Origin of the sequence: Bacteroides sp. AM16-24 (assembly GCF_003471885.1) — a bacterium.
In the GTDB taxonomy this organism is placed as follows: domain Bacteria; phylum Bacteroidota; class Bacteroidia; order Bacteroidales; family Bacteroidaceae; genus Bacteroides.
The window spans coordinates 57,672-98,743 of the sequence record NZ_QRKI01000002.1; the positions used below are offsets into that span (position 1 = coordinate 57,672).

General features: G+C 43.9%; 37 protein-coding genes and 1 tRNA gene (1 of these 38 only partly in view). 17 read left to right on the plus strand and 21 right to left on the minus strand.

Annotated elements, in window-relative coordinates; all coding sequences use genetic code 11:
• The 3 genes from uvrA to DW182_RS02655 all read left to right on the plus strand — a co-directional run.
• A protein-coding gene (gene uvrA, locus DW182_RS02645; RefSeq protein WP_118294574.1) for an excinuclease ABC subunit UvrA crosses the window boundary here: on the plus strand, positions 1-123 show its 3' end. It extends 2,706 nt beyond the left edge of the window; 123 of the gene's 2,829 nt are visible here — the last part of the coding sequence; its start codon lies off the left edge, out of view; it ends in the stop codon at positions 121-123.
• Between the two features lie 3 nt (positions 124-126).
• Entirely contained in the window at positions 127-606 is a 480-nt protein-coding gene (gene ybaK, locus DW182_RS02650) for a Cys-tRNA(Pro) deacylase (protein WP_044270263.1), read from the plus strand.
• A gap of 94 nt (positions 607-700) precedes the next feature.
• Entirely contained in the window at positions 701-2,263 is a 1,563-nt protein-coding gene (locus tag DW182_RS02655; RefSeq protein WP_118294575.1) for a peptide MFS transporter, read from the plus strand.
• 76 nt (positions 2,264-2,339) lie between these two features.
• Here DW182_RS02655 and DW182_RS02660 read toward each other — a convergent pair whose 3' ends face one another.
• Entirely contained in the window at positions 2,340-2,840 is a 501-nt protein-coding gene (locus DW182_RS02660) for a GNAT family N-acetyltransferase (protein WP_118294576.1), read from the minus strand.
• A gap of 246 nt (positions 2,841-3,086) precedes the next feature.
• On the opposite strand from DW182_RS02660, the gene DW182_RS02665 reads away from it, so the two are divergent.
• Together DW182_RS02665 and DW182_RS02670 are read left to right on the plus strand one after the other, a co-directional pair.
• The gene (locus tag DW182_RS02665) at positions 3,087-3,413 is read left to right on the plus strand and encodes a PadR family transcriptional regulator (RefSeq protein ID WP_007213892.1); all 327 of its coding nucleotides are present in this window, start codon (positions 3,087-3,089) and stop codon (positions 3,411-3,413) included.
• A gap of 52 nt (positions 3,414-3,465) precedes the next feature.
• Entirely contained in the window at positions 3,466-4,587 is a 1,122-nt protein-coding gene (locus DW182_RS02670) for a PspC domain-containing protein (RefSeq protein WP_118294577.1), read from the plus strand.
• Positions 4,588-4,928: 341 nt separating this feature from the next.
• Here the strand turns inward: DW182_RS02670 and DW182_RS02675 are convergent, their stop codons facing one another.
• The 5 genes from DW182_RS02675 to DW182_RS02695 form a co-directional block, all read right to left on the minus strand.
• On the minus strand, positions 4,929-5,717 hold the full coding sequence (locus DW182_RS02675; RefSeq protein WP_118294578.1) for an N-acetylmuramoyl-L-alanine amidase-like domain-containing protein: 789 nt from the start codon (positions 5,715-5,717) through the stop codon (positions 4,929-4,931).
• Between the two features lie 88 nt (positions 5,718-5,805).
• Positions 5,806-9,021, minus strand: coding sequence for a glycoside hydrolase family 2 TIM barrel-domain containing protein (locus DW182_RS02680; RefSeq protein WP_118294579.1), 3,216 nt, complete (start codon positions 9,019-9,021; stop codon positions 5,806-5,808).
• 11 nt (positions 9,022-9,032) lie between these two features.
• A complete protein-coding gene (locus tag DW182_RS02685) occupies positions 9,033-9,905 on the minus strand; it encodes an alpha/beta hydrolase (RefSeq protein ID WP_118294580.1) in 873 nt (290 codons plus the stop codon).
• Between the two features lie 10 nt (positions 9,906-9,915).
• Positions 9,916-11,907: an OPT family oligopeptide transporter gene (locus DW182_RS02690; protein WP_118294581.1), complete on the minus strand. Its 1,992-nt coding sequence runs from the start codon at positions 11,905-11,907 to the stop codon at positions 9,916-9,918.
• A 135-nt stretch (positions 11,908-12,042) separates the two neighbouring features.
• Positions 12,043-12,438: a DUF1573 domain-containing protein gene (locus tag DW182_RS02695; RefSeq protein ID WP_007213899.1), complete on the minus strand. Its 396-nt coding sequence runs from the start codon at positions 12,436-12,438 to the stop codon at positions 12,043-12,045.
• Between the two features lie 216 nt (positions 12,439-12,654).
• Between DW182_RS02695 and DW182_RS02700 the strand changes: the two genes are divergently transcribed.
• The 3 genes from DW182_RS02700 to DW182_RS02710 all read left to right on the plus strand — a co-directional run bounded on the left by DW182_RS02700 (position 12,655) and on the right by DW182_RS02710 (position 15,540).
• Positions 12,655-13,503 carry an AraC family transcriptional regulator gene (locus DW182_RS02700; protein ID WP_199678544.1) on the plus strand — a complete coding sequence of 283 codons (849 nt, stop codon included), beginning with the start codon at positions 12,655-12,657 and terminating at the stop codon, positions 13,501-13,503.
• Positions 13,504-13,589: 86 nt separating this feature from the next.
• Positions 13,590-14,180 (plus strand): DUF417 family protein, encoded by a 591-nt coding sequence (locus DW182_RS02705; RefSeq protein WP_118294583.1) that lies wholly within the window; start codon positions 13,590-13,592, stop codon positions 14,178-14,180.
• Between the two features lie 4 nt (positions 14,181-14,184).
• Entirely contained in the window at positions 14,185-15,540 is a 1,356-nt protein-coding gene (locus DW182_RS02710; RefSeq protein WP_118294584.1) for an FAD-dependent oxidoreductase, read from the plus strand.
• Positions 15,541-15,553: 13 nt separating this feature from the next.
• Here the strand turns inward: DW182_RS02710 and DW182_RS02715 are convergent, their stop codons facing one another.
• From DW182_RS02715 to DW182_RS02730, 4 genes are all read right to left on the minus strand, one after another.
• The gene (locus DW182_RS02715) at positions 15,554-16,231 is read right to left on the minus strand and encodes a porin family protein (protein WP_118294585.1); all 678 of its coding nucleotides are present in this window, start codon (positions 16,229-16,231) and stop codon (positions 15,554-15,556) included.
• Positions 16,232-16,335: 104 nt separating this feature from the next.
• The gene (locus DW182_RS02720) at positions 16,336-17,139 is read right to left on the minus strand and encodes an SDR family oxidoreductase (RefSeq protein WP_118294586.1); all 804 of its coding nucleotides are present in this window, start codon (positions 17,137-17,139) and stop codon (positions 16,336-16,338) included.
• A 243-nt stretch (positions 17,140-17,382) separates the two neighbouring features.
• Positions 17,383-17,961, minus strand: coding sequence for a DUF4251 domain-containing protein (locus DW182_RS02725; RefSeq protein ID WP_118294797.1), 579 nt, complete (start codon positions 17,959-17,961; stop codon positions 17,383-17,385).
• A 106-nt stretch (positions 17,962-18,067) separates the two neighbouring features.
• Complete coding sequence (locus tag DW182_RS02730) at positions 18,068-19,951, minus strand: mucoidy inhibitor MuiA family protein (protein WP_370449792.1); 1,884 nt, start codon at positions 19,949-19,951, stop codon at positions 18,068-18,070.
• A gap of 144 nt (positions 19,952-20,095) precedes the next feature.
• On the opposite strand from DW182_RS02730, the gene DW182_RS02735 reads away from it, so the two are divergent.
• Complete coding sequence (locus DW182_RS02735; RefSeq protein WP_118294799.1) at positions 20,096-21,085, plus strand: DUF4369 domain-containing protein; 990 nt, start codon at positions 20,096-20,098, stop codon at positions 21,083-21,085.
• Here DW182_RS02735 and DW182_RS02740 read toward each other — a convergent pair.
• The 5 genes from DW182_RS02740 to DW182_RS02760 form a co-directional block, all read right to left on the minus strand.
• The gene (locus DW182_RS02740; protein ID WP_118294587.1) at positions 21,080-21,820 is read right to left on the minus strand and encodes a nucleotidyltransferase family protein; all 741 of its coding nucleotides are present in this window, start codon (positions 21,818-21,820) and stop codon (positions 21,080-21,082) included. The genes DW182_RS02735 and DW182_RS02740 overlap by 6 nt on opposite strands.
• 175 nt (positions 21,821-21,995) lie before the next feature.
• Entirely contained in the window at positions 21,996-23,426 is a 1,431-nt protein-coding gene (locus DW182_RS02745) for an RNase adapter RapZ (protein ID WP_118294588.1), read from the minus strand.
• Between the two features lie 52 nt (positions 23,427-23,478).
• The gene (locus DW182_RS02750) at positions 23,479-25,920 is read right to left on the minus strand and encodes an ABC transporter permease (protein ID WP_118294800.1); all 2,442 of its coding nucleotides are present in this window, start codon (positions 25,918-25,920) and stop codon (positions 23,479-23,481) included.
• 19 nt (positions 25,921-25,939) lie between these two features.
• A complete protein-coding gene (locus tag DW182_RS02755; protein ID WP_118294801.1) occupies positions 25,940-26,929 on the minus strand; it encodes an HlyD family secretion protein in 990 nt (329 codons plus the stop codon).
• Between the two features lie 11 nt (positions 26,930-26,940).
• Positions 26,941-28,338 (minus strand): TolC family protein, encoded by a 1,398-nt coding sequence (locus DW182_RS02760; RefSeq protein ID WP_118294589.1) that lies wholly within the window; start codon positions 28,336-28,338, stop codon positions 26,941-26,943.
• Between the two features lie 182 nt (positions 28,339-28,520).
• On the opposite strand from DW182_RS02760, the gene DW182_RS02765 reads away from it, so the two are divergent.
• From DW182_RS02765 to DW182_RS02785, 5 genes are all read left to right on the plus strand, one after another.
• Positions 28,521-30,083 carry a cobyric acid synthase gene (locus DW182_RS02765; RefSeq protein WP_118294590.1) on the plus strand — a complete coding sequence of 521 codons (1,563 nt, stop codon included), beginning with the start codon at positions 28,521-28,523 and terminating at the stop codon, positions 30,081-30,083.
• On the plus strand, positions 30,076-31,110 hold the full coding sequence (locus DW182_RS02770; protein ID WP_118294591.1) for a threonine-phosphate decarboxylase: 1,035 nt from the start codon (positions 30,076-30,078) through the stop codon (positions 31,108-31,110). Before DW182_RS02765 ends, DW182_RS02770 begins: the two co-directional genes overlap by 8 nt.
• A gap of 8 nt (positions 31,111-31,118) precedes the next feature.
• Positions 31,119-32,096, plus strand: coding sequence for an adenosylcobinamide-phosphate synthase CbiB (gene cbiB / locus DW182_RS02775; RefSeq protein WP_118294592.1), 978 nt, complete (start codon positions 31,119-31,121; stop codon positions 32,094-32,096).
• A gap of 102 nt (positions 32,097-32,198) precedes the next feature.
• Positions 32,199-34,076, plus strand: coding sequence for a tetratricopeptide repeat-containing sensor histidine kinase (locus tag DW182_RS02780; RefSeq protein WP_118294593.1), 1,878 nt, complete (start codon positions 32,199-32,201; stop codon positions 34,074-34,076).
• Positions 34,073-36,037, plus strand: a complete 1,965-nt coding sequence (locus DW182_RS02785; protein WP_118294594.1) for a sensor histidine kinase KdpD — start codon at positions 34,073-34,075, stop codon at positions 36,035-36,037. The genes DW182_RS02780 and DW182_RS02785 overlap by 4 nt, the downstream gene beginning before the upstream one ends.
• Here DW182_RS02785 and cobC read toward each other — a convergent pair.
• Genes cobC through cobU form a run of 4 tightly spaced genes read right to left on the minus strand, consistent with a single transcriptional unit; the run spans position 36,034 to position 38,978 of the window.
• Complete coding sequence (cobC, locus tag DW182_RS02790) at positions 36,034-36,576, minus strand: alpha-ribazole phosphatase (RefSeq protein ID WP_118294595.1); 543 nt, start codon at positions 36,574-36,576, stop codon at positions 36,034-36,036. The genes DW182_RS02785 and cobC overlap by 4 nt on opposite strands.
• A 7-nt stretch (positions 36,577-36,583) precedes the next feature.
• Complete coding sequence (locus DW182_RS02795; RefSeq protein ID WP_118294596.1) at positions 36,584-37,372, minus strand: adenosylcobinamide-GDP ribazoletransferase; 789 nt, start codon at positions 37,370-37,372, stop codon at positions 36,584-36,586.
• Positions 37,373-37,376: 4 nt separating this feature from the next.
• A complete protein-coding gene (gene cobT, locus DW182_RS02800) occupies positions 37,377-38,414 on the minus strand; it encodes a nicotinate-nucleotide--dimethylbenzimidazole phosphoribosyltransferase (RefSeq protein ID WP_118294597.1) in 1,038 nt (345 codons plus the stop codon).
• A 54-nt stretch (positions 38,415-38,468) separates the two neighbouring features.
• Positions 38,469-38,978, minus strand: coding sequence for a bifunctional adenosylcobinamide kinase/adenosylcobinamide-phosphate guanylyltransferase (cobU, locus tag DW182_RS02805; RefSeq protein WP_118294598.1), 510 nt, complete (start codon positions 38,976-38,978; stop codon positions 38,469-38,471).
• A 94-nt stretch (positions 38,979-39,072) separates the two neighbouring features.
• Between cobU and DW182_RS02810 the strand changes: the two genes are divergently transcribed.
• The 3 genes from DW182_RS02810 (at position 39,073) to DW182_RS02820 (ending at position 40,450) form a co-directional block, all read left to right on the plus strand.
• A tRNA-Gly gene (locus DW182_RS02810) sits at positions 39,073-39,145 on the plus strand.
• 232 nt (positions 39,146-39,377) lie between these two features.
• Positions 39,378-39,920 carry a UpxY family transcription antiterminator gene (locus DW182_RS02815; protein WP_118294802.1) on the plus strand — a complete coding sequence of 181 codons (543 nt, stop codon included), beginning with the start codon at positions 39,378-39,380 and terminating at the stop codon, positions 39,918-39,920.
• Between the two features lie 56 nt (positions 39,921-39,976).
• Entirely contained in the window at positions 39,977-40,450 is a 474-nt protein-coding gene (locus DW182_RS02820) for a UpxZ family transcription anti-terminator antagonist (protein WP_118294599.1), read from the plus strand.
• A 12-nt stretch (positions 40,451-40,462) separates the two neighbouring features.
• On the opposite strand, the gene DW182_RS02825 is transcribed toward DW182_RS02820, so the two are convergent.
• Both DW182_RS02825 and DW182_RS22085 read right to left on the minus strand, forming a co-directional pair.
• On the minus strand, positions 40,463-40,906 hold the full coding sequence (locus DW182_RS02825; RefSeq protein ID WP_118294600.1) for an N-acetylmuramoyl-L-alanine amidase: 444 nt from the start codon (positions 40,904-40,906) through the stop codon (positions 40,463-40,465).
• 3 nt (positions 40,907-40,909) lie between these two features.
• Positions 40,910-41,014: a smalltalk protein gene (locus DW182_RS22085; protein WP_158580779.1), complete on the minus strand. Its 105-nt coding sequence runs from the start codon at positions 41,012-41,014 to the stop codon at positions 40,910-40,912.
• Positions 41,015-41,072 lie beyond the last annotated feature (58 nt).

Consider the following 41,072-nt stretch of genomic DNA (forward strand, 5'->3'; position numbering starts at 1 on the left):
GATATGGGACCTGATGGTGGTAAGGGTGGGGGGCAACTCCTCAGTTGCGGCACACCGGAAGAAGTGGCCAAGAGTAAGAAGGGATATACCCCTAAGTTTTTGCGAGAAGAATTAAAAGGATAAATTATGAAAATCAATAAGACGAATGCGGCGAGGCTTTTGGATAAAGCCAAAATACCATACGAACTCATTCCCTATGAGGTGGATGAAAACGATTTAAGCGCTATTCATGTGGCTGATAGTTTGGGGGAGAATATCGAACAGGTATTCAAAACCCTTGTCCTGCATGGCGATAAGAATGGCTATTTCGTATGTGTCATCCCCGGTGAGCATGAGGTAGATTTAAAATTGGCGGCTAAAGCTTCCGGTAATAAGAAGTGTGATCTTATTCCGATGAAAGAATTACTTCCTTTGACGGGATATATTCGTGGTGGATGTACTCCTATCGGTATGAAGAAACCTTTCCCTACATACATTCATGAATCTTGTCTCAATTATCCTTATATCTACATAAGTGCGGGTCAGCGTGGCCTGCAACTTAAACTTGATCCAAATGATTTAATTAAGGAGGTTCATGCTGAAGTTTGCATCCTTTTTCATGACTAATTTCACTTTTTTACAGGTTATTTCAGCAAAATGTATATATTTGCATTTAATAAACGAAAATCAATCTAATTACTAATTTAAAAAACTTATATCTATGTTCAAGAATCATCCTAAAGGTCTGTTGGCAGCTGCTATCTCCAATATGGGCGAAAGGTTCGGCTACTACATCATGAATGCCGTACTGGTACTGTTCCTCTGCTCCAAATTCGGCCTGAGTGACGAAACCAGTTCCATTATCTACTCAGTCTTTTATTGTGGTATCTATGTACTGAGTTTGGTAGGCGGTATTATTGCCGATAGGACGCAAAACTATAAAGGAACAATCATGTCAGGATTGATAGTGATGTCATTGGGTTATGTCATTCTATCTATTCCTGTACTGTCCACTGCTGAAAATATTGGTTGGTTGCTTCCTTTGACTTGTGTCTCTTTGTTTTTCATTGCTTTCGGTAACGGACTTTTTAAAGGAAACTTACAGGCTATCGTAGGCCAGATGTACGACAACCTTGAGAAAGAAGCTGAGAAAAAAGGACCTGAAGCCTTGAAGCTGGCTAAGAGCCGTCGTGATTCCGGCTTTCAGATATTCTATGTATTTATCAATATTGGTGGGTTGATTGCACCTTTTGTTGCTCCCCTGCTCAGAGAATGGTGGCTGAAGGTTCATAGCATGATGTACAACGCTGATCTGCCTGCATTGTGCCATCAATATATTAAGGAAGGTGGCAATATGGCTTCTGATAATCTCTCTAACCTAAATGAACTGGTTGTCAAAGTAGGAGGCACGGTAACAACTGATTTGAGCGTTTTCTGTACTCAGTATCTTGACGTATTTAATACAGGTATCCACTATTCATTCATAGCTTCGGTAGTAGCTATGCTTATTTCTCTTTTCATTTTCATTGCGTGTCGGAAGGTATTCCCTACACCGGGCAAGAAGGAAAAACTGGAATCGGTAACTTATACACCTGCCGAGAAGGCAGCCATGGCAAAAGAGATAAAGCAACGTTTATATGCACTGTTTGCTGTATTAGGTATTGTGATTTTCTTCTGGTTCTCATTCCACCAGAACGGACAGTCGCTTTCACTTTTTGCCCGCGATTTTGTAGTAACCGATAGCATTGCGCCCGAAATTTGGCAGGCTGTGAATCCATTCTTTGTGATAGTACTTACTCCGCTCATCATGCTCTTCTTTGGTGCGCTTTCCCGTCGTGGTCAGCAAATTTCTACTCCTAAGAAGATTGCCATTGGTATGGGTATTGCAGGACTTGCCTTCTTATTCCTTACTATTTATTCGGCAATGCAAGGTTATCCTTCAGGCACTGAGTTTAAGGCGATGGCTGACTCTGCCAAAGCAGGGTTGAAGGCTGGTCCGTGGGTGCTGATTGTGGTTTATTTCTTCTTGACTGTAGCTGAGCTTTTTATTTCTCCGCTTGGTCTTTCATTTGTTTCTAAGGTAGCTCCCAAACATATTCAGGGTTTGTGCCAAGGCTTGTGGCTTGGTGCAACAGCGATAGGAAATCTTTTCTTATTCCTTGGTCCTATGATGTATAACAAGATTCCTATCTGGCAGTGTTGGACTGTATTCTTTGTTATTTGTCTTGTGTCAATGGGTGTTATGTTTGCCATGGTAAAATGGTTGGAACGAGTAACGGAATAATTGGAAATAAAGAATTATCAATTAAAAATTAAAGGCTGCGCAAGGTTCTCTTTTTGAACTGCGCAGCCTTTAATTTTTAATTGATCTCCAGCCCCATTATAAAGTCATTCATATAATATCCGTTCCCTATCGGAAAATCCCCTTCCCTCAATTTTCTCATCCCCATGCGTTCATAGAAATTCAGCGCTTTGTTGTTGCGGTTTACATTTAATTCCATCAGGCATGGACCGGGATGTACTTCCTTGATATATTTGACGGCTTCATGGAATAAGAAGCTACCGCAATGTGATCCTTGAAAGGAGGGGAGTACATATATTTTCTGTAAATGGAAGAGATCTTCACCTTGTTGTTGCACAGATACATAACCACACACTTCGTTGTCCTTGTATCCAATGAAATATACATGTCCTTCTTCTTCCATTTGCTTGCGGATGTTCTTTATGGAGTACATCCATTCCATCATGTAATCGTTTTGTTCCGGTGAAAGTATGTCCTTGTAAGTCTCCGGAAATATCTGCCATGCAAGTTTGTGAATCAACTCACAATCGGCTGTAGTTGCTTTTCTGATAGTTAACATAGTTCGTTGTATTTATATCTTTTCCGCAAAGATACATTTTTCTCTTATATGTTATTCTTTCCCTTGGTGCTTTATTAATAAGGTGTGAATAGATAATAGTGTTAATTAAATGAAATACAAGGTACTTTGTATTGCATAGTACTAAGATAATACATATATTTGTGTCATACAAAGAAAAGCTCTATTTCAATCAGTTGCTATCTTCGCTGTAAAATAGAAAATTGTCGAATCGTAAACCAATAAGAGATGGACGTAAATAATGTAAAGTCGCAAATGCGTAAGGGCATGTTAGAGTATTGCATCATGCTACTGCTTCATAAAGAACCGGCCTACGCTTCGGATATTATCCAGAAACTTAAAGAAGCTAAGCTGATCGTAGTGGAAGGAACGCTTTACCCCCTGCTCACTCGTCTGAAGAATGACGATCTATTAAGTTACGAATGGATAGAGTCCACACAAGGACCGCCACGTAAATATTACAAGCTCACCCCAAAAGGGGAAGTTTTTCTTGGAGAGTTGGAAATCTCCTGGCGTGAGTTGAATGAAACAGTGAATCATATAGCCAACTATTAGATTCAGGATATTAAAAACCTCGTATCAGTATAAATTTAAAAAACAAATAGCAATGAAAAAGACATTAACGGTAAATTTGGGCGGAACTGTTTTCCACATTGATGAAGACGCCTATCGCCTTTTGGATAACTATCTATGCAATCTGAAACTGCACTTTAGAAGACAAGCTGGTGCTGACGAGATTGTAAATGACATCGAACTTCGCATCTCTGAACTTTTTTCAGAGAAGCTGACTGCTGGCTCTCAGGTGATCACTATAACCGATGTAGAAGAAGTAATCAATCGTATGGGGAAACCTGAAGAGATGGAAACTGGTACGGAAGAGAATACTGCTTCCGGTTCCGGAAATACGAAGGGTGCCTCCGGTGAAGGTTATGGTTCCGGTTCCTGGAATGGTGATACTGATTCTTCATATACTTCTGCCCGTCATCGTTTGTATCGCAATCCGGACGATAAAATGCTGGGTGGCGTGATAGGGGGACTTAGTGTTTATTTGGGTTGGGATTCCACCTGGTTCCGTTTGGCTCTTGTTTTTTGCGCAATCTTTGGTTTCAAGTTCTTGATCCCTATTTATATCATTTGCTGGATAGTGATTCCCGAAGCTCGTACGGCGGCTGAAAAGTTGAATATGCGCGGCGAAGCTGTTACGGTAGAGAATATTGGAAAGACTGTAACTGATGGTTTTGAGAGAGTTACCAATAATGTAAACGATTATATGAAGTCTGATAAACCTCGTACTTCTATGCAAAGGACTGGTGATACATTATTAATGATTGTCGGTTGGTTCCTGAAGATTTGTCTGGTTATTGTGGCTATCATTTGCAGCCCGGTACTGTTTGTTTTCGGTATTGTATTTGTAGCTTTGCTCTTTGCCGCTATTGCAGTTGCTATTGGTGGTGGTGCGGCGTTGATGTCTTGGTTCCCGGCTATTGATTTTGTATTACCTACATCTCCTTTGTCAGCCATCGTACTATATATTGCAGGTATCCTCGTAGTGGGTATTCCTCTGGTTAGCCTTGTTTTCGCAATCTTTCGTCCGGTATTCAATTGGCAACCTATGGTTTCCGGGTTGAAGTGGACATTGCTTATTCTTTGGATTGTTAGTGCTACCATCTTCTTTATCTGCTATACCATGCAAGGATTTACATTCCCGGAATTGCTGATGCGAGGGTAACAGATTGTTATTTTAGTTTTTCTGGGGGCTTGGAGATATTTTAAAGAATATCTCCAAGCTATTTTTAATTAACCATGTGGATCAGGAGTTGAATCCTGTTCATTATTTATCGGATATGAACAAAATGTGATAAGGTGGTAGGGTGATAAAGTGATAACGGGATAACACTCTGTAATATATAGCGCAGCCACTTTATCCACCCTGTTACCTTACCGCCTTACCACTCCTTTATTCCTTCTGCACCGATTAAATTCAACTCCAGATTCGCATTAGCCATAAATATAAAATGCGGAAGTTTCATTAATTGAAGCTTCCGCATTTATTTTGCTAATATTTAAAGTTTATTTCTTCATTCTTAGTACTCTAATTCCCGTCCAATTTTTGTTTTTCTGTAACATCTGCCCCAAGGTCACTTTAGAAATAACCACTTTCTTCTCTTTGGAAGAAGCATGCAGCAGACTTAGTTTGCCGTTTACATAGAAAGCAATACCCATATGAGCTACATCCAATCCCGGGGTATTTGTAGTGATAGCAATGATGTCACCATTCTTTATCCAAGGCAGACCGTCGAATGGTAGTTTATCTTTGGGGACATAATGAAATTCCTGACCATTCAATGACTTTTCTATTTCTTTCATCTTTGTTACGTTCCCCGGAGAGTTACTTAACTGCTTGTACAGTTCTGGATGAGAAGACATGTAGGAAAGAGAAACTTGCTGTATATAAGGACTGTTAGCCGTTGTTACGTCTTCCAAGAAACCGTTACGAACACCATTGTTTACCCAATCTGCAATGTAGTGCAGGCGGGAAGTATAACCGTTTATCTTTCCGTCACGATAGCGGATCATCTGAAGTTTATCAGCGAAATCACCTTCGGCTATCTGACCGTCTTCGGTAGGAGAGAGGGCCATAGCAAGAGTATATTCTACGAAAGTAGTACAATCTACTTCATCACAATTGATGATAAGCTCTTCTTCGCCATCAGTCGCTTCCAGTGTATGTGCCACGTAAGGAATATCCAGAAAATTTATTCCATTATTCAGCATGGCGTTGTTTTTTTCATCAGTCTGAGCACTGACAGTAGCTACACAAAGCGCACTGAACAGGAGGGTAGTAATCATTGTTTTCATTGTTCTTTCGTTTATTAATATAAATAAAAAAGGATGTCGCAAAAGTACGACATCCTTTTCATTAATCCTTAATTTGGACAGATTAAATTTAATATTGATAGATTAAATTTTTGTAATCCGCCTTTTTGTCAAATGGTACGATGGAGAAACCATATTCAATGGCATTTTCTACACCGGGCCGAATCAGATACGGTTCGTGTGCTATAGCTCCCCAACTATTATCACCACCTACACCCATCATACGATAGTCGATAAACATATCTACCTGTTTCACGGGTTGTGGGTCGGTGAGATGACGATGATTTGTTTCGTTGGTACGTGGGGCACCATTGTCGATGGTTTCGCCGCTATCCAGACTTCCAAGCAGATAGTTGGAAGCATTCAGTTCAAACGTACGGTCGGCAATGAAGAGCAAACCGGCTTTTTGCTTAGTGGTGAGCGCACACCAATAAATATCCGTACGATGCTCGTTTTCTTGCGGACGGATGTACGGTTCGTACAAGTCCTTTATCGGAGTAGTATATTCTCCGATAAACTGCGAAGTGCGACGATCACGGTAGTTTTCTTCCGGACCACGACCATAGTAAGTAAGGTCGTTTAATATTTCCGATAATTGCATACGCAAACCTACACGGGGTATCATCGGAGTTTCCGTACCTTCGGCTACAAAGCGATTATCCACTTTGATAATGCCATTGGCAAAGACTTTATAGGTAATTTCCCACTGTGCATCTACCTGCGTAAAACGATATGTAACCTTTACAATAGACTTGCCGCCATCTTTAGAAACATTGAACGATTCTGCCTTAGGTGCCTGGTAACTGGCCTCGCGCCATGCTTTCAGGCGAGTGGGAAGTTTTGCTCCATAATCATTATCAGTAGGTGCACGCCAGAAGAAAGGTTGCGGACCTTGACCGTTATGGATATACTCTTGTTTCTTATAGATATAAGAGGTCAGCAAGCCGCTCTGTTTTTCAAATGTAGCCTTGAAATCATCACCGCTGAAAACAACCTGTGAAAAGACTTCATCTACTTTAGCGGGATTCATGCGTACCACTTCTTTCTTAAAGAACGGATGAACATAAGTTTGTTCACGTGCGATTACCGTACCAACCGGTAAGAAAGGTTCTGCATTACGTATGGTTGCATAGAACTCGATGCGTACATCTCCCGTAGTATTCTTTTCTTTAGGAATACCTTGCAGGAATGCACTGGTAGCTGTCTTACCCGGAGCAGCATTGATATTATCCATCTGACCTTTATAAATTTCTTTTCCATGATCGCGAACGACATAATGGAAATCATATTTATTCAGATCAGTAAATGAGAAGTCATTGCGTATCTGCACCGTGCAGGTTTGCGGATCGAACTTAATGAATTTTATGTTCTGATAAACCTTACCCATTTCAATAGTCTGGGGCTTTATACTGCGGTCGGGATAAACTACACCATTGATGCAGAAGTTGCCATCGGAAGGAGTTCCGGTATCGCCATAGTCACCACCATAATTCCAATATTTGCGTCCGTCACTGGTTTTGGCGGCAAAGCCTTGATCTACCCAGTCCCAGATGCAACCACCCTGTAATATCGGATATTTCTCAATCACATCCCAATAATCCTGGAAGTTGCCAAGACTGTTACCCATAGCATGAGCATATTCACACAGGATAAGCGGACGAGTCATTTCCTTATTCTGGGCATACTTTTCAATAGATTGGGGAGAAGAGTACATTGGACAATAAATATCCGTATTCCATTCTAATCCGGCACGTTCGTACTGGATAGGACGGCTATCGAGCATCTTCAGACTATTATAGGTAACGTAGAAGTTCAGTCCGTTTCCAGCTTCATTACCCAGTGACCAGATGATTACAGATGGATGATTCTTATCACGTTCGTACATATTCATGGTACGGTCGAGGTGAGCATTCATGAATAACGGATTGTTACCTAAAGTACCACCTACATTGAGATTATAACCCATACCGTGGCTTTCAATATTTGCTTCATCAATTACGTATATACCATATTGGTCGCAAAGTTCGTAGAAACGTTCCTGTTGCGGGTAGTGGCAAGTACGTACGGTGTTCACATTATATTTTTTCCAGAGTTCGAAATCCTTGATCATAAGATCTTCCGGAACGTAATGTCCTGTGTATTCATTATGCTCATGTACATTCACACCTTTCACAAGGATAGGCACGCCATTCACAAGCAGTTGCTTATCCTTAATCTCTATCGTGCGGAAACCTACCTTGCAACTGGTGGCTTCTATTATTTCGCCATTGGTGCGCTTCAGGCTGATGACGAGTGTATAAAGATTAGGTGTTTCAGCTGTCCAATGCTTTACACCACGGAGGGTTTTCTTCGTGAATTCTACTTCGGTCTGATCACCTTCCACACGGGTAGAGGACTGGGTTACTTGCTGATCCTGGTCATCGAGTAAACGATAGGAAACTACATAAGGAGACTTTATATCACTTTCGTTCGTAAGCTTCACTTTCAGTTGCAGGATACCGTCCTTGTAATAAGTATCCAACGGAGTCTCTACCTTGAAATCTGCAATATGAATTTTGGGCGTGGCATAGAGATAGATATCGCGCTCTATGCCGCTGATGCGCCAGAAGTCCTGACATTCCAGATAATTGGCATCCGAGAAACGGTGTACCTGAATGGCAATCATATTCTTACCTTTTTTGATCATGGCGGTAACGTTGAAGCGGGCAGGAGTTTTGGCATCCTTGCTCATACCTACAAACTTGCCATTCATGTAATAGAAAGCAGCACCGCGTACACCGTCCGCACTGAGGAAGATTTCTTTTCCATCCCAGTCATTACCTACAACGAAATCACGGCGATATGTTCCTGTCGGATTCCAGTCTTTGGGTACATAAGGCGGATTAGGCTTGTCCCAATAAGGTTCGTAACCCTTAGAACAGAACTCGTAAGGCTGGTTGACGTAGATCGGAGTACCGAAGCCCTGCAGCTCCCAGTTACCCGGCACATTGATGTCCGGCCAACGGTTCACATCAGTACGCACATTCATGAAGTCTGTGGGACGGTCGGCAAAGTTTTCCACATAGTTGAACTTCCATTTCCCGTTGAGGGATAGGCGGCTGGCTCCGTTCGTCCGGTCATTGACGATAGCATCTTCTTCGGTGGCATAAGAAGTAAATGTACTTCGGGGAGCCTCTTTGTTGATACTGGTCAACTTCGGATTGGTCAACTGGTCGTAACGGTCTTCCTGTGCCTGAAGGGCGAGGGGTAGTAATACGAGACAGGTGATAAAAGTCAATTTTTTCATGAGTTGATATATTAGTTATTTTTCTCGAATTTCACCCCGTCACGCAACCACTTCTCCAGTTCTTCTGTCCACTGGCGTTTGTAAGTGAAGTTATCGCGAAAGCCCCAGCCATGTCCGCCAATGGGGTAGATGTGCATGGATACGGGAACTTTCTGTTGGTTGAGAGCAAGAAAGTAGCCGATACTATTCATGGGTGGCACAGCGCCATCATCAGCAGAAAGTACGATGAAAGCTTGTGGAGAGCGGGGAGATACACGACGTTCCAGAGAATACGCATCTTCCAGTTCCTTGGTCGGGTTGTCGCCAAGAAGGTTCTTGCGGGAACCTCCATGGGTGATACCCGGTACCATAGAGATTACCGGATAAAGCAATATCTGAAAGTCTGGACGCGTTTCATCACTACTGTAAAGTGTAGAGAGAGAAGCAGCCAGATGTCCGCCTGCCGATGCACCCATAACGCCTACCTGATTCGGATTGATACCCCATTCTTTGGCATGCTGGCGAATAATGCGGATGGCCTGTTCTGCATCTGAGAGGGGCACTTCGCGATTCCCGTTCGGCATACGATATTTCAGGACGGCATACGTGATTCCCTGTGTGTTGAACCAGGATGTCATGTCATGGCCTTCGTGATTCATTGCCAGGCGGGCATATCCGCCGCCCGGACACATCAAGATAGTCATGCCGTTTGGCTTTGCCGGACGATAAACCGTGATGGTGGGATTAATGACGTTAGCCACACGGCCGCCGTTCAAGTCTTCCTGATCTCCTGTCAGGCCATTCGTATTAGGAGCACCATTGGGCCACAAGGGTATCTCAACGGGCTTCTGAGCAGATAGCAGAGTTGATATAAACAGTGCTGTAATGAATAAAATTGTTCTCATTATATTTCTATTATTTGGTTTTCATTGAAGCTTTAATGAAGTAAATTATCAGTAATGCGTATGCACCCAATGCCAGTACCTCGGACCATGTATTGTTTACCCAGGCGTCATTTACCAGATTGATACCTCCGAAACGCATTGCTGCACTGACTACACCCATAAGCGCACCACCGGCAATGAAACCGGATGCCAGCAACGTACCTTTTTCACCGCGTTCAGTATTAAGGGTGGCATCTTTGCTGCGGCTTGTCACATACCAGTTGATGGCACCACCCACTACAAGAGGAACGTTCAGCTGTAACGGAATGAACATACCCAGTGCAAATGCCAATGCGGGAATCTTGAATGCATTCAGCACGATAGCCAGTACTGCACCAATGCCATAAAGCAACCAAGGGGCACCCACGCCATTCATTAACGGTTCAATAACTGCCGCCATCGCATTAGCTTGCGGAGCAGCCAGTTGTCCGCTGGTAAATCCGTATGTCTTATTCAGGATAATCATTACACCACCTACGGTTGCAGCTGAAACAATCGTTCCAAGAAACTTCCAGGCTTCCTGTTTAGCGGGTGTACTACCCAACCAATAACCGATTTTCAAGTCAGTAATGAAACCACCTGCCATAGACAGTGCCGTACACACAACGCCACCCATTACCAATGCGGCTACCATTCCCTCCGGACCTTTCAAGCCAACAGATACCATCACTACCGATGCCAGAATCAATGTCATCAGCGTCATGCCGGAAACCGGATTCGTACCTACGATTGCAATGGCATTGGCAGCCACAGTCGTAAACAGGAAAGCGATACCTGCCACCAGCAGAATAGCTACCACAGTATGCAGCAAACTGCCTTGCATCACATCGAAGTAGAAGAATAAGAATACCAGCAACAGTGTTATAATAGAACCGATAGCGATAATCTTCATCGAAATATCACGTTGAGTGCGCTTCATGCTGGCTTCTACATTGGATTTTCCACCCATCTCCTTAGCTGCCAGTCCTACGGCACTTTTGATGATACCCCATGACTTGATGATACCGATGATACCTGCCATAGCAATACCGCCGATACCGATGCTCTTGGCATAATAATTAAAAATTTCTTCGGGAGCCATGCTGCCTACGGTAGCCACAATTGACGGATTCCACTGGTTCAGCACGCTGTCGCCCCAGATCATGGACATTCCCGGAATGATAATCCACCATACAGCCAGTGAACCGGCACAAATGATAGAAGCATATTTTAGTCCCACAATATAGCCCAAACCGAGTACGGCCGCACCTGTATTCACTTTGAATACCAGTTTTGCTTTATCGGCCAGCATCTCACCAAAGCCGCATACACGTGTGGTGAAGTTTTCGTTCCACCAGCCGAATGTAGCAACGATGAAGTCGTACAGACCTCCGATAATGCCGGCCAGCAATAACGGTTTTGCCTGACTTCCGCCTTTTTCGCCCGATACCAGTACCTGTGTGGTAGCTGTTGCTTCGGGGAAAGGATACTTGCCATGCATATCACTTACAAAATATTTACGGAATGGGATGAGGAAGAGAATACCCAATACGCCTCCCAGCAATGAACTGATGAATACCTGAGTAAAAGTAACCGTGATTTCCGCCGGATAAGTTTCTTGTAGAATGTATAAGGCGGGCAGGGTAAAAATGGCACCTGCCACAATAACGCCGGAACTGGCTCCGATAGATTGGATAATGACATTTTCTCCTAACGCATTCTTACGTTTGGCAGCGCCTGATACGCCTACGGCAATAATTGCAATAGGAATGGCTGCTTCGAACACTTGTCCTACTTTTAATCCCAGATAGGCTGCCGCAGCCGAAAAGAGGATAGCCATGGCGATACCCCATAATACAGACCAGAGGTTAACTTCCGGGTACTTCTTGTTAGGGCTCATCAACGGGTTGTAGACCTCGCCCGGTTTCAGTTCACGGAATGCATTTTCCGGCAGACCGATCAATTTCTCTTCTTCTTGTTTCATAGTTTCTTAATTGCTTTTATGTTTTATAGTTATTATGCCGTCAATTAATTGTTTATTTTATCCAAATCAGCTTCAAAGAAAGCAAAAAAAAAGGAGAATTGAAAAATTCTCCTTTATTCTTATATATAAAGATGCTTATTTTGCATCTTTCGGTGTCATATCTCCTTCTACAAAGAGTCGCATCATTTCTGTTTTGGCATTCGTGCGCAAAGTGATGGATTTTTTGAAGTGTCCCGGATACTTACCTGTTCCGTTGTAAGTAATCTTAACGGTTCCGGTTTTGCCCGGCAATACGGGTTCCTGGGTATATTCAGGAACTGTACATCCGCAGGAAGCTACGGCTTGATGTATAACCAGCGGAGCATCGCCCACATTAGTGAATGTGAATACACAACTTACTACCGGATCATTTTCAGAAAACGTACCGAAGTTGTGTGAGGTCTTATCAAACTTAATATCAGCTTTCCCCTGTGCCGAAACGTAACCGATGCTCAGTACGAGCATAAACATATACAATGTAAGTCTTTTCATGTCTATCAATCTTTTGTATTACACAGTGGGCAAAGGTAAGGCATTTTTGTGAAAATTAATCCAATGATGTGCGAAATTGTATTAAATATGACTTAGAAGGTACTGTAGAGTATGATTAATAATGAAAAATAATAGTAGTCTTTTCTTTTCATTTACGGAATAGTGTATATTTGTACTTCGGTATACGACAAAGAACTCTAACTTTTTAACATCATGATAGATTATCAATTAAATACCCGTCTGAACGGGAACTTGGCAATGACCTTTTGTTTTCACGAAAATAAAGCACTGCAACAGGATACTACTTTATATAAGTTCATTTGGGTGCGTAGTGGAAACTTAACTATAGAGATAGACCATATTCCCATACAGCTGGAACAGGACGAAATCATAAGTCTTACTCCTTTGCAGCATATTGAAATTAAATCGGTGGAGGGAGAGTACCTCACTTTCCTGTTCAACAGCAATTTTTACTGCATATTCGGTCATGATGACGAAGTATCCTGTAATGGTTTCCTTTTTCATGGTTCTTCCCAAGTGATGAAACTGAAACTTTCGCCGGAACAATCCGCCAACCTGAATGACATTATTCGTATCTTCTGGCAGGAGTCCGCCGTTCGCGATAATCTGCAAGAGGAAATGTTACGTATCATTCTCAAACGTTTTATTATCACCTGCACCCGCATTGCCCGTGAAAAGTGTGGCGTCACGCCGGAGCAGGAAAAAGCTTTTGATATCGTCCGTCGTTTTTATATTCTGGTTGACCAGCATTTCCGCGAAAAGAAGCAGGTACAGGATTATGCCGACCTGTTATTCCGTTCCCCAAAGACACTTTCCAATTTGTTTGCCTCTTGCGGAGTACCTTCCCCGCTACGCATTATCCATGAACGGATAGAGTCGGAAGCCAAGAGATTATTGCTATATACCCCTAAAAGTGCCAAGGAAATCAGCGAACTGCTGGGTTTCGAAGATTTGTCCACTTTCAGCCGTTTTTTCAAGAAAATGACCGGTGAAAGTGTATCCGATTTCCGTAAATCGAACACAACGGGAAATATTGCCAACTGATACGGTGGAATTGCCATTTCATACCCTGACATAAACCCCGATTTTTGCATCAGAAAAACAAAACAATTCATTAATGCAATAATCGTATGAAAACAAAATTAAAATCTATGTTCGTAGCAGCCCTGACACTGGCTGCATCTACTCAGAAGTTAGGTATCAATCTTATTCGCATATCAATTCTGGTTATTTTCGTTTGGATCGGCGGGTTGAAGTTCTGGAATTATGAAGCGGAAGGCATCGTACCTTTTGTGGCAAATAGCCCTTTTATGAGCTTCTTCTATACACACGATGCTCCCGATTATAAAGAGTATAAGCTGAAAGAAGGAGAATTTGATGCCGTGAAGCATGATTGGCACAAGGAGAATAATACGTATGGCTTTTCTCACGGATTGGGTATCCTTATCATGAGTATCGGTATCCTAACATTCCTCGGTATCTTTTGGCCGAAAGTAGGTTTGGTAGGGGCGGGACTTGCCATTATCATGACTCTCGGAACGCTTTCTTTCCTTGTCACCACACCCGAAGTATGGGTTCCTAACCTGGGCAGTGGCGAGTCCGGTTTCCCTTTATTGACCGGTGCAGGAAGATTAGTTATAAAAGATACAGCCATTTTGGCCGGCGCAATTGTTATATTAGCAGACAGTGCGAAGAGCGTACTGGAACAATTAAAAAAATAGAGATATGAAAAAGTATGATGCCATTATTATTGGTTTCGGCAAGGGTGGGAAGACCTTAGCCGCCGAATTTGCAAAACGTCAGAAGACGGTTGCCATAGTAGAACGTTCCAATCGTATGTATGGAGGCACGTGTATCAATATCGGCTGTATTCCTACAAAGACGTTGGTACATCTGGCTAAGGAAGCTCCGGTAAAGGCTACGTGGGAAGAGAAGAAGGAATATTACCGTCAAGCCATTGGTCGCAAGGAAGAGGTTACTTCTTTTCTGCGGAACAAGAACTATCATAATCTGGCTGATAATCCTAATGTGACGGTGTATACAGGTGTCGGATCATTTGCCGGTCCTGATGTAGTAGAAGTGCGGACGGAGACGGAAGTAATAGAATTGCAGTCTTCTCAGATCTTTATAAATACCGGTGCGGAAACCATCGTACCGCCTATTGATGGAATAAAAGAGAATCCCCGCGTATACACCAGCACTTCCATCATGGAACTGGAAGAACTTCCTGAACGGTTGGTGATTGTGGGTGGAGGCTATATCGGCCTGGAATTTGCTTCCATGTATGCCTCTTTCGGTTCGAAGGTGACGGTACTTGAAGGGTATCCCGAACCGATTGGCCGTGAAGACAGGGATATTGCTGCCAACGTACAGACCGTATTGGAGAAAAAAGGCATTGTATTCTATCTCAATGCAAAGGTACAATCCGTGGACGCTGCAACAGTGATTTATGAGGATGCTGTAACTCATGAAATCCATCACCTGGAAGGAGATGCTATTTTATTGGCGACAGGGCGCCGTCCGAATACCTCGGGACTGAACCTGGAAGTTGCCGGCGTGAAAGTGAATGAACGGGGAGCTATTATTGTAGATGAATGGCTGCGTACTACTAATCCGGCCATCCGTGCCATTGGTGACGTAAAAGGCGGATTGCAATTCACTTATATTTCATTGGACGATTACCGTATTATCCGTGAAGATTTATTCGGTGCAGGAGAACGGCGTACAGACGACCGTGAGCCTGTGAGTTATTCGGTATTTATGGATCCTCCTTTGGCACGTGTGGGGTTGAGTGAGACGGAAGCCCGTAAGAAAGGACTGAACGTAAAAGTGAATACACTTCCCGTAGCAGCCATTCCGCGGGCACGTACTTTAGGTGAGACTGACGGGTTATTTAAGGTAGTAGTGGATGCCGATACAAATAAGATTTTGGGTTGTTCCCTGTTCGGACCGGAAACAAGTGAGATCATTAATATCGTATCTATTGTAATGAAAACGGGACAGGAATATACTTTCTTGCGTGATTATATATTTACACATCCCAGCATGAGCGAAGCATTGAATGATCTGATGAGTTTTTAGACGGTTTTATAAATCAGAACCGGTATCCTACGGTGAAGAACGAAGCGAGATTCTTGGGAGAGAATTTCTCAATGCCGGATGATTGCAACAGATTATCCAGCTGGTCGTTTACCTTGATCATTCCCAATTGAAGCTCTGCTCCGAATATGAATTTGTGATATTCAAGATTGAGGCCGAACATAAGACCGGCGTCGAAGCGTTTGTTCCCCATTTTGTCATCTATCCGGTTACCGAAAGTATCTATGCGGAATCTGTAGCTTCTGTCAGGCCTGTATTCACTACTGTAATCATATTCCTCCATCTCACCGGATGTCTTTCCGCCTACGCCGTAGGCAATATACGGACCGGCACTCAGGGAAGCACTGTAATTCTTTCCAAGGTTGAGGCGGGCGGACATCATGATGGGGAGTTGGATATACAACTCGTTCATGTTGACCTTGCCTATATATTCCACCTCTTCACGGGCACCTATCGATACAAAGTTCAGTGAGGGTTGAAATACCCATGTGCGGTTAAGTTCATAGTTCATGCCGACACCTACTTTGTAGGCGATGCGTGTGTCACTTTCTACATTTTCTCCATAGAAGTTGGAGGTACCGACTCCGGCTTTTACCTGGAAGGAGATAGGGGATTGGGCATTCGCTCCCCATGCTATGATTGTAAAGAAAATAGTGAGAATAGTCTGTTTCATTACTTGAACCTTGTAAGGGGGTGATGTTTATTTGCTCGCAAAGATATAAATTATATGATTACATACAATTCTTGCTGGGGGAATATTATTGAGCTACGAGCTAACTAATAGAATTTCCTGATCAGCCAATCTACCAGACAAAACGGCAGCATAGGTTTGATGCGTGCAAAGAATACTTGTTCCCATGGACCGACCTTTGTGCGGAAAGCAGGATGGCGGCTATTTACCAGTTTACAGATTGCTTTGCCTAACTTTTCCGGTCGGCAGCCATTGTTTTCAGACTGTTCTACGTTTCGCATGGCTTTTGCAAAACTCTCCCCATATTGCGCATGGGATAGGGAAGTCTGACACACTTGCCGCTGCGCTGTGAAACCTGTCTGGAAATCTCCCGGTTCGACTACGCAAACTTGGATGCCCAGCGGCTTTACTTCCTGATAAAGTGCTTCACTATACCCTTCAATCGCAAACTTGGATGCACTGTAGAAAGCCTGAAAGGGAACGGCAAGGACGCCTGCGATGGAGCTGATATTTATGATTCGTCCGTGTCCGGCTTCGCGCATGAAAGGCAGTACTGCTGCACACATACGGACGGCACCCGTGAAATTCGTATTCATCTGGCGTTGTATCTCTTCCTCGGTAGTGAGTTCAATAGCTCCGCTGATACCCATCCCGGCGTTATTGACAAGTACATCGATGCTGCCTTGTTCTTCAATGATGGTAGATATGGCGTTGGATACCGATACAGGATCAGTAATATCCAGTTGCAGCATCTTGAAATCCGGATTATCGGAAACGGCTTTCCTGCTGCTGCCATAGACGGTGTGACCTTGTGCGGCCAATTGCGTGGCGATTACTTTTCCGAAACCGGAAGATGCACCGGTGATGAGGATTGTTTGCGGATGTTTCATCTGTAAAAAGGAGGCTGTCAATTATTATTATTGAGAACAAAGATAATGAAAAGCCTCGAACTTTAAACTACAGTACTTGAAGAAAAACAACCTATGAAGTTCTTTGGTGCATAAACTTCTATAAAAACACTTATATCTGCGAAGGCCTGCGCTTATATCTGCACAAGCCTGCGCTTATATTAGTATAAGCGTTCACTTATATAAGCGCAGGCCTTCGCAGCCGCAAGTGTTCAGTTACAATAATTAGAACGACCGTCCCTTGAATATATTCGATTCGGACAGTGGAATGAGTTTTCCATCCAATGATAGCCTGTTCGAATTATAGTTGGGATTTACTGTAGCAGATGCTTTATTGCCCCCATTGGTCAATCTGATGGAGACTTGTGCTGAAATACCAACCCCTGACACACTGAAACTGCAACTTACATTTCCTTTTTTATCAGTGGTGACTTTCACTTTACCTACAGTACCATCTACTGTAACACCTCCAATTCCATTAGGGCCTGCAAAAGCGCCGTTGAAAGCAATCTGTACGGATGCCCGGTCACCATTTAAAAGGATAAAATTGGTATTGGATGTAACAAAAGCACTACGGCCTCTTTTGAATGTCACACGATCCGCTTCCAATACAAACTTTCTTTCCTTAATGGCTTGTACTGCATCAGCGTATGCTCGTTCTTCTTCTATTTTCTCCTGAGCTTTTATTGCATCACGTTGTGCTTTACGTTCAGCACGGCGACTTTCACTTTTACTTTCCTGTGCATAAATTGTTGTAGATGCACCTATGAAAACCAACATCAGTAATAAGATAATCTTTTTCATAACTTCTTCTTTTTTTTTAGAATAAACAATCAGAAAATGAAAAGGATGCATGAGGCTATATTATTATTATGTGTATTAATATTTATTATATATTGTGCACTATCATCTATTCTATTATTAAGTTTCGTCCTTTGGGATACTTCACTTTATAACGTAGAGCTAAATCACGTTGTTCTCCGGGCTTTAAGGTAATTTGCCAGGTGATGATACCTTTCGCTTCATCCAGACTGCCGCCGCTGATTTCTTCTGCTGTTACGGTAATGTTATTGTTGCGTGATACAGGCAGTTGGTCGTAAAGCGTAAGGGTGACAGGCTCTGGACGCGTATTGCGGACAGAAAGTTTCCATGCAATGGATTGCGTCTGATTGGAACCCATAAACTTGCGTGAGGTATATTCGTTCTCTTTCGTACGCTGTACCATGATACGTTTATCACGACCTAAAGAGAAGGATAGTGTGTCGTTCTGTTGGGTGACATTCATAATGGACTTGCCAATGAAAGTATTCTCAAAGTAAACATTTGCTTCGCCTTCAAGTAAGTTCAGCTTTTCCCAGTCGGTTACCTGGGCAATCAGGAAAGCATCTTTGTCTATCTTCGGAGTGCTCTGATAAGCATAGGAGGCGGGTAATTCGTAATGACCGATTTCAGCAACTACAGGTTTGTTGTCAGAAGGAATGGTGTAGGGGACTTTGATTTCAAATTCGTAGCCCATCTGTGCTTGGTTCTGTTCAACGTCAAGGGTCATGCTGGCCTCTTCTTCGTATTGAATATCTTTTTTATGGTTTACCTTAAGACCGGAGACTGCACTTGCCATAAGAGGTTTCCTTTCAATGCCGTAACCTACTACCACTACTTCATCCAATGCTTGCGTGTCCTCCTGAAGGGTAACATTCATAATACTTCCTTGTATATCTTTGGTCTGAGTCTGATAGCCAATATATGAAAATTGAAGTTTGTTTTGTCCATTGGGAATAGTTATGGAATACTTACCGTTTACGTCGGTTATGGTTCCTATTGTAGTTCCCGGGATGGTAACGGTAGCACCTATTACGGGCGTACGTTCATTATCAAGAACGACTCCTGAAACGGTATTTCCATTGAGATTCAAATTGTAGCGTGGTGCTGCAAGTCCATAATCCAACCAGTAAGTAGACAGAGTGGGAGCTACGCTTCCGGTGGAAGGATTAGAGGATGAGAGGGATAATTCTACGTTCTTCCACTCTTCCTTGGTATTCTGAAAGATGTTGGCTTTGTAAACGATGGAGATAGGCTCGGCCAGGCTACCGGAACGAACATCATAAGAGGGGAACCAACCGGCATTTTTCACATAATAGCTCAGAGTGAATGTAGCTTTGCAAGCTGTTGGCGCATTTACATTGACCATAATTTCACTCATAGGAGTTAGAGATTTACCGCTTAGTTGTGCCAGTTCAGAGTTCAGTTGTCCCTGTTTGATGGCAAGTTCAGCTATCTGTTCATTGATAGCCAGTTCTTTGGTTTTCAGAGTTTTCAACTGCCCGGAGTAATATTGATTCACTTCTTTGATAGTGGCCAGAGAAGTAGCGGTATTCTTATTGCTGACGGAGCAATTTGTTTTCAGCATTTCATATTCAGCATTGATAAGTCCAAGCTCGGCATTCTGTTCTTTCTGCTGCTTCTCTATTTTTTTAAGCTCCTTTTGCAGGCTTTGTTGTTTTTCGCTGACGGCGAGGCTGTCTATATAGTTGTATTGTCGGTTGACTGCTGTAACGGTGAGTTTTCCCTTTGCGCTGACCTGCATACTTTGTGCATCCATATAGGGGGATAATCCGGTAAAGATGAGCGTTGAATTTCCTGCCGGAATATCTACTTGTTTGGTACGCGTCACTTGGGCACCGTCAATGAACAGCATTACTTTTTCAGCAGTTGTTTTCACCTTGCTTTGTCCCATAAGGGTGGTGGCTGCACAAAGGCAGAAATATGCCCATAGTCCTAATCTCAGTTGTTTCATAGCCCGTTTTTTTAATGTTATGTCACAAATATATGGATATTTCATTAACAATTGCTTTTATATATTGTCTTTTTTGCTTGCATCTTTACTGAAAAGATTGTTCTTTTGTGCAATGTGTTTGTTTCTTTAATCTATTTGGGCTTTATGAAAATCAATCAATGGATATTTTACTCTTTGTTTCTGGGACTCATCAGTTGTCAATCGCAAGAACAGACTTTTACCGTGCAATGCACCGGATTGGACGCTTACGAAGGAGATACGGTTTATCTGTGGCGATATGGCGCCGACCGTATGACGGGTGACCGTGATTACGGTAAAGATCCCTTGGATTTCGCTATTATCAGAAACGGGGAAGTTTCATTTTCCGGAAAAGAAGATACGTTGCATATCTATGGAATGGAGCATTCCGGCAGTATGAATTTCTTTTATCCCGAGGGAGGGAAACTGACGTTGACAAATGTAGTCCCACCGGCAATGCCTGTACCGTACAAAAGTACCAATCCCCATTCACAAAACGTACGTCTTTGGAAACTTTGGCATGAAGATCTTTTTCCGCTGGAAGCTACGCGGCAATTTGTATTCGACAATGCCCGGAACGCAATAGGATGGATGGTGTTTGATCGTTGGGCAGCAATCTATCCGGATGAACTGGAGACATTGTACCAGAAAACTCCTTTACAAATGCGAGACAGTACATCTGTATTGATAGGACTGAAACGGATGCTGGATGCTACCCGCAGCCTGAAGCCGGGAGATCGTTTTGTTGATTTCAAACAGGTGGAATATGCAGAGAAAGACAGTTTGCTCTTTTCAGACATTGCAGGGCAGGGACATCCCGTGTGTTTACTCTTTTTTCTGAAGCCCGATGAAAAAGGTACTGTTCGTGCAGAAATCAAAAATCTGCGAGAACAATATCCTGATATACGTATTATTGTTCCCACTTATAGATATCAAGATCCGGAATTCAAAGAGTTCATTCATGAATTGGAAACCGAATATCAGGCGACCATCCTGGATGACAGTCGCCGTTTTGAGAAAAGTGCCCGTTGGAAGTATCGTATTTACGGTTCCTTCAACTACGAATACTTATTTGATGCCCAAGGACAGTTGGTGAAGATGAAAACTGTTTTATAAAGATGCATAATAGGCTTCTGCCTTTGCAAGTGTCTCTGGTTTGCCCACATCAAACCAGTTTTCGCTGTCTATAGGAAATCCCTGAATGCATGCTTTCGGGCAGATATCCACATAAAATGGAATAATGGAAAATTTTCCTGTCCAGCGTTCGCCTTCCATATAGCGGAAAATAGAGGGAGAAAGAACATGGATGCAGCCAAAGGCTTGCAACTGATAATGATCGCCGGGATAATTGAGTTCTTTGGGGAGTACTTCGCCTGTAGAAAGATTCGTCCAACCACAAAGGCGATTATCTTGATCCATCAATAGATAGCGGGATGTTTTCCGGTGATTAGTGAGCAGAGTGGCATCTGCATTACTTTCCAGATGGTGGTGGTAGAAAGCGTTGAGATCCACGTCCGTCAGGATATCGGCGTTGTGTATAAGAAAAGGCTCGTTGCTCTCTAGCAGAGGACGGGCTTTTTTGATACCACCACCGGTATCCAGCAACTCACCCCGTTCGTCACTAATATGAATATCCACCCCGAAGTTCTGGTTTGCACGAAGGAAGTCTATAATCTGATTTCCAAAATGGTGGATGTTTATGGTGATATCATGGAAGCCGGCATCTTTCAGTTTTAAGATGACACGTTCCAGCATCGTTTTGCCTGCTACGGGGACGAGTGCCTTGGGCATATTGTCTGTCAGTGGGCGCAGGCGGGTGCCGAGGCCTGCGGCAAATATCATTGCTTTCATTTTTTTTATTTCTTGAATTATCGGAAGTTTAGACCCATATTCTTATCCTCTACCTACCTGCTCCGTGTCAAGTCCCTACCAAGTCCGTACCAAGTCCAAGCGTATAGATACGGAGCAGGTACGGACTTGACAGGGAATGGAATAGTAGGAATGAGGAAAAATAGACTACTATTCTTTAGTTTTTTGCTTTAAAGGTCTGTTCAATATTCTGTTCCCTGTGCATCAGATTTACCTGTACTCCGAATTTTTGGTTCAGATGTTCTGCCAGGTGTTGTGCCGAATAAACCGAACGGTGTTGTCCGCCTGTGCATCCGAAACAAATGGAGAGGTTCGTGAATCCGCGTTCCATATATCGTTTCACGGAGGCATCTACCAAACCGTATACATGTTCAAGGAACGTAGTTATTTCTCCATCGTCTTCTAGGAAGCGGATAACAGGTTCATCCAGTCCGGTGAAGGGCTTGTAACGGTCGTACTTACCGGGGTTGTTTACGGCACGGCAGTCGAATACAAAGCCGCCACCGTTGCCACTGGAATCTTCAGGGATACCCTTTTTATATGCAAAACTGGTGACCTTTACTACAAGACGGCGTTTTTGGAGGTCGTCAGTAAATTGTTTCAGTTCAGTAAGTTCTTTCAATACATGGCAGAGATACGGATATTCGGGATAGGGTTCTTGCAATAGTTGCCGCAGGTTTTCAATGGCGAAGGGAACGCTTTGGATGAAGTGGGGTTTCTTCTCAAAATAGCCACGGAAACCGTATGCACCCAGCACCTGCATGGTACGGAACAATACGAAATGACGTAATTGGGCATAGAAATATTTCTCGTCCACAGGCTGGTATTTACACAGGGAGTCCAAGTATTCCTTTAAAAGCTCTTTGCGAAGGCTATCAGGATAATTCGCCTTGGCTTGCCACAGGAAGGAAGCCACATCATAATAGACAGGGCCCTTGCGTCCGCCCTGAAAGTCAATGAGCCATGGTTCACCTTCTTTAATCATAACGTTGCGGCTCTGGAAATCACGATACATGAATGTAGCCGAACTACTGCGCATCAACACGTCTGCCATTTTCTGGAAATCATCTTCCAAGCGGTCTTCCTGAAACTCCATTCCGGTAGCTTTCAGAAAACAGTATTTGAAGTAATTCAAGTCCCATAAGATACTGCGGCTGTTGAATTCCGACTGTGGGTAGCAATATGAGAAATCCATTCCGTCTGCGCCGGAGAACTGTACGGCTGGCAACAGGCGCATTGTCTTGCGCAGAAGCTGCTTTTCTTCTTCATCAAAAACACTGGTCTTGCGTCCTTTCTCGATGGCATTGAACAGGAGAGTGTCTCCTAGGTCTTCCTGCAGATAAAATGCATCGTTATCGCTCTTTGCTACGACTTGTGGCACGGGCAGTCCTTTCTTGCGGAAATGGTCTGCCATATAGAGGAAAGCCTGATTTTCTTCAAGGGAAGTCCCGCTGACACCGATAAGGGTAGGAGTGCCCGTAAGGCGGAAGTAACGGCGGTTGGAGCCGGATGAAGGAAGTTCTTCGATAGCTTCCGGTTCGTGTCCGGTATACGTACAATATAATTTCTTTAGTTCTTCGGTAATCATAGTAATTTACTTTTGTTTGGGCAGCTAAGGTAAGAGTTTTAGGGAATATATGCTACTCTTTGCGGGAAAGAAATTGGGTTGACAATGATTTATACTTATTTTTGAATACCCATACACTCAACAGGAAGTACACTACCACTTGTACCCACAGGGTTATCATTTCCGGACGGATATCCGCCATATCTCCTCCCATTGAATTCAGTTTGACGAAAGCAAGCACGGCAGGTGCTGCCGGGACTACGTAGTGTGCTGCCTGCCAATACCATGGCATCAGTTCAAGCGGATAAGAGACGCCGGATAGGAAGATATAGCCTACGGAGAAGAAAGCGATCATCAGTAGAGGTGCTTCTGAGTCCGTGAAGTAACGTGATGCAGCCAGTCCGAAGAAACTCGTTCCTATCAGGAAGGGAATCATCATTGTGATAATGTCTCTGCCGTTTCCAATATTAGGGATACTGAAAAAATGGGGGAGTAAGCCTAACAGGAATAAGGCAAAGATGAAATAAAGCATAACGTAAACGAAGGTTCTTCCGGAAACATTATATAATGCTTGGCGCCAGGCGGAACTATCTGAGTTCTCCCGGGAGGTTGTTCTCCCCCGACTAACGGGGGAGTTAAGAGGGGGTAAGTACCCGTAGGGGGAGGTGGTAGGCAAACGCTTTCGTTCCGCCTCTTCTCCCGTCACCATTCCTATCACCATCAATAAAGTCTGAAAGATAATGATAATCATAACTGCCGGAATAAGATATGAACCATATCCTTCCGTATAATTATACAGGGCCGTGCCTGCTACATTGACAGGTGCGGATGAGGCTACTGCCAGTAATCCCTGTGGTGGCAAGAATACGGCACCCTCTGCACGGTGTGCATCGTTTACGGCAAGCATCACGCGGGAAGAAGCCTCTTGCAGATTCTTGAAATTCAGGAAAGCATCCGTTGCGGCGTAAACACTAAAGACCGATTGTTCCCCACGGCCGACACGGGTGTCGAAATCGGCTGGAAGATATAGGATACCGTCTACTTTGCTCTGTTTCAGCCACTCTTTGGCTTCAAGATAATTGGGTGTCAGTGCGTAGACTGAGGCCTGTGGAGTGGCATTGAGTAACCGGATATATTCTCGGCTGAGAGCCGAATGAGAATTGTCGACAACTGCAACCGGGGTTTTCCGTACAAGGTTGGGAGCATACATCAGGTTATAGAGAAGACCATAAGCAAAGATTCCGCCTATTAATACCAGGAGGATTGCTGCATTGGTGCTGATGGCACGCCACTCCCTGAAAATGATAGTGGCTATTGAGGTGGAATATGCCGTACTGTGGATAGGAACTGAATCTTCTTCTACTGTATCTTTCAAAATCCAGTGCCTCAATCTCGGCAGTATCAATAATGCCAGCAATGGAAAAAGCAAAAGTATAGCTGCTGATTGCCAGTAATACCCGAAACCTGAGTCAAAATAGATCATCGACTGTGAGATTTCAGTGAAGTGCCGGACGGGAAACAGATAGGATGCTGCATGTACCGGAGGATACATACTTGTTACGGGGAAGGTGACACCTGAAAGAGTAGCACCTAATGAACCGATCATGGATACGATACTGATAATGTATGCTATCCGTGGGAAGATGGAAAATATAAACACTGCGAGTGCTTGCGTGGCGATGATAAAGATCAGTGTCATGAGGTTCATCATCAGCAGGCTACCGTGGAAAGGAATGTGTACTACTCCATAAAGGATATAGTTTGCCAATATACCGATTACTGAGAAGATGAATGTATAAGGCAATAGTTTACCAATGACGGCAGTCAGAATATTCCCTCGTGCTGTGGTCAGCCATTCCTGTGCTGTATTGAACTTGATCTCGCTGCCAATGGCATATACTGTCATCAACAGAATAAGTATCTGGAACAGGACATAGAAAAATGGCTGGCTCAGATAAACAGAATAATCCAGGTCGGGATTATAGAGTGGGTGCATACTGGCTTGTACAGGTAGGAGGAATGTGGTTATCTGTTCCTGGTTGAGCCCTAAAGATATAGCTTCCATGGCAATGGGAGAGAGAGCGACAGGTGCCAGCGCGGTTTCGAAAGCTGCCATCAACTCGCTACCTACGGAGAGGAGAGCATAATGGTAGTAGTAAGAAAGCGTGGCATCCATTCCTGTCGTAGCATGCTGTTCAAAGCCGGTAGGAATAGACAGGTAACCATATATTTCTTTGCGTTGCACGGCTTGCCGAGCGGCGGCTTCGTCGGTAAAATGCCGTGTGACACTGAAAGTAGGTACGGCAGATATATTTCGTGCGATTTGCCGGGATGTGGCAGTATTGTCCTGATCGACAATGCCAATAGGAATGTTCTCCATTTGTCCGCTACCGAAAATGGTTGCCATGAAGAATAAGCAGAATAGGGGCAGTACGAGGCATACGCCGAGGTATAACCTGCGGGAGGTCATACGGCGAAGTTCGCGGTGGAGTACATTGTATAACGGACTTTTCATCATTCACACAGATTATCGGTTAATCATTAATAGTAAGCAGCACCGACATTCCTGGACGTAATCCTTCTACCGTTTGTGTGGGGCGGGCATGTATTTCAAAGGTCTGCATATCATAGCTTCCCGTCTGTTTGGTTGATTTCCAAGTGGCGAAGCTACCCAACGGACTGATGTAATAAATACGGAACTCTACGTTCTTTTTACCGATGGCAGGGACATCTGCGTGGAATACACTGTCCATCTTGAATTGTGGCATCAGGTCTTCGCGTACATTGAGTACAACATGAGCGTCATTCATAACGACAAGGTTCATGATAGGTGTGCCTGGTGCAACAAGCTCTCCACGCTTGGGAAATATAGTTGAAATCTGTCCTGCCTCCGGTGCTGTCAGACGTGCATCGACAAGGAGGGCGGACACCTCAGCTACTGTACTGCGTGCAGCATCTACCATGCTGCGTGCCGATGCGCGGTCTTCGCTTTGTGCTCCGTCTACGGCCATTTGGTATTGTTCGTAAGCGGCGCGCTCAGCAGCTTGTGCGGCACGGTACATGGCCTCTACTTCATCTTTCCGTTGGGAGGTGACGACACTGTCTTTATAAAGTGTCAGGATGCGCCCGTAAGTTGTTTGTGCCAGGGTCAGGTCACTCTTGGTTTTGTTCCAGAGTTGCTGGGCGGTGGCGATGATCTGCCGGCGTGTACCGGCATCGATTTTTTTGTTCTGTTCCTGGGCTACTTGCTCAAGGGCATTTACTTGCCGGTATTTGGCTTCTATCGTCGGACTGTTGATGACGACAAGTGTATCGCCTGCCTTTACCCAGTCTCCTTCACGGACAAGAAATGAATCCACTCGTCCCGGTAATTTACCACTGATACGGATTTCCGTTGTTTCTATTTGTCCCTGAAGAACAAGGGGCTGATGACTCATAAGGACCATTCCCAGGATAGAGACAAGTATGGTGATTGCCAATATGATGACAAATGCGGTGCTGATGCTTTTTTTTGATAGTTCCATATTGTTAGTTGTCAATTATTAAAGTTTTTAAATTGCTCCGGTGTGCCACAGAGAGCCAGTAGATTCATGAGTGTTACATCGTATTCGTAATAAGCGGCCAGACGGGCTACTTTGACGGTAGCAAGCATGGTTTCTGCATCCACTACCTCGGTACTGGTCGCCATACCTTCTGCAAAGGATTTCTTGCGGATACGTACAAGTTCTTCACTCAGGGCAATGGTCGAGTTCAGTGCACGTACGTTGTCCTGGGCTTTTTGCAATCCGGTGTATAGTTTATCTATACCTACAGAAAGATCATCCTGTGCTTTCTCTTTACCCAATGCAAGAGTTTGCTCGGCAATTCGTGACTGGCGGATGCGTTTTTCACGTGCCAGCCCGTCGAAGAGGTTCCAGGTAAAGCCTATGCCGACCATTGTACGCGGAACAAGGTTGCTTTGTATGCCGTGGGCATATAGTGTTTGTTTACCGAACAAGGCAATATCCGGCAGATAACCGCTTTGGTCTATCCGTAGCTGCTGCTTGGCAATACTCTGCTGAATGGATAGCTGGTTCAGCATGGGGTTGCCGGCACGCATGGTTTGCACGAATTCTTCTTTGAGCGGAAGCGTGGAGTTGATGAACAGAGGGGAGGTAGGCTCAATCTTGCAACTGTCTTCCAGATTGAGCAGGGTGCACAGGGCACTTTCTACCACTGTAACTTCTTTCTGTGCTGCTTCCAGTGCTCTTTGTGCTTCGTCCATATTGACTTGGGCAAAAAGGCGTCCGGCTTTATCAATCATTCCGGCAGCCTCCAGTTTGAGAGCATTTTCGTAATGCTGCTTCAAACCATTATAGGTATCCTGACGTACTGCTGCGACTTCGCGTGCAAGGCTGAGACCATAATAACTTTCGGCAAGCAGGGTTCGTTGGGTTGCGTCAGTTTGAGCACGGTTTTCACGGGCGAGGTCAATCATCCGGTTTCCAATTTTGCCGGCTCGTACACGTTTACCACCGGAGAAGACGATCCATTCGGCTGTCAGACCCACGGTGGTGAGGTTGCGGGGGGCGAGGGGGAAGACGAGGGTATGGGCGCCTATTTGGTCTAGTATCCCACTGATGAACTGGTCGTCGGGGATGATGTCATGTACAAAATCCTTTGCGGGATCGGTGAACTGGGATAGAGGTTGTTTTACTTCTATCTTTTCGGACATATGGACGTAGGTACCGGCTCCCTGCAGGCTGGGATACCACAGAGCATTGAGCTTGTCCCGTTCTGTGCGGGCGGCTTCAATGCCTTTATCGGCGATCTTGAGGCTCTGATTGCCTTTCTGCAACATTTGTAAAGCGTCGTCGTAGCTGAGGGAGAGGTTCGTTTGTGCCGATACAGATAGGTTCACTCCCAACAGAACGATAAATAAAATTTGTTTCATACGTCAAGTTGTTGGTTTAGGTTAGTTTATCTCAAACACTCTTCTTTTTCTATTGTTCACTTTCACCGTTGTTTTACTGAAATTTTCTTTCATTCCGGTTATGAATGAAATGATATACTGAGTATCTTCATTCTCTTAACTTGGAATTTTGCACTATCTTTGTTCCCGCTAAAATAATTCTTATGGAGAAACTTCACCCTATTATGTTTGCCGGAACCGGTAGTGATGTAGGAAAAAGCATTATAGCCGCTGCTTTTTGCCGCATCTTCCGTCAGGATGGTTATCACCCGGCACCGTTTAAAGCACAAAATATGGCACTTAATTCCTATGCTACTCCCGAGGGATTAGAAATAGGCCGTGCACAGGCTGTCCAAGCCGAGGCAGCAGGTGTACCCTGCCATACAGATATGAATCCGTTATTATTGAAACCCTCCTCCGACTGTACAGCGCAAGTAGTGCTTAACGGGCGTCCCATAGGCAACCGCGATGCTTACGAGTATTTTCGCGTTGAAGGGCGCGAGGAATTACGTCGTGAAGTATGCTCTGCCTATGACCGTCTTGCCACTCGTTATAATCCCGTTGTATTGGAAGGTGCCGGAAGCATTTCAGAAATAAATCTCCGGGATACGGATTTGGTGAATCTGCCTATGGCTTTGCATGCTGGGGCAGATGTAATCCTTGTCGGAGATATTGACCGAGGCGGGGTCTTTGCCAGTGTTTATGGCTCTTTGATGCTGCTTCGCCCCCATGAAAGGGAACGTATTAAAGGTATCCTTATCAATAAATTCCGTGGAGATATTCGTCTTTTCGAACCGGGAATCAAGATGCTTGAAGATCTTTGTGGCATACCCGTGGTAGGAGTGGTACCTTACTATCGTGATATTTATATTGAAGAAGAAGACTCTCTGGCTCTTGCCACGAAATCTGTACAGGCGGAACAAGGTAAAGTCAATATCGCTGTCATTCTCCTGCGGCATCTCAGTAACTTCACTGATTTTAATGTTCTCGAACGCGATCCGCGTGTTCATCTTTTTTATACCAATAATACCGATGAAATAGCTAAAGCTGATATCATTCTGCTGCCCGGCAGTAAAAGTACACTTGCCGACTTGCACGAATTGCGCCGTAACGGTGTAGCACAAGCCATCATCCGGGCACACCATGAAGGTGCCACTGTCATGGGTATCTGTGGTGGCTATCAACTGATGGGCCAGGAAGTTTGCGACCCCGATCATGTAGAAGGAGAAATAGAACGTTTACCCGGCCTCGGCCTTCTGCCCGTCAGCACCCATATGACGGGAGAAAAAGTTACCCGACAAGTCCGGTTTCAATTAAATGAAGAACGAAGAATGAATAATGAAGAATTGGGCTGCACTATCATGCCGAATGGCAATTCTTCATTCTTCATTCCTCATTCTTCATTTCTCAAAGGTTATGAAATTCACATGGGCACTACCATTCCTACCCATGATGCTCCGGTTTCCCCGCTGAATCTTTTGGAAGACGGTCGTACGGATGGTTATTATGTCAACCGTACTTGTATGGGAACCTATATCCATGGTATCCTTGACAACCCTGCGTTTATAGACTTCCTTCTCGAACCTTTTGCAGATAAGCTCGCTGATGCCGGAACAGCTTTTGATTATCAACAATTTAAAGAAGAACAATATGATAAACTCGCCGATCATGTGCGCCGTCACATCAATCTGCCGCTTATCTACCAAATACTGACCACTCATGATTGAAGGACACGGAGACGATTTATATAAATATCAACGCCCGATAGAGGTTAATTTCAGTTCCAATGTATATGGCCGTGTGGATTTGTCCGGCCTTCGGGAACATCTTTGCCGTCGTATCAGTGGAATTTCTTCTTATCCCGAACCGGAGCCTTATACATTGGAAGGCCGTTTGGCAGAGAAACACCATCTTCCTCCCGCTTCCGTTTGTGTAACGAATGGTGCCACGGAAGCCATTTACCTGATAGCGCAAACATTTAGGGGTACTAATACCGCTATTTTTCAGCCTACATTCAGTGAGTATGCAGATGCTTGCCGTATGCATGGGCATCGGGTAACATCTATGTATAAACTTCCTACGGCTGAAGATAATTATCTCTTGCCACCTGACATCCGCATGTTTTGGCTTTGTAATCCTAACAATCCTACAGGTGCAGTAATAGAAAAAGCGTATCTGAAAGAATTAATAGAACATAATCCCCAAGTTTGCTTTGTAATTGACCAGTCTTATGAGTTTTTTACTCTGCAACCTCTGTTTTCACCGGTTGAAGCTGCCCATTATTCAAATGTCTTGTTGCTTCATTCTATGACGAAACGTTACGCAGTTCCCGGTTTGCGTCTGGGCTATATAACTGCTCATGTAGGTTTGCTTAGCCGTTTGCGTACCCACCGTATGCCTTGGTCGGTAAATCAACTGGCTATTGAAGCCGGTCTTTATTTGCTTGAATATGACGTTCCTAATCCATTGAATATATCTGCTTATTTGCAGGAGGCGGCTCGTTTATGCCATGCATTGGAACAAACTGGTGGTCTTGAGGTATGGACTACGGAAACTCATTTTATGTTGGTTCACCTTCGTTTTGGTAAGGCTTCCGCATTGAAGGATTATCTTGCCAATGAACATGGTATTCTCATTCGGGACGCTTCTAACTTTGAAGGTCTGGATGAACGCTTTTTCCGTATTGCTACTCAGACACCGGAGGAGAATGACCGCCTTGTGCAGGCGATAGAACAGTGGTTTGAAACTTATTAATAACAGATATGATGGAAGATATCCTTCTTATACTGGGTACCGTTTTTACCCTTAGCCTGCCTTTGCTTACCGCCTGGCTGCTCGATCGCTGGTTGGGTGATCCTGTTTGGTTGCCCCATCCCGTCGTCGCATTCGGAAAGATGATCTCATTTTCCGAACATCTGTTGAATAAAGGACAGAACCGAAAATTGAAAGGTGCACTTGCTGCTATCGTTCTCGTTCTTGCTATCTATTTTGTTGCTTCCTGCTTGTTTCGTTGGGTAGCATCATTTTCTCCGGGGGGATTTCTGACGTTGCAGATACTTGTCATCTTTTTCTGTTTGGCGGGCACCACACTTGTTCGTGAAGTCCGTATGGTATTCGAAGCTGTAGACCGTTCGTTAGAAGAAGGAAGAAAGCAGGTAGCTCGCATTGTCGGCCGTGATACTTCGGAACTTTCTGCCCAAGAAGTACGTACTGCTGCTCTTGAAACTCTTGCAGAGAATCTGAGTGACGGAGTGATCGCACCTTTATTCTGGTATATGCTGTTGGGTGTCCCCGGTATGCTTGCCTATAAGATGGTGAATACCCTCGATTCTATGATTGGGTATCGTAACGAACGTTACCGGGACTTTGGTTGTTTTGCTGCCCGTCTGGATGATGTTGCCAATTACATACCTGCTCGTCTGACAGCTTTCCTTATGATACTTGCTTTTCCACGTGGCGGATTCTGGAATCTATTAAGATTTGTCGGTATGTATGGTAATCAGCACGCCAGCCCTAATTCCGGGTATCCTGAAGCTGCTCTTGCCGGCATTCTGAATTGCCGTTTCGGAGGTCCGCATCATTATTTTGGTGAGGAAGTATGGAAGCCTTATATTGGAAGTAATGACCGCCTCCTGACTACGGAAGATATGAAAATGGCGGTTAGTGTCAACCGTCGTGCCGAAGGAATAATGATAATAATCCTGATAATAACGATTACTTTGGTCTCTTTTTTCATTTAGGTATTCACAATTTTTTGCTTTTCGGAAAATATTGAATATATTTGCCAACGTATGCGGTGAATGGCAACACAAACACCACACAGCACGAAACAAACAAACTTCATGAGAAACTTACTGAAATATCTGCTTCTTTATATTGTATGCTTTGGAGGCTTTTTGTCTCTATCTGCAGGAGAGAATGCACCTCACGAGGATAAATACAATATACAGGATGAAATAATATACTCCTTTCATGCCAGTATGGGATTCGATTATCTCACCAAAGAAGAGAGCGATATGATCCCTACAGACAGTATACTCGATTATCTGGAAGCAAGCAAACAATACAAAACTTATTTTGAGTTAGAGCGTGTTATTATTAAATCATTTCTCTTTCGGGGAGAAATCCGTTTTGCTATTGCACAAAGTGAACAGATGTATTCTAAGGCAAGTGTATGGTCCGATCATCTGGGGATGGCTCTTGCCTTGAATGCTATGGGGGAAGTTTATTCTTATACAGGACGTATAAAAGAAGCTGGTGACACTTATGCACAAGCTTTGGAACTATTCGATCAGTTGAATGATAATGATGAAGATATACACATCCATATATTGCTGGTGGAATTAGTGGAATACAATTTACGTATCCGGAATTATACCCAGGCTGCTCGCTTCATAACTCGCCTGAACCGTTATCCGGCGGAGAAATTATCTGTACAGGAACAGGCTGTCCGTCATATCTTCAATGCCTATTGCCAACTACTGAACGGCTCAGTAAAGATAGCCCGTCAACATCTGGATGAAGTGGATCCGCTACGTGAAGAACTGGTTCCCGGCATCCTGCAACATCTTTTGATAGCAGATGCCTTATATTGGGAGAAAAAAGGTGAATATGAGAAAGCTCTGGAAGCTTATGATACATTCTTCCATACGGATTATGCTAAAATAAACAGCAGCCTGTATAAAGAAACGATGATGAATAAGGCGAATCTGCTTGTAAAGATGGGGCGGAAAGAAGAAGCCTACACTCAGTATGGTGCAGTTTTTTCGTACATAAAATCATCTTTCGAAAAAAACTATCCTAAAGAAATCGACCAGTTGACTACCCATTTCCAGGCAGACCAGTTGACTTATCAGAATGAGCAAGACCGGTTGTTTTCATATCGCTTTTATCTGGGTGGCATTATTATCTGTACGATTGCTTTGTTTCTTTTCCTTTATTTCAGTTGGAAAAAAATATTCCGTTTGAAGGAGTCGAAGCGTTCACAGGAATGTATGATACAGAAGGCAGAACGGGCTATAAAAAAGAAAAATATGTTTCTCTCCAATATGAGCCATGAAGTGCGTACGCCGCTCAATGCCATCGTGGGATTCTCTGCTGTATTGTCATCAGACGATGATTCATTTGATGAAGATTCCCGCAAAGAATTCTGTGAAATCATCAAAGTCAATTCTTTCCAGTTATTGAAATTGATTAATGACATCCTTGATTTTTCCGATTTTGAAAATGATAATATCACATTTAACGTACGTCCGTATGATGCGGTGAAGTTATGTAAAGAAGTAGTGGAAACAGTATCTGCGTCCCGTAAACTTGAAGTGGAGTTACGCTTTGATACGGAAATCTCTGAATTGGTAATGGATACGGATGATGCCCGGCTTCGTCAGGTTTTGATTAATTTATTGGTGAATGCTACTAAATTTACCAAGGAAGGTTCCATTGTACTAAAGCTGGAAATGTCCGATCGCAATACAGCTTTCTTTTCCGTCACCGATACGGGATGTGGTATCCCGCTTGAAAAACAGGAGCTGATTTTTGAACGTTTTGAAAAGCTGAATGACTTTGCACAGGGAAGCGGCTTGGGACTTTCTATTTGTAAACTGATTGTCACTTACATGAAGGGGCGGTTGTGGGTAGACTCTAACTATACACAAGGTGCACGTTTCTGTTTTACACATCCGTTGAAGTTTCAATCTAAAATGGAGGATACCGCTTTATGAAACATACTATAATCATATTGCTTTATTTTTTGTGTGGACATGCTTACATGTTGCAGGCGGAAGACGCTAATGCGCAGCAGTATCAGGATAGTATTCTGAAAGTGGCACAGGCTATGCCGAGTACGTTTGCCAAACTTGATTATTTACGTGATATGGCTTACAGGCATCAGTATGCTCCTTATAATAAGGCTTTTTCTACGGCTTTGTATCAAGAAGCTTGTACGCAAAAGAATGTGCCTTATGAGAATCTGGGAGCCTATTACCTTGCCGCCTGTTACGATAAATTGCATGAACCGGATACTCTGGCGTACTGGGTGGATAAACTGAAAAGTTATGCTACTGAAGTGGGCACTTATGACTATTACCTGGAACAGAAAGCCGCTATCAGCCGCGCATTAGCTTCGAAAAGGCAGATAGAAAAGGCCATATATGTGGCTAAGGAAACTTTGCAGGAATCTTTGGAACATCATTCAAATAATGGGGAAATTGCTGCCTATAACAGTCTGGCATGTGCTTATAATGTGTCCAGTAGAGGCGATGAAGCTCTGAAGATTCTCCTGAAGGCTTATCAGAATTTTACACCTCAGACTAAGCCTTTTTTGCGTATCGACATTCTTTCACGCATTGCCCAGGTATATGGTAATGCAGGTCAGGATAGTTTAAAGCGTCCTTATCTGGCACAGATGGATGAAACTTTGCGGGACGTTGTTTCCCGCGAACCTGAAACACGTAAGAATTGGAGCAATTTGAGAATTGACTGCGAGGTAAAATATGTACTTCACTTCATGAACCGTGGGAAGATGGCCGAAGCGCAAGAACATATAGATAAAGCAAAAGCACTGTTGGAAGATCATGTGGACCCGGTATTCTGGCTGAATGTCCAGCTTGTGCAATTACAATATTATTCCCGCACGAAAGAGTATGATAAGAGTATTGCTTTGATTGATGAAGTAACACCTATAGTGTTGAATCATTATGTATCCACGTTTGCCACACTCATCAATTACAAAGCATCCACTCAGATTGATAAAGGTGATGTCGACGGAGCTATTGAAACACGCCGTTATCTGATTGCCATGCAAGACTCACTGGACAATGCTTTCTCAGCCAACCAGTTGCAACAGGTGAAGGAGATTTATCATATTGATGAGCTTTTGCTGGAGAAGCAGAAAATAAAAGATACCAATTATAAGCAAGGTTTCTTATTCTTGATGACTCTATTGGCTTTAATGCTTCTGTTTTATCTGTATACCCGCTATCTGTCCCGGAAAATAGCTGCGGCGGAGAAAGTAACAGCGGATGCAGCGATGCAGGCAGAAGCGGATAATGTCACTAAAGATCGCCTGCAATCGGAGATTAGCCATGATATACGTACCCCGTTGAATGTAGTGGTAGGTTTTGCCGAGCTATTGACAGAGTCGAAAGAACTGGCTCCTGAGGCTAAGGTGGAATATGGCAAGATGATACAGGAGAATGCAGAAAATCTGCTGAAGTATGTCAATAGCATTCTGGAACTTTCCCGTTTGGAATCCGGTAAAACAAAATATAAGCATGAAGAATGTGAAGTCATGTCGCTGTGCCGCAAGGAAGTTGAACTTGCCAGACAGGTAGGGAGTGGACGTTTGACCATCCGATTAGATACGAATATCCAGAGTCAGATGATATGTACGGATGAAAACTGGTTCTCTACATTGCTTTCCAGTCTGCTGGTGCCTGCAGAGAACGATAAAAACTCTTATAACATTGTTGTCCGCATCCGTTATGATAAAGAAAAAGGTATCGTAACCTTTAAAATAATCGGCACACCTCTTGCCAAGTCACGCTTTGACAATAAAACGACTTTGATTCGTCATGAAATCAATGCGCATTTTATCCATGCTTTCGGAGGCATTTACAAGGTACAGTCAGATACACATGAAGGACCGCTGGTCATCTTCACATGGCCGAAAACGGATGATTAGATTTTCAGTTGAATGATTCCTCCATAAGGTGTCAGGGCACTGAACGCCTCTTCCGGTTTGATGGTTCCTGCATAGAGTTGTGCACAAATCAGTACGCCACCGTGTGCGAAGATGGCAACTTGTGCGTACTCTTTTTCTTTCAGCCCATCCAGGAAACTGGCAACACGTTGATATTGCATGGCGAATGACTCTCCGTTTGTTGCGGGTACATTCATATAATCGGCATACCACTCTTTCAATCTCGGATCACTTATTTCATCAAACTTCTGCATTTCCCAATCTCCGAAGTTTATTTCCATAATTCGTTTGTCATGTTCTGCATCCGGGTATCCACAATAGGTCGCGAGGCGTACGCAACGAGATAAAGGACTGGTATATACGTGATCGAAATCCCTGCCTTGCGGACGGTAAGTCTTCAAATTCTCAGAAGTAATGGCAGCTTCCTGCTCAAAACTGTCACGCAAGGGGACATCTGATTGTCCGTAGCACACTCCGGGAGGGACGTCGACCGAAGTGTGTCTGATAAATGTAACTTCCATAGGATGACTATTTTAAATAAGCATTGATAAAGTCTGGATTACCGTACCTGATATGTGCATATAGCAAGATAGCGGCACCCAGATAGAATGATAGTTCACAAAGCAGGAATGCAGCTCCGCAGCAGTCTCCCGTATAACCTTGAAGACGATGTCTTATCAATCGGTACAGAAAAATAAATGTGAGAATCGGACAAATTGTAACGGGCCAGAAATCTATCGGCAGGAATAATACGATGGGCAAAAGTCCACAGATGAATCCTGTCAGCAATTCTTGCCAGGTCATACGGTCGTACACAACTTTTGCCTTGCTGTCTTCCTCTTTTCGTGCGTATGGCAGATAGTTGATAATCTGCGATGCACAAAATTTAGACCAGCAATCCCCGCAAATGACAAGGGCACAGATTAACTTCAACGGCAGATTTCCTAAGAGTAGAAACAATAATAGGAAATAACCTATCAATCCTATGACTCCATAGCTTCCTATCTGAGAGTCTTTCATGATGGCAAGTGTGCGCTCTTTGGTGGTTCCTCCACCGAAGCCGTCGAAAAAGTCGGCCAGTCCATCTTCGTGCAGGCAACCAGTGATGAGCAGCCGCGATAGAATAGCGAGCAACCATGCGATAGATACGGGCAGCACCTGGGCAGTCACCCATAGAACACCGACCATGATACCGCCCGTTAACCATCCGGCTAATGGCCAGTAGGGAACGATACGCTTGAAGTACTTTGCCGGGACTTCTTTGATCCTCCAGAAAGGAAGGCGCGTGAAAAATATGAGTGCTGCGAGGATTTTCATATCGTTAAAAATACTTTGTTATGGATGCATGTGCAAAGTTATCCATTTCGTTAATCATCAGGATGGCGGATTCTACAATAGGATAGGCGCAAATAGCACCTGTTCCTTCGCCCAGACGCAATCCAAGATTCAGCAATGGTTTTACTTCCATGTTGTCGAGCAACAATTTATGTCCGGTTTCATCTCCACAATGCCCGAAGATGGCATAATTCATTACTTCGGGATATAGTTTGGCAGCAGCCAGAATACAGTTTGTCATGATGAAACCATCTACCAGTATAATTATGCCTAATTCGGCCGCCTGTAGCATGGCACCTACTGCCATAACCATCTCCAGTCCGCCGAAGTAACGGATGATATCACGCGGTGATCCGTTTCCTTTATAGTGATCGAGCGATTGTTTCAGCACTTCGTATTTATGGCGGATACCCGCATTATCCAGTCCGCTACCTGCTCCTACACATTGTTCTAAAGGTATTCCGGTGAAACAGGTCATCCACATGGACGAAGAAGAGGTATTTCCTATACCCATTTCTCCAAAACTGAGCACATTACTACCTTCTTCATGGCAGCGGCGTACCACTTCTGCACCGCGTTCCAGGCAAAGCTCCATTTCTTCTTCCGTCATGGCTGCCTCATGCAGATAGTTTCGTGTACTTTTTCGTACTTTCATATTGATAATACCCTTGTCGTATGGTAAATCATAATCTACACCGGCATCTACTATTTTCAGGGTAAATCCATGTTGGCGACAAAGGAAGTTCACTCCTGCACCTCCATGTAGGAAGTTGCTGATCTGTTGCCAGGTAATTTCTTTGGGTGAAAGGCTGACCTTTTCTTCTACTATGCCATGATCGGCAGCAAAAATAATATTCTGCGGATGTCGCAGGGTGGGAGCCAGAGTTTGCTGTATCCAGCCTATTTGTAAAGCCAACTCCTCAAGAGTACCCAATGAACCTTTCGGTTTAGTTAAATTATTGATTTTATCAATCAATGCCGGACGGATACTCTCATCCGGTCGTACAATCTTAAATGTTTTCATAAGTTTATCGCTCTATTATTTAACTTTATCACCCTATCACCCTCTATCACCCTTTTATTTCACCCTCACCGGAATTCCCGATACCATCAGCCATACTTCGTCTGCATGTTGGGCAATATATTGGTTCATCCACCCCTGCATGTCTGTAAATTTGCGTTGGATTTCATTTTCCGAAGTGGCTCCCATACCAATTTCATTGGTGACAAAAATAAAAGTGGCATCTTGCTTTGTAAAGCGGTCGAATTCTTCCTTGGCAGTTGCCAGGGCACTGTCCGTATCTGCATTTACGTCAAAAAAGAAGTTTGTACACCATAGGGTTACGCAATCTATCAGTACAGTGCGTCCGGATAATTGGTGACGGCTTAGTTGCTTTTCTTCTTCGATGTTTGTCCATTCCGTCCCTCGTCTTTGCTGATGGTGGATGACGCGTTGGCGGAATTCTTCGTCCCAGATGCGTGCAGTAGCAAGATAAACAGGGTTAGGAGAGAGGCTTAGTGCCAGTTTTTCCGCGTGGCTGCTTTTACCGGAACGTGCTCCTCCGGTGATAAGTATGATTCGTTTCATGGATTTTTCACTTTTGTGGCTGTAAAAGTACATTTTTATTTTTGAATATAAAAAAACTTCTTTTACCTTTGCAGCGTCTTTCAAAGAAAGCAATGCGGCAGTAGCTCAGTTGGTAGAGCATCAGCTTCCCAAGCTGAGGGTCGCGAGTTCGAGCCTCGTTTGCCGCTCTTGTTGGAAATCAAGTAGTTAGTATATGTTAGCTACTTACATAACTATTTCTTAGCTTTTCTTTCCGTGATGGTGGAGAGTCGTGAAATAACGTGGATGCAGTATAAATTGCTGAAAGTAATGGCATTACATAACTTAACCGGGAGGTATTCCGCTACTCCGGTGTCCCCAAAGAATATCTTTTCCAGAGTAAATGACTAATCATTGCCGAGTGACAATTATCTGCTGATAATGAATGGTATATCGATAAAAAAACATTGGTTTGCTTTGCGTGTCACATATAGTCGTGAATTGGCACTAAAAGCTCTTTTGGACAAAGAGGGGATAGAAAGCTTTATTCCGATGCACTATGAATATGCGGAGAAAAACGGCAGGCGTATACGTAAACTTGTTCCCGCTGTTCATAACCTCGTCTTTATACATTCCACCCGTAAGTGCATAGACGCCTTGAAAGATAAACCCGGCATGAACATTCCCATGCGTTATATCATGGATCGTGAACTTAGACGTCCTATTATCATTCCGGACATACAGATGCGCAGCTTCATTCTTGTTGCCGGAAGCTATGACGAATCCGTTCTTTATGTGGAACCTGCCGAGCTTCATCTGGCAAAGGGACAGAAAGTACGTATTACCGGAGGTGTGTTCGAAGGTGTCATCGGTGAATTTGTCCGTATCCGCCACGACCGTCGTGTAGTGGTCAATATAGAAGGTGTTATGGCAATCGCCACCACTTTTATTCATCCTTCCCTTGTTGAGCCTATTGCCGATTAACCGTCAGTGGCGCCATTCATAACTTGTAATTTATAATTCATAATTCATAAACATACATGTCTGATCACGTTTCATCCTTGTTTTCGCTTGCCCATAGCCTTCTGACGCTTGGCTTGGACGGCAATTCCATTTATGTGGATCATTTCACGCGTTTGAATCGCGAGGTATACGAACAGGCTCTTCGTCTGTATGATACTCATGGTGATACAGTGGAATCGGAAGCAGAACTTTGTCTGGGACTTTTGGTTGCTTTTAATGCTACGGTGTATGATAACGGTCATAAACAGCAATATGTTCAGAACATTCTCGACCGTTGTTTTGAGGTGATTCCCGACCTGCCGGCTTCCCTACTGAAAGTACGTCTCCTGACCTACTGTTACGGTGAGGTCTATGAAGACGAACTGTCAGCACAGGCACATGCGATCATTGATACTTGGAATCGTGCCAATTTAACAAGTGAACAACAGGAAGCTATCGATGAGCTTCAAAACATAGAAGACAACCCCTATCCGTGGGAGTATGTCGACTGATGGCATTGAAGATTAAAGCTCCCGGTACTGTTCTCTTGCGTCAAAACACGGGCATGCCTTGTGTATGGAGCTGCTGAGCTGGTAATGTCCCAGTATTTCCGCTTGCGGATAATCTGTTTTCAGTTGTCGCAGCAGGTCGAGTAAAGAGCATTTCTGGGCATACGTCCTTGTGTCGGCCGGCTGTCCGCGTTCGTTCAATCCTCCTTCATAGCAGATGCCGATGCTCCGGTCGTTCCAGCCTGTGGCATGCGCCCCAATCTGGTGAACCGGACGACAAATGTGTACTTCTCCATCACGGGTGATGTAGAAATGATAACCGATGCTTGCGAAACCTCTTGCCAGATGGCAGCGGCGGAGAGCCTCTACGGAGAAATTCCGGTCATAGCGCGTGGCGCTGCAATGAACTACCAGGAGGCGTACCTCCCGATAGTTCTGATAAAAACTGCCTGCTCTCATGGTCTATTTCATGCAGGAATTTAGTCCGAATACACCTGCCAGAGCAGATGCTATGGCAATTACAACTTTGATAATGACACTCCAGGTCGAGTTTGATTTTTTTTCCATATAACTGATTATTTATTAATTGTCGACTGTCAATTGTCAATTTATCCCAGCGGGTCGT

What these genes read in the sequence shown, in the direction of transcription:
- ybaK (WP_044270263.1), top strand. Translation starts at nt 127, where the DNA reads ATGAAAATCAATAAGACGAATGCGGCGAGGCTTTTGGATAAAGCCAAA.
- DW182_RS02655 (WP_118294575.1), top strand. Translation starts at nt 701, where the DNA reads ATGTTCAAGAATCATCCTAAAGGTCTGTTGGCAGCTGCTATCTCCAAT.
- DW182_RS02660 (WP_118294576.1), bottom strand. Translation starts at nt 2,840, where the DNA reads ATGTTAACTATCAGAAAAGCAACTACAGCCGATTGTGAGTTGATTCAC.
- DW182_RS02665 (WP_007213892.1), top strand. Translation starts at nt 3,087, where the DNA reads ATGGACGTAAATAATGTAAAGTCGCAAATGCGTAAGGGCATGTTAGAG.
- DW182_RS02670 (WP_118294577.1), top strand. Translation starts at nt 3,466, where the DNA reads ATGAAAAAGACATTAACGGTAAATTTGGGCGGAACTGTTTTCCACATT.
- DW182_RS02675 (WP_118294578.1), bottom strand. Translation starts at nt 5,717, where the DNA reads ATGAAAACAATGATTACTACCCTCCTGTTCAGTGCGCTTTGTGTAGCT.
- DW182_RS02680 (WP_118294579.1), bottom strand. Translation starts at nt 9,021, where the DNA reads ATGAAAAAATTGACTTTTATCACCTGTCTCGTATTACTACCCCTCGCC.
- DW182_RS02685 (WP_118294580.1), bottom strand. Translation starts at nt 9,905, where the DNA reads ATGAGAACAATTTTATTCATTACAGCACTGTTTATATCAACTCTGCTA.
- DW182_RS02690 (WP_118294581.1), bottom strand. Translation starts at nt 11,907, where the DNA reads ATGAAACAAGAAGAAGAGAAATTGATCGGTCTGCCGGAAAATGCATTC.
- DW182_RS02695 (WP_007213899.1), bottom strand. Translation starts at nt 12,438, where the DNA reads ATGAAAAGACTTACATTGTATATGTTTATGCTCGTACTGAGCATCGGT.
- DW182_RS02705 (WP_118294583.1), top strand. Translation starts at nt 13,590, where the DNA reads ATGAAAACAAAATTAAAATCTATGTTCGTAGCAGCCCTGACACTGGCT.
- DW182_RS02710 (WP_118294584.1), top strand. Translation starts at nt 14,185, where the DNA reads ATGAAAAAGTATGATGCCATTATTATTGGTTTCGGCAAGGGTGGGAAG.
- DW182_RS02715 (WP_118294585.1), bottom strand. Translation starts at nt 16,231, where the DNA reads ATGAAACAGACTATTCTCACTATTTTCTTTACAATCATAGCATGGGGA.
- DW182_RS02720 (WP_118294586.1), bottom strand. Translation starts at nt 17,139, where the DNA reads ATGAAACATCCGCAAACAATCCTCATCACCGGTGCATCTTCCGGTTTC.
- DW182_RS02725 (WP_118294797.1), bottom strand. Translation starts at nt 17,961, where the DNA reads ATGAAAAAGATTATCTTATTACTGATGTTGGTTTTCATAGGTGCATCT.
- DW182_RS02730 (WP_370449792.1), bottom strand. Translation starts at nt 19,951, where the DNA reads ATGAAACAACTGAGATTAGGACTATGGGCATATTTCTGCCTTTGTGCA.
- DW182_RS02735 (WP_118294799.1), top strand. Translation starts at nt 20,096, where the DNA reads ATGAAAATCAATCAATGGATATTTTACTCTTTGTTTCTGGGACTCATC.
- DW182_RS02740 (WP_118294587.1), bottom strand. Translation starts at nt 21,820, where the DNA reads ATGAAAGCAATGATATTTGCCGCAGGCCTCGGCACCCGCCTGCGCCCA.
- DW182_RS02745 (WP_118294588.1), bottom strand. Translation starts at nt 23,426, where the DNA reads ATGATTACCGAAGAACTAAAGAAATTATATTGTACGTATACCGGACAC.
- DW182_RS02750 (WP_118294800.1), bottom strand. Translation starts at nt 25,920, where the DNA reads ATGAAAAGTCCGTTATACAATGTACTCCACCGCGAACTTCGCCGTATG.
- DW182_RS02755 (WP_118294801.1), bottom strand. Translation starts at nt 26,929, where the DNA reads ATGGAACTATCAAAAAAAAGCATCAGCACCGCATTTGTCATCATATTG.
- DW182_RS02760 (WP_118294589.1), bottom strand. Translation starts at nt 28,338, where the DNA reads ATGAAACAAATTTTATTTATCGTTCTGTTGGGAGTGAACCTATCTGTA.
- DW182_RS02765 (WP_118294590.1), top strand. Translation starts at nt 28,521, where the DNA reads ATGGAGAAACTTCACCCTATTATGTTTGCCGGAACCGGTAGTGATGTA.
- DW182_RS02770 (WP_118294591.1), top strand. Translation starts at nt 30,076, where the DNA reads ATGATTGAAGGACACGGAGACGATTTATATAAATATCAACGCCCGATA.
- cbiB (WP_118294592.1), top strand. Translation starts at nt 31,119, where the DNA reads ATGATGGAAGATATCCTTCTTATACTGGGTACCGTTTTTACCCTTAGC.
- DW182_RS02780 (WP_118294593.1), top strand. Translation starts at nt 32,199, where the DNA reads ATGAGAAACTTACTGAAATATCTGCTTCTTTATATTGTATGCTTTGGA.
- DW182_RS02785 (WP_118294594.1), top strand. Translation starts at nt 34,073, where the DNA reads ATGAAACATACTATAATCATATTGCTTTATTTTTTGTGTGGACATGCT.
- cobC (WP_118294595.1), bottom strand. Translation starts at nt 36,576, where the DNA reads ATGGAAGTTACATTTATCAGACACACTTCGGTCGACGTCCCTCCCGGA.
- DW182_RS02795 (WP_118294596.1), bottom strand. Translation starts at nt 37,372, where the DNA reads ATGAAAATCCTCGCAGCACTCATATTTTTCACGCGCCTTCCTTTCTGG.
- cobT (WP_118294597.1), bottom strand. Translation starts at nt 38,414, where the DNA reads ATGAAAACATTTAAGATTGTACGACCGGATGAGAGTATCCGTCCGGCA.
- cobU (WP_118294598.1), bottom strand. Translation starts at nt 38,978, where the DNA reads ATGAAACGAATCATACTTATCACCGGAGGAGCACGTTCCGGTAAAAGC.
- DW182_RS02815 (WP_118294802.1), top strand. Translation starts at nt 39,378, where the DNA reads ATGAATGGTATATCGATAAAAAAACATTGGTTTGCTTTGCGTGTCACA.
- DW182_RS02820 (WP_118294599.1), top strand. Translation starts at nt 39,977, where the DNA reads ATGTCTGATCACGTTTCATCCTTGTTTTCGCTTGCCCATAGCCTTCTG.
- DW182_RS02825 (WP_118294600.1), bottom strand. Translation starts at nt 40,906, where the DNA reads ATGAGAGCAGGCAGTTTTTATCAGAACTATCGGGAGGTACGCCTCCTG.
- DW182_RS22085 (WP_158580779.1), bottom strand. Translation starts at nt 41,014, where the DNA reads ATGGAAAAAAAATCAAACTCGACCTGGAGTGTCATTATCAAAGTTGTA.